At 72.7% G+C, this 57,671-nt stretch carries 54 protein-coding genes and 1 riboswitch (1 of these 55 cut by a window edge); of the genes, 28 read left to right on the forward strand and 26 right to left on the reverse strand.

What is annotated here, in order from left to right:
- The 4 genes from AB0E98_RS02240 to thiO all read right to left on the reverse strand — a co-directional run.
- Positions 1–1,092, reverse strand: a 1,092-nt coding sequence (locus tag AB0E98_RS02240; RefSeq protein WP_361697616.1) for a protein kinase, incomplete at its 3' end; no start/stop codon positions are given.
- A gap of 252 nt (positions 1,093–1,344) precedes the next feature.
- The gene (locus AB0E98_RS02245) at positions 1,345–2,142 is read right to left on the reverse strand and encodes a thiazole synthase (protein ID WP_361697618.1); all 798 of its coding nucleotides are present in this window, start codon (positions 2,140–2,142) and stop codon (positions 1,345–1,347) included.
- A 9-nt stretch (positions 2,143–2,151) separates the two neighbouring features.
- Positions 2,152–2,376, reverse strand: coding sequence for a sulfur carrier protein ThiS (thiS, locus tag AB0E98_RS02250; RefSeq protein ID WP_311614329.1), 225 nt, complete (start codon positions 2,374–2,376; stop codon positions 2,152–2,154).
- Positions 2,373–3,521 (reverse strand): glycine oxidase ThiO, encoded by a 1,149-nt coding sequence (thiO, locus tag AB0E98_RS02255; RefSeq protein WP_361698137.1) that lies wholly within the window; start codon positions 3,519–3,521, stop codon positions 2,373–2,375. The genes thiS and thiO overlap by 4 nt, the downstream gene beginning before the upstream one ends.
- 102 nt (positions 3,522–3,623) lie before the next feature.
- Positions 3,624–3,736, reverse strand: a riboswitch (TPP riboswitch).
- Between the two features lie 153 nt (positions 3,737–3,889).
- Here thiO and AB0E98_RS02260 point away from each other — a divergent pair.
- The 5 genes from AB0E98_RS02260 (at position 3,890) to AB0E98_RS02280 (ending at position 8,391) form a co-directional block, all read left to right on the forward strand.
- Positions 3,890–5,116: an FAD-dependent oxidoreductase gene (locus AB0E98_RS02260; protein WP_361697621.1), complete on the forward strand. Its 1,227-nt coding sequence runs from the start codon at positions 3,890–3,892 to the stop codon at positions 5,114–5,116.
- A 130-nt stretch (positions 5,117–5,246) separates the two neighbouring features.
- Positions 5,247–5,612: an Rv2175c family DNA-binding protein gene (locus AB0E98_RS02265; protein ID WP_361697623.1), complete on the forward strand. Its 366-nt coding sequence runs from the start codon at positions 5,247–5,249 to the stop codon at positions 5,610–5,612.
- 93 nt (positions 5,613–5,705) lie between these two features.
- Positions 5,706–6,359 carry a thiamine phosphate synthase gene (thiE, locus tag AB0E98_RS02270; RefSeq protein ID WP_361697625.1) on the forward strand — a complete coding sequence of 218 codons (654 nt, stop codon included), beginning with the start codon at positions 5,706–5,708 and terminating at the stop codon, positions 6,357–6,359.
- A 123-nt stretch (positions 6,360–6,482) separates the two neighbouring features.
- Positions 6,483–7,400 (forward strand): methylenetetrahydrofolate reductase [NAD(P)H], encoded by a 918-nt coding sequence (gene metF, locus AB0E98_RS02275; protein WP_361697627.1) that lies wholly within the window; start codon positions 6,483–6,485, stop codon positions 7,398–7,400.
- 40 nt (positions 7,401–7,440) lie between these two features.
- Entirely contained in the window at positions 7,441–8,391 is a 951-nt protein-coding gene (locus tag AB0E98_RS02280; RefSeq protein ID WP_361697629.1) for a hypothetical protein, read from the forward strand.
- A gap of 38 nt (positions 8,392–8,429) precedes the next feature.
- Here AB0E98_RS02280 and AB0E98_RS02285 read toward each other — a convergent pair whose 3' ends face one another.
- The 5 genes from AB0E98_RS02285 to AB0E98_RS02305 form a co-directional block, all read right to left on the reverse strand.
- Positions 8,430–9,944: an NAD(P)/FAD-dependent oxidoreductase gene (locus tag AB0E98_RS02285; RefSeq protein ID WP_361697631.1), complete on the reverse strand. Its 1,515-nt coding sequence runs from the start codon at positions 9,942–9,944 to the stop codon at positions 8,430–8,432.
- 95 nt (positions 9,945–10,039) lie between these two features.
- Complete coding sequence (locus AB0E98_RS02290) at positions 10,040–10,645, reverse strand: DUF4126 domain-containing protein (protein WP_361697633.1); 606 nt, start codon at positions 10,643–10,645, stop codon at positions 10,040–10,042.
- A 263-nt stretch (positions 10,646–10,908) separates the two neighbouring features.
- The gene (locus AB0E98_RS02295; RefSeq protein ID WP_361697635.1) at positions 10,909–11,523 is read right to left on the reverse strand and encodes a TetR/AcrR family transcriptional regulator; all 615 of its coding nucleotides are present in this window, start codon (positions 11,521–11,523) and stop codon (positions 10,909–10,911) included.
- Positions 11,524–11,558: 35 nt separating this feature from the next.
- A complete protein-coding gene (locus AB0E98_RS02300; protein ID WP_361697637.1) occupies positions 11,559–13,718 on the reverse strand; it encodes a YhgE/Pip domain-containing protein in 2,160 nt (719 codons plus the stop codon).
- The gene (locus AB0E98_RS02305; RefSeq protein WP_361697639.1) at positions 13,690–14,457 is read right to left on the reverse strand and encodes an ATP-binding cassette domain-containing protein; all 768 of its coding nucleotides are present in this window, start codon (positions 14,455–14,457) and stop codon (positions 13,690–13,692) included. The genes AB0E98_RS02300 and AB0E98_RS02305 overlap by 29 nt, the downstream gene beginning before the upstream one ends.
- Before the next feature lie 230 nt (positions 14,458–14,687).
- Between AB0E98_RS02305 and AB0E98_RS02310 the strand changes: the two genes are divergently transcribed.
- Positions 14,688–15,443: a methyltransferase gene (locus AB0E98_RS02310; RefSeq protein WP_361697641.1), complete on the forward strand. Its 756-nt coding sequence runs from the start codon at positions 14,688–14,690 to the stop codon at positions 15,441–15,443.
- 236 nt (positions 15,444–15,679) lie between these two features.
- Complete coding sequence (locus tag AB0E98_RS02315) at positions 15,680–16,084, forward strand: DUF3040 domain-containing protein (protein WP_361697643.1); 405 nt, start codon at positions 15,680–15,682, stop codon at positions 16,082–16,084.
- 124 nt (positions 16,085–16,208) lie between these two features.
- Here AB0E98_RS02315 and AB0E98_RS02320 read toward each other — a convergent pair whose 3' ends face one another.
- The 4 genes from AB0E98_RS02320 to AB0E98_RS02335 form a co-directional block, all read right to left on the reverse strand.
- On the reverse strand, positions 16,209–18,575 hold the full coding sequence (locus tag AB0E98_RS02320) for a DUF3488 and transglutaminase-like domain-containing protein (RefSeq protein ID WP_361697645.1): 2,367 nt from the start codon (positions 18,573–18,575) through the stop codon (positions 16,209–16,211).
- A gap of 64 nt (positions 18,576–18,639) precedes the next feature.
- Entirely contained in the window at positions 18,640–20,163 is a 1,524-nt protein-coding gene (locus AB0E98_RS02325) for a DUF58 domain-containing protein (protein ID WP_361697647.1), read from the reverse strand.
- The gene (locus AB0E98_RS02330; RefSeq protein WP_361698139.1) at positions 20,163–21,125 is read right to left on the reverse strand and encodes an AAA family ATPase; all 963 of its coding nucleotides are present in this window, start codon (positions 21,123–21,125) and stop codon (positions 20,163–20,165) included. Before AB0E98_RS02330 ends, AB0E98_RS02325 begins: the two co-directional genes overlap by 1 nt.
- A gap of 284 nt (positions 21,126–21,409) precedes the next feature.
- On the reverse strand, positions 21,410–21,973 hold the full coding sequence (locus AB0E98_RS02335; protein ID WP_361697649.1) for a carbonic anhydrase: 564 nt from the start codon (positions 21,971–21,973) through the stop codon (positions 21,410–21,412).
- 432 nt (positions 21,974–22,405) lie between these two features.
- Between AB0E98_RS02335 and rsmH the strand changes: the two genes are divergently transcribed.
- From rsmH to AB0E98_RS02415, 16 genes are all read left to right on the forward strand, one after another.
- Positions 22,406–23,365: a 16S rRNA (cytosine(1402)-N(4))-methyltransferase RsmH gene (gene rsmH, locus AB0E98_RS02340; protein ID WP_361697652.1), complete on the forward strand. Its 960-nt coding sequence runs from the start codon at positions 22,406–22,408 to the stop codon at positions 23,363–23,365.
- Positions 23,362–23,982 carry a septum formation initiator family protein gene (locus AB0E98_RS02345; protein ID WP_361697654.1) on the forward strand — a complete coding sequence of 207 codons (621 nt, stop codon included), beginning with the start codon at positions 23,362–23,364 and terminating at the stop codon, positions 23,980–23,982. Before rsmH ends, AB0E98_RS02345 begins: the two co-directional genes overlap by 4 nt.
- A 7-nt stretch (positions 23,983–23,989) precedes the next feature.
- Complete coding sequence (locus AB0E98_RS02350) at positions 23,990–25,891, forward strand: penicillin-binding protein 2 (protein ID WP_361697657.1); 1,902 nt, start codon at positions 23,990–23,992, stop codon at positions 25,889–25,891.
- Between the two features lie 12 nt (positions 25,892–25,903).
- Entirely contained in the window at positions 25,904–27,598 is a 1,695-nt protein-coding gene (locus AB0E98_RS02355) for a UDP-N-acetylmuramoyl-L-alanyl-D-glutamate--2,6-diaminopimelate ligase (RefSeq protein ID WP_361697660.1), read from the forward strand.
- 65 nt (positions 27,599–27,663) lie between these two features.
- Complete coding sequence (gene murF, locus AB0E98_RS02360; RefSeq protein ID WP_361697662.1) at positions 27,664–29,085, forward strand: UDP-N-acetylmuramoyl-tripeptide--D-alanyl-D-alanine ligase; 1,422 nt, start codon at positions 27,664–27,666, stop codon at positions 29,083–29,085.
- Positions 29,085–30,149 (forward strand): phospho-N-acetylmuramoyl-pentapeptide-transferase, encoded by a 1,065-nt coding sequence (mraY, locus tag AB0E98_RS02365; protein WP_361697664.1) that lies wholly within the window; start codon positions 29,085–29,087, stop codon positions 30,147–30,149. The genes murF and mraY overlap by 1 nt, the downstream gene beginning before the upstream one ends.
- Positions 30,146–31,573: a UDP-N-acetylmuramoyl-L-alanine--D-glutamate ligase gene (gene murD / locus AB0E98_RS02370; protein ID WP_361697666.1), complete on the forward strand. Its 1,428-nt coding sequence runs from the start codon at positions 30,146–30,148 to the stop codon at positions 31,571–31,573. Before mraY ends, murD begins: the two co-directional genes overlap by 4 nt.
- A gap of 111 nt (positions 31,574–31,684) precedes the next feature.
- Positions 31,685–33,070, forward strand: a complete 1,386-nt coding sequence (gene ftsW, locus AB0E98_RS02375) for a putative lipid II flippase FtsW (protein WP_361697668.1) — start codon at positions 31,685–31,687, stop codon at positions 33,068–33,070.
- Between the two features lie 6 nt (positions 33,071–33,076).
- Positions 33,077–34,171, forward strand: a complete 1,095-nt coding sequence (gene murG / locus AB0E98_RS02380) for an undecaprenyldiphospho-muramoylpentapeptide beta-N-acetylglucosaminyltransferase (RefSeq protein WP_311614305.1) — start codon at positions 33,077–33,079, stop codon at positions 34,169–34,171.
- Positions 34,172–34,380: 209 nt separating this feature from the next.
- On the forward strand, positions 34,381–35,097 hold the full coding sequence (locus tag AB0E98_RS02385; protein WP_361698141.1) for an FtsQ-type POTRA domain-containing protein: 717 nt from the start codon (positions 34,381–34,383) through the stop codon (positions 35,095–35,097).
- Positions 35,098–35,337: 240 nt separating this feature from the next.
- Positions 35,338–36,582: a cell division protein FtsZ gene (ftsZ, locus tag AB0E98_RS02390; protein ID WP_361697671.1), complete on the forward strand. Its 1,245-nt coding sequence runs from the start codon at positions 35,338–35,340 to the stop codon at positions 36,580–36,582.
- A 127-nt stretch (positions 36,583–36,709) separates the two neighbouring features.
- A complete protein-coding gene (gene pgeF / locus AB0E98_RS02395; RefSeq protein ID WP_361697673.1) occupies positions 36,710–37,465 on the forward strand; it encodes a peptidoglycan editing factor PgeF in 756 nt (251 codons plus the stop codon).
- A complete protein-coding gene (locus AB0E98_RS02400) occupies positions 37,462–38,187 on the forward strand; it encodes a YggS family pyridoxal phosphate-dependent enzyme (RefSeq protein ID WP_361697675.1) in 726 nt (241 codons plus the stop codon). Before pgeF ends, AB0E98_RS02400 begins: the two co-directional genes overlap by 4 nt.
- Before the next feature lie 121 nt (positions 38,188–38,308).
- Positions 38,309–38,923 (forward strand): cell division protein SepF, encoded by a 615-nt coding sequence (sepF, locus tag AB0E98_RS02405; protein ID WP_126913729.1) that lies wholly within the window; start codon positions 38,309–38,311, stop codon positions 38,921–38,923.
- Positions 38,924–38,995: 72 nt separating this feature from the next.
- On the forward strand, positions 38,996–39,280 hold the full coding sequence (locus AB0E98_RS02410; protein WP_086567466.1) for a YggT family protein: 285 nt from the start codon (positions 38,996–38,998) through the stop codon (positions 39,278–39,280).
- 61 nt (positions 39,281–39,341) lie between these two features.
- Positions 39,342–40,595, forward strand: coding sequence for a DivIVA domain-containing protein (locus AB0E98_RS02415; protein ID WP_361697678.1), 1,254 nt, complete (start codon positions 39,342–39,344; stop codon positions 40,593–40,595).
- A 216-nt stretch (positions 40,596–40,811) separates the two neighbouring features.
- On the opposite strand, the gene ileS is transcribed toward AB0E98_RS02415, so the two are convergent.
- Positions 40,812–43,949: an isoleucine--tRNA ligase gene (gene ileS / locus AB0E98_RS02420; RefSeq protein ID WP_361697680.1), complete on the reverse strand. Its 3,138-nt coding sequence runs from the start codon at positions 43,947–43,949 to the stop codon at positions 40,812–40,814.
- A 495-nt stretch (positions 43,950–44,444) separates the two neighbouring features.
- On the opposite strand from ileS, the gene AB0E98_RS02425 reads away from it, so the two are divergent.
- From AB0E98_RS02425 to AB0E98_RS02440, 4 genes are all read left to right on the forward strand, one after another.
- The gene (locus tag AB0E98_RS02425; RefSeq protein ID WP_361697682.1) at positions 44,445–45,839 is read left to right on the forward strand and encodes a TraR/DksA C4-type zinc finger protein; all 1,395 of its coding nucleotides are present in this window, start codon (positions 44,445–44,447) and stop codon (positions 45,837–45,839) included.
- Positions 45,840–45,903: 64 nt separating this feature from the next.
- Complete coding sequence (gene lspA, locus AB0E98_RS02430) at positions 45,904–46,470, forward strand: signal peptidase II (protein WP_361697684.1); 567 nt, start codon at positions 45,904–45,906, stop codon at positions 46,468–46,470.
- 103 nt (positions 46,471–46,573) lie between these two features.
- Positions 46,574–47,515, forward strand: a complete 942-nt coding sequence (locus AB0E98_RS02435; protein WP_361697686.1) for an RluA family pseudouridine synthase — start codon at positions 46,574–46,576, stop codon at positions 47,513–47,515.
- A 106-nt stretch (positions 47,516–47,621) separates the two neighbouring features.
- Entirely contained in the window at positions 47,622–49,214 is a 1,593-nt protein-coding gene (locus tag AB0E98_RS02440; protein WP_361697688.1) for a Na+/H+ antiporter, read from the forward strand.
- A gap of 9 nt (positions 49,215–49,223) precedes the next feature.
- On the opposite strand, the gene AB0E98_RS02445 is transcribed toward AB0E98_RS02440, so the two are convergent.
- On the reverse strand, positions 49,224–50,327 hold the full coding sequence (locus tag AB0E98_RS02445; protein ID WP_361697690.1) for a mechanosensitive ion channel domain-containing protein: 1,104 nt from the start codon (positions 50,325–50,327) through the stop codon (positions 49,224–49,226).
- 81 nt (positions 50,328–50,408) lie between these two features.
- Between AB0E98_RS02445 and AB0E98_RS02450 the strand changes: the two genes are divergently transcribed.
- The gene (locus AB0E98_RS02450; protein WP_361697692.1) at positions 50,409–50,999 is read left to right on the forward strand and encodes a dienelactone hydrolase family protein; all 591 of its coding nucleotides are present in this window, start codon (positions 50,409–50,411) and stop codon (positions 50,997–50,999) included.
- 57 nt (positions 51,000–51,056) lie between these two features.
- Here AB0E98_RS02450 and AB0E98_RS02455 read toward each other — a convergent pair whose 3' ends face one another.
- The 11 genes from AB0E98_RS02455 to AB0E98_RS02505 all read right to left on the reverse strand — a co-directional run.
- A complete protein-coding gene (locus tag AB0E98_RS02455; protein WP_361697694.1) occupies positions 51,057–51,242 on the reverse strand; it encodes a hypothetical protein in 186 nt (61 codons plus the stop codon).
- Positions 51,239–51,385, reverse strand: a complete 147-nt coding sequence (locus AB0E98_RS02460) for a hypothetical protein (RefSeq protein ID WP_361697696.1) — start codon at positions 51,383–51,385, stop codon at positions 51,239–51,241. Before AB0E98_RS02460 ends, AB0E98_RS02455 begins: the two co-directional genes overlap by 4 nt.
- Positions 51,386–51,429: 44 nt before the next feature.
- A complete protein-coding gene (locus tag AB0E98_RS02465; RefSeq protein WP_361697698.1) occupies positions 51,430–52,152 on the reverse strand; it encodes a hypothetical protein in 723 nt (240 codons plus the stop codon).
- 37 nt (positions 52,153–52,189) lie between these two features.
- Complete coding sequence (locus AB0E98_RS02470) at positions 52,190–52,414, reverse strand: DUF397 domain-containing protein (protein ID WP_361697700.1); 225 nt, start codon at positions 52,412–52,414, stop codon at positions 52,190–52,192.
- Positions 52,415–52,472: 58 nt separating this feature from the next.
- The gene (locus AB0E98_RS02475; RefSeq protein ID WP_361697702.1) at positions 52,473–52,745 is read right to left on the reverse strand and encodes a hypothetical protein; all 273 of its coding nucleotides are present in this window, start codon (positions 52,743–52,745) and stop codon (positions 52,473–52,475) included.
- A 54-nt stretch (positions 52,746–52,799) separates the two neighbouring features.
- Positions 52,800–53,636, reverse strand: coding sequence for a helix-turn-helix transcriptional regulator (locus AB0E98_RS02480; protein ID WP_361697704.1), 837 nt, complete (start codon positions 53,634–53,636; stop codon positions 52,800–52,802).
- Complete coding sequence (locus AB0E98_RS02485) at positions 53,633–54,145, reverse strand: DUF6879 family protein (protein WP_361697706.1); 513 nt, start codon at positions 54,143–54,145, stop codon at positions 53,633–53,635. Before AB0E98_RS02485 ends, AB0E98_RS02480 begins: the two co-directional genes overlap by 4 nt.
- Positions 54,129–54,338: a hypothetical protein gene (locus AB0E98_RS02490; RefSeq protein ID WP_361697708.1), complete on the reverse strand. Its 210-nt coding sequence runs from the start codon at positions 54,336–54,338 to the stop codon at positions 54,129–54,131. The genes AB0E98_RS02485 and AB0E98_RS02490 overlap by 17 nt, the downstream gene beginning before the upstream one ends.
- A 210-nt stretch (positions 54,339–54,548) precedes the next feature.
- Entirely contained in the window at positions 54,549–56,201 is a 1,653-nt protein-coding gene (locus AB0E98_RS02495) for an alkaline phosphatase D family protein (protein WP_361697710.1), read from the reverse strand.
- Between the two features lie 108 nt (positions 56,202–56,309).
- On the reverse strand, positions 56,310–57,158 hold the full coding sequence (locus AB0E98_RS02500) for a thioredoxin domain-containing protein (protein WP_361697712.1): 849 nt from the start codon (positions 57,156–57,158) through the stop codon (positions 56,310–56,312).
- Positions 57,159–57,207: 49 nt separating this feature from the next.
- A protein-coding gene (locus AB0E98_RS02505; protein ID WP_361697714.1) for a hypothetical protein crosses the window boundary here: on the reverse strand, positions 57,208–57,671 show its 3' portion. It continues 160 nt past the right edge of the window; only the last 464 of its 624 coding nucleotides appear in the window; its start codon lies beyond the right edge, outside the window; the stop codon is at positions 57,208–57,210.

Here is a 57,671-nt window from a genome sequence, read left to right on the forward strand (position 1 = left end):
CGCGCCCCGCCGGGGGGCCCGGCGGGGGGGCGGGGGGGGGGCCGCCGGGCCCGGCGGCGGGGGCGGCGGCGTCGCCGGGAGCTCCAGCCGGGTGGTGCGGTTGAGGGCGTCCTCCTGCGCGGGCGGCGGCAGGGGCCGCGACGCGGCCGGGCGCGGGATGACGCTCGTACGGTCCTCGGAGCCGGCCGGGACGGCACCGGCGGCGGGGGTCGCCGCCCGCGGCGGGACCAGGTCCAGCTGCTCCTCGGACAGGGCCGCGCGTGCCTGGCGGAGCCGCCCCAGCAGGGCGGCCGCGTCGGCCGGGCGCAGCAGCGGGTCCCGGGCCGTGGCCGAGGCCACCAGGGCGTCCAGCTCCGGCGCGAGCCCCGGGACGGCAGCCGACGGGGCCGGCACGTCCTCGTGGAGGTGCTGGTAGAGCACCTGCGCGGGGGTGCCGCCGCTGTGCGGCTTGGCGCCGGTCAGCATCTCGTACAGGACGACGCCGCAGGCGTAGACGTCCGCGCGGGGATCGGCCGTGCCGTGCTCGATCTGCTCGGGCGCGAGGTACGACACCGTGCCCAGGACGGCACCGGTGCTGCTCGTGGTGTTGTTGTCCACCGCCCGGACGAGCCCGAAGTCGGCGACCTTGACGCGGCCGTCGTCCCCGATGAGCACGTTCTCCGGCTTCATGTCCCGGTGCACCAGCCCCGCCAGATGGGCGGCGCCCAGGGCGGCCAGCACGGGCTCGGCGATGTCGAGCGCGGCGCGCGGCCCCAGGGCGCCGCGCTCGCGCAGGATGTCGCGGAGGGTGCAGCCGGCCACGTACTCCATCGCCAGATAGACGTACGCGCCGTCGGTGCCCTGGTCGAAGACGCTCACCACATTGGGGTGGTCCAGGCGGGCCACGGACTTCGCCTCGCGGATGAAACGTTCCACGAAGACGCCGTCCGCGGCGAGCGAGGGGTGCATCACCTTCAGGGCGAGCACCCGGTCGAGCCGGGTGTCCAGCGCGCGGTAGACGGTGGCCATGCCGCCCACGGCGACTCGCGCCTCGACGCGGTAGCGGCCGTCGAGCAGCTGGTCGACAAGGGGGTCGGGCAGGGTCGTATCCACGGCACACGAGTCTACGAGTCCCTGACGGGGGCCCCGCATGGCGAGCGGCTCGCTCGTCTGATCTGCAGCCGAACGGTAACAGGACGCCTGCGGCCGAGCTCCGGATGCCGGGGGCGGTTGCTGCCCGGTGGGCACAAACCGGCAGGCGCCGGTAGCGGGGGTCCCAGGGGGCTGCGCCCCTGGGAAACGGCGAAAGGGCCGGGACAGGGCCGGCCCGCCGCAGGCGCAAGCCGCGCCGGGGCGCCCCCCCGGTCACGCGAACGCGGGTCTCTCCGGGTCCAGAGCCGCGAGACCCTCCGTAGGAGACGACGCCTCCGCGAAGTGGCGGCGCGGGATCCGCCCCGCGCGGTGCGCGAGGCGGCCCGCCTCGACCGCGTGCCGCATCGCCTCCGCCATCAGCACCGGCTCCTGCGCCCGCGTCACCGCCGACGCCAGCATCACCGCCGCGCACCCCAGCTCCATGGCCAGCGCCGCGTCCGACGCGGTGCCCGCGCCCGCGTCCAGGATCACCGGGACGGCCGCCCGCTCGGTGATCAGCTGGAAGTTGTGGGGGTTGCGGATGCCCAGGCCCGAGCCGATGGGCGCGCCCAGCGGCATGATCGCCGCGCAGCCGACATCCTCCAGCTTGCGGGCCAGGACCGGGTCGTCGTTGGTGTACGGCAACACGGTGAAGCCGTCGTCGACGAGGATCTCCGCGGCGTCCAGCAGCTCGATCGGGTCGGGCAGCAGGGTGCGCTCGTCGGCGATCACCTCCAGCTTGACCCAGTCCGTGCCGAGCGCCTCCCGGGCCAGCCGGGCGGTGAGGACCGCCTCGCCCGCCGTGAAGCAGCCCGCCGTGTTCGGCAGCACCCGGATGCCGTGCTTCTCCAGGACGGACAGCACGGAGCCCCGTACCGTCGCGTCCAGCCGGCGCATCGCGACCGTGGTCAGCTCCGTGCCGGAGGCCAGCAGGGCGCGCTCCAGGACGTCCAGGCTGGGGGCACCACCCGTGCCCATGATCAGCCGGGAGGTGAACGGGGTGTCCGCGATGGTGAGCAGATCGTCCGCCATCTGTGCTGATCAGCCTCCCTGTACCGCGGTGAGCACCTCGACCCGGTCGCCCTCGTCGAGGGCGGTCGCCGGCCACTGGCCCCGGGGGACCACGGCCTCGTTGACGGCGGCGGCGACCCCGCCGCGCTCGGTGGTGAGCGTCGCCACGAGCCCGTCGAGCGTCGTCCCCGCCGGGACGGTCGTCGGCTCGCCGTTGACGCTGATGATGTGCGTGGTCATGTCGCTGCCGGTCATGCGGGCTGCTCCTGAAGTGCGGGGGTGAAGCGTAGGGGGGAGAACGGGCGGGCCTCCTCGGGCAGCCGGCCGGTGGTCAGCGCCTCGGCCATCACGTCCCCGGTGACGGGGGTGAGCAGCACGCCGTTGCGGTGGTGGCCGGTGGCCGCGAAGAGGCCCGGCAGGGCGGTGGGGCCCAGCAGCGGGGCGTTGTCGGGCGAGCCGGGGCGCAGCCCGGCGAGGGTCTCCACGAGCGGCAGCTCGGTGATGCCGGGCACCAGCTCGTGGGCGTCGCGCAGCAGCTCGTAGACGCCGCCGGCCGTCACGGTCGTGTCCCAGCCCAGCTCCTCGGTCGTCGCCCCGACCACCAGCTCGCCGTTCTCACGCGGCACGAGGTAGACGTGCCCGCCGCGCACCACGGCCCGCACCGTCCGGGAGAGGAACGGCCCGCCCGCGGCCGTGTACGCCTCCGGCACGCGCAGCCGCAGGACCTGGCCCTTGACCGGGCGGACCGGCGGTACGACGTCCTCGGGCAGGCCCGCCAGCCGGCCGCTGAGGCTCCCGGCGGCCAGGACGGTCCGGTCGGCGGCGATCCGGGTGCCGTCGGCGAGCTGCGCCCCCGTGGCCCGGTCCCCGGTCAGCAGCAGCCGCACCGCCTCCGAGCGGTGGAAGGCCACGCCCTCGCGCTCGCAGGCCGCCAGCAGCGCCCGGGCGAGCCGCCGGGGGTCGGTCTGGTGGTCGCCGAGGGCGTGGAGGCCGCCGCGCACGCCCGGCGCGAGCATCGGCTCCAGCCGGCGGCACTCGCGCCCGGTCAGCCACTGCGACGTAAGGCCGCAGCGCAGCTGGAGGGCGTGGAGCTCCCGCAGATGGGCCCGGTCGTCGGAGTCCAGGGCGACCGCGAGCGTCCCGCAGGCGCGGTAGCCGGTCTCCAGGCCGGCGGCCTCCTCCAGCTCGGCCGTGAAGGCCGGATAGCGCCGGGCCGAGGCCAGGTTGAGGGCGAGCAGGGTCTCCTCGCCGTAGTGGAGCTCGGTGACGGCGGCCAGCATCCCGGCGGCCACCCGGGCCGCGCCCCCGCCGGGCGCGGGGTCGGCCACGGCCACGCGCAGTCCGCGCTGGGCCGCGCGCCAGGCCGTGACCAGGCCGATCAGACCGCCGCCGATCACCAGGACGTCAGGTGTCCAGGGGGCGTGACCGAGACGGTACGGGCGCGCGGGGCGCGCCCTGGTTCGATGTGCCGGTGTTCGATCCCCAGGGGTTCGATGCGCGTGCATGGGCGTCCAGCCCCTCCCTTCGCCGGCATGACCCGGATCAGGTTCGTACGGTCGGAGGCCGTCCAGCCTCCCTCTCAGCCCGGTCCGCCCGGGCTCCCGCGAGTGCTTGCAGCTTGCCACCCTAGTACGGCCCGAGGACCGCCCGGAAGGGCGGCCGGGCACGGTCGGCGGCCCGTACGACGCCGCCGCGGCGTGACGTTGTGTCAGAGGTCTCCTCACGCGGCGCTCCGGCGTACCGGGGCGTCGGGCCTACAGTTGATCGTGTGAGCGAGGAGACGAACACCAGCAGTGACCGGCGCGTCGTGATCGTCGGCGCGGGCATGGCCGGGGTGCAGACCGCCATCGCCCTGCGCGAGCAGGGCTGGACAGCCGCGATCACCCTCCTGGGCGACGAGCCGCACCAGCCCTACGACCGGCCGCCCCTGTCCAAGTCCGTGCTGCTCGGCAAGGCCGAGGGCTCCGCCTTCGCCGTGGACTTCGACTCGCTCGGCATCGACCTGCGGCTCGGCCTCGCGGCCACCGGCCTGCGCGCCGCCGAGCACGTCCTGGACACCGCCGAGGGGCCCCTCGGCTACGACGTCCTGGTCGTCGCCACCGGCGCCGAGCCCATCGGCCTGCCCGGCGCCGCGGACCTGCCCGGCGTCCACGTCCTGCGCACCGTCGACGACGCCGAGCGGCTGCGCCCGGTCCTCGCCCGGCAGCAGGACATCGTGGCCGTCGGAGCGGGCTGGATCGGCGCCGAGTTCGCCACCGCCGCCCGGGAGGCGGGCTGCCGGGTGACGGTCGTCGAGGCCGCCGACCGGCCGCTCGCGGGCGCCATGCCCGCCGAGGTCGCCGCCCACATGGTCGACTGGTACGCCCACAGCGGCGCCCGGCTGCTGACCGGCGCCCGGGTCACGGCCGTCGAGCCCGGCGCGGTCGTCCTCGACGACGGCACCCGGCTGCCCGCCGACGCGGTCGTCGTCGGCATCGGCGCTCGCCCGGCCACGGGCTGGCTCGCGGGCTCGGGCATCGAGCTGGCGGCGGACCGCTCCGTCGTCACCGACGACCGCCTGCGCACCTCGCTGCCGGACGTCTACGCCGTCGGCGACTGCGCCTCCTTCCCCTCGGCCCGCTACGGCGAGCGGCTGCTGGTCCACCACTGGGACAACGCCCTCCAGGGCCCCCGGACCGTCGCCGAGAACGTCGTCCACGGCCCTGAGGAGAGCTCGGTCTACGACCCGGTGCCGTACTTCTGGTCCGAGCAGTTCGGCCGGTTCGTGCAGTACGCGGGGCACCACGCGGCCGCCGACGAGCTCGTCTGGCGCGGCAACCCCACCGGCGCGGCCTGGACGGTGTGCTGGCTGCGCTCGGGCGTCCTGGTGGCCCTGCTGGCCGTGGGACGGCCGCGCGATCTGGCCCAGGGGCGCAAGCTCATCGAGAAGGGCGCGGTCCTGGACCGGGCCAGGGCGGCGGACGCGTCCGTTCCGCTGAAGGCCGCCGTGGTCTGAGGCAGGACCGTGGTCCGAGGCGGGGCGGGGCGGGTCCGAGGCCCCTCCGAGGGGGGCCGGTGGGGTGGCCGGGGCCCGGCTCGGGTCAACCCGGCTACCGGCTGTCAGTCCCGGATGGCAGGCTTGTCCCGTGACCGAGATTGACGTGAAGATCGATGCGCTTGTGCCCGCCTGGCTCAACCTCCCCGACATCGGGGAGATGCTGGGCATCGAGGTGACGCGCGTCCGGCAGCTGGTCAAGGAGGGCCAGCTGATCGCCGTACGCCGTGGCGAGAACCGTGTGCTCATGGTGCCCGCCGCCTTCATCAGCGAGGGCAAGGTCGTCAAGGGCCTCGTCGGCACCCTGACGCTGCTTAGGGACGACGGCTTCAGCGACGAGGAAATGATCGAGTGGCTGTTCACCGCCGACCCGACCCTGCCCGGCACCCCCGCGGAGGCGCTGAGCGAGAATCGTGGCACGGAGGTGAAGCGCCGCGCCCAGGCGCTCGCCGTCTGACCTTTCCGTAGCACCGCCTGTAGCACCGTCCGGTGTGCGGGCGCGGGGCCTGTCCCGCGCCCGCACACCACCCACCGGGGGGAGAAGCACCCGATGTCCGTCACCGCGCGCGAGCGGCTCGCCGAGGCCCGGCTGTATCTGTGCACCGACGCGCGCAAGCGCCAGGGCGACCTGCCGGAGTTCCTCGACGCGGTCCTCTCCTCCGGAGTGGACATCGTCCAGCTCCGCGACAAGGGCATGGAGGCGGGGGAGGAGCTCGAGCACCTCGCCGTCTTCGCCGAGGCCGCCCGTCGCCACGGCAAGCTGTTCGCGGTCAACGACCGCGCCGACGTCGCCCACGCCGCCGGCTCCGGCGTGCTCCACCTGGGCCAGGGCGATCTGCCCGTGCCCGCCGCCCGGGCGATCCTCGGCGACGACGTCCTGATCGGCCGCTCGACGCACGCCGAGGCCGAGGTGGCCGCCGCCGTCGCCGAGCCCGGCGTGGACTACTTCTGCACCGGCCCCTGCTGGCCCACGCCCACCAAGCCCGGCCGCCAAGCCCCGGGCCTCGGCCTCGTGCGCCACGCGGCCTCCCTCGCGCCCGCCCGGCCGTGGTTCGCCATCGGCGGCATCGACGCGGGCAATCTGGAGCAGGTGCTGGACGCGGGCGCGCGCCGCGTGGTCGTGGTCCGCGCGATCACCGAGGCGGACGACCCGGGCGAGGCGGCCGCGCGGCTCGCCAAGCGCGTCCGCGCCTACGACGTGTGACCGTCGCCGTCCAAGGAGCCACTGTCCAAGGAGTGGGACAGATCATGGACATCCGCCGGATCAAACGGGCATAACGCCATTCTTGGTTGGGGTGCCCACCGCGCCGCTGGTTAACTTGCCGGTATGGCCCTTGGCACTGCCTCCACCAGGACGGACCACGCGCGCACCGTCCGTGAGCTGCTCGCCTCCGGCGAGCGCTCGTACTCGTTCGAGTTCGCCGCCCCCAGGACGGAGAAGGGCGAACGAACCCTGTGGGACGCCATCCGGCGGATCGAAGCCGTCGCCCCCACGTTCGTCTCCGTGACCTACGGCGCCGGCGGCTCCTCCCGTGAGGGCACGGTCCGCGCCACCGAGCGCATCGCCACCGACACCACCCTCACCCCCGTCGCCCATCTGACGGCCGTCGAGCACTCGGTCGCCGAACTGCGCAACGTCATCGGGCAGTACGCCGACGTGGGCATCCGCAACATGCTCGCGCTGCGCGGCGACCCGCCCGGCGACCCCATGGGCGAGTGGGTGCGCCACCCCGAGGGCGTCCGCTACGCCGCCGAGCTCGTCCGGCTCATCAAGGAGTCCGGCGACTTCTGCGTGGGCGTCGCCGCCTTCCCCGAGATGCACCCGCGCTCCACGGACTGGGAGGCGGACATCCGGCACTTCGTGGACAAGTGCCGGGCGGGCGCCGACTTCGCCATCACCCAGATGTTCTTCCACCCGGAGGACTACCTGCGGCTGCGCGACCGGGTCGCGGCGGCCGGCTGCGACACCCCGATCATCCCGGAAATCATGCCGGTCACGAACGTGCGGCAGATCGAACGATTCGCACAGCTCAGCAACGCGGCGTTCCCCTCGGAGCTCGCCGATCGGATCCTCGCGGTCAAGGGCGACACGGCCGCTGTACGCTCAATCGGGATCGAGTACGCGACGGACTTGTGTGCTCGGTTGATGGCCGAGGAGATTCCCGGGTTGCATTTCATTACCCTGAACCACTCCACGGCCACGTTGGAGATCTACCAGAACCTGGGACTGCACCAGCGGTCCTGACGGCCGGCCGGCGACGGCGGCCGTACGAGAGGGGCGTTGGATGGGCTGGACGGTCCTCTACATCGCGTTCGGCGTCGTCGCGCTCTGGCTGCTCGCCGAGGTGCTGCTGCAGTACAAGGCGCGGCTGCGCTGGCGGCTGCTCGCCTTCACAGGCTTCCTCGGCGTGGTCGCCGGCGTGATCGTGCCGTCCGTGGTCGTCATCATCATCGGCGCCCTCGCCTTCGGGGTGGGGCAGACCTTTGTGACGCTCTCCTTCCGGCGCGGCTTCTCCCGCGGCTGGGCCCTCCGCCGGGGCAAGGACGGCGACGCTGCCGGTCCGGCCGGTGGCGCCGGTTCCGGCGCGGAGAAGCCCCGGTCCGCCGGAGGCCGCGCCGGGCGTCGTCGCAAGGGCGGCGAGCGTCCCCCGGCCCCGGCCGGTCCGTCCCCGGCGGCCCCCGACCTGACTCTGCCGGCCTCCGGCCCCGACGCCCTGCCGACGATCGGCGCCGGGGCGGCGGGCGCCACGGCCGCGAGCGGTGGCCTCGGCGGCGCCCATGACCTGACGCACGGCGTCCCTCCGCAGCCGACCGCCGAACAGCCCCACCTCATGGGCCACGACGTCCCGGGCGGCGCCGACTTCGGCTCGTACGGCGGCACGCCCGCCCAGGGCGGCTACGACAGCAGCGCCTTCGACAGCGGCGCCTTCGACTACGGGCAGGCCCAGGGCCAGTACGCGTCCTACTCCGACCCGTACATCGGCAACCGTCCCCCGTCCTACGAGACGTACGACGCCTACGGTCAGCAGCAGTCCTACCCCCAGCAGCAGTACGGTGTCGGCGCCTACTCGGCGGGCGCGTACGCCCCCCAGCAGTACGACACGGACACCCCGCCCGGCGGAGTCTGGGTGCCGCAGCAGCGGGACACCGACACCCCGGGCACCCCGGCGGCCCCGCCGGAGCAGAACCCGCCGCCGTACGGCCACGGGTACGACGAACAGCGCTACCGCTACTGAGCGCTACCGGCTGCTGAAGCCCGGCGGGCTTCGGCGTCCTACTGGGAGCCGCGCCAGTCGGCCCCGGAGACGACCAGGCCCGCGACCATCGCCCCCGACATCCCGGCGTGCGCCAGTCCGCCGCCGGGGTGGGCGAAGCCGCCCACCAGATGGAGCCCGGGCAGCCGGGTGAGATTGCCCGGCCGCAGGAACGCCCCCCGCGCGCCGGCCAGTACGGGCGCGGGCACCCCGCCGCCCTCGGCCCCGGTCGCCGCCTCCGTGTCGGCGGGGGTGCGGACCCCGCGCCACAGCTTCCGCTCCGCGAGATCCGGAATCGCCGCCTTCGCGGCCTCGACCATCCGGTCCGCGAACTCCCTGGCGATCCGCTTGTCACGCCAGTCGACGCGCTCGCCGTGCGGCGCGACCGTGGCCGTGAGGGTCACGGCCTCGTACCCGTCGGCGGGGACGGTCGACGGGTCGCCCGGCCGGAGCACGGTCACCGTCGGGCGGTAGAAGCGCGCGGCGGCGGCGCCGAAGACCGCGTCCAGCTCCGCCGCGCGGTCATCGCCGTGGACGACCGTACGGTGCGCGGTGCCCTCGGGGCGGGCGCCGGAGAGCGCCAGGAACACGCTGAACCTGCCCGGGGGCACGGGCGCCGAAGGCGCCGGCGCGGACTCCACCGCGCCCGGCGCGAGGGCCGCGAGCCGGGCGGGGGAGACCCCGGCCACCACCACGTCGGCCTCGGCCACGCTTCCGTCGGCCAGCCGCACCCCGGCCGCGCGCCCGTCCTTCTCCACGACGCCGACGACGCCGGAACCGAAGTGGAACTCCACGCGCCGCGCCAGGCACCGCTCGTACAGCGCGTCCGCGAGCGCGCGCATGCCGCCGGTCACGTACCAGCTGCCGAAGGTCTGCTCCATGTACGGCAGGACCGTCGCGCTCCCGGGCGCGTGGCGCGGGTCGAGCCCGTAGGCGAGGGCGTGGCTCTCCAGCAGGGCGATCAGACGGGGGTCCGTCAGCTCCCGTTCGGCGACGGAGGCGAGCGTCACCGGCACCGGGCGGCGGAACAGCCCCTTGCGGTGGGGCAGCGCCGGATACGGGTCCCGGCCCAGGGCCTCGGCGCGTTCCGCGCGCAGCGGCTCCTCCAGCAGCGGGCGCCGCGTCGCGTCCCACACCTCGCGCGCCCGGTTCACCAGCTCGCTCCACCGCTCGCCCGCGCCCGGGCCCACCGCCGCGTCGAGCGCGGCGACGACACCGGCCCGGGAGGCGTTGGGCAGCGTGAAGTCCGTGCCGTCGGGGAAGACATGGCGGCTCGCGGGGTCGACCTGGACGAGCCCGACGCTCTGCTCCAGCGGCTCCTTGCCGGTCTTGACGAACAGATCGCGGTAGACGGCGGGCAGGTGCAGGAGGGCGGGGCCGGTGTCGAAGACGAAGCCGTCCCGGACGAGGCGTCCGACGCCTCCGCCGTGTGTTTCCGCCTGCTCGTACACGGCCACGCCGTGGCCTGCGACAGCGAGCCGGGCGGCGGCTGCCATGGCGCCCATGCCGGCGCCGATTACTGCGATCCGTGCCATGGTTTCGAGCCTATCGGGGCGGTGGGGATGCCCCTGACCCGCCCTTTCTCCGTTTCCGAGGGGGCTGCCGCCCCCTCGCGCCCCCGGACCCCCGGTTACGGGAAGGGGCGGGGCTGGGGAGAAAGCCCCCTCCGCCGCTCACGACGCCGCCGCAGGAACGCCCGTACCCGCTTCCAGAGGAAGACCACCACCGCGATCCCCGCCGCCAGCAACGTTCCCGCGATGATCGCTGCCGCCAGCGGATGGAAGATCGCGAACACGATCAGAGCCGCGACGCCCAGGTCCTCCGCCAGGCTCAGCACGATGTTGCTCGCCGGCTCCGGCGACGTATTGACCGCCATGCGCGTGCCCGCCTTCACCAGGTGGCTCAGCAGCGCGGCCGAGCCGCCCACCGCGCCCGCGGCGAGCTCCGGCAGGGAGCCGTGCTGGCCGGCCAGCAGCGCGCCCACCACGGCTCCGGCGATGGGCCGGACGACGGTGTGGACCGCGTCCCAGACCGTGTCCACGTACGGGATCTTGTCGGCGACGGCCTCGCAGAGGAAGAGCACGCCGGCCACGATGAGGACGTCGGGGCGCTGGAGGGCCCCGGGCACGTCGTCGCTCACCCCCGTCGCGCCGAGCAGACCGAGCAGGAGGACCACGGCGTAGGCGTTGATACCGCTGGCCCAGCCGCTCGTGAAAACCAAAGGAAGCACCGACACGCGGATGATCGTAACCGCCGTCCCGAGGCGGCCTGAGTACGCGTACTCAGGGACGGAGATGAGTACGCGCGCGGATGGGGCGCACCCCGTCGGGGAGGAAGAGTGGTGGTCGCGGAAGGGACCGCCGGAGCCGGCACCGCCGATACGGGGCGGCGGAACGGCGCACGGCGGACCCTGACGCGACCGGGGGAGACACGGGGGAACGCCGGCCCGGTGCGGACCGAGGGGGATCGGACCGCACCGGGCCGGCGGACGTTCGCGCGCTAGCGGCCGGCGCCGCTCACCCGCCCCTGCAACAGCCGCGACAGCGCCGAGTGCACCTCGTCGATCGACCGTTCCGGCTGGAACGACTGCCAGTCCAGCGCCGCCACCAGCACCATGCCGAACAGCGCCGACGCCGTCAGCGGGATGTCCAGCTCCGTGCTCAGCTCGCCCGCCGCGACCGCGTCCGTGAGGACGCACTCGATGACGGCGATCGCCTTCTGGCGCACCTGCATCAGCGTCGACTGCCAGGCCCGGTTGGTGCGCCACAGCTCGGCCACGTAGAGCTGGGTGAGCGAGGGGTAGCGGGTGATGAAGTCCAGGCCCGCCCGGATCATCGAGTCCAGGGCGTCGACCCGGCTGCCGCCGCGCTCGGCGGTCTCGTCGGCGGCGGCCTGGAGGGAGTCGGTCAGCAGCTCGATGCCGTGCCGCAGCAGCTCCTCGAACAGCACGGTCTTGCTGGCGAAGTTGTAGTAGACCGTGCCCTTGGCGACGCCGGCGCGCTCGGCGATCTCGTCCACCGTGGTGGAGGAGAAACCCTGTTCGGCGATGAGGGTGACCGCTGCCTCGAAGAGCTTGCGTCGAGTGTTCTGCCGGCGCGTACCGCTGCTGTCCATGAGGGTGATTCTCCCTGTACCGGGTGTATTCGCGCTCACAGGCTCAGCTCCGGGTGCAGCCGGTCCACGGACCAGACCTGCTTGCCCCGTGCCGACCAGGCCGTCAGGGCCAGGGCCGCGGCGGTGAAGGCCGCCAGGACGCCGCAAGCCTGCCAGACGGGGGCGAGCCCGCCGCCGGTGATGAGGTGGCGCAGCCCCTGGACGACGTGACTCATCGGCAGGAAGGGGTGGATCGCGTTGAAGAACGCGGGGCTGGTCTGCACCGGGTAGGTGCCGCCCGCCGAGGTCAGCTGGAGCATCAGCAGGGCGAGGACGAGGATGCGCCCGGCGGGCCCGAAGCGGGCGTTCAGCCACTGGACGACGGCCGCGAAACACGCGACGACGAGGACGAGGAAGCCCACCGTGCCCGCCGCCCGGACCGGTCGCAGGCCCAGCGCCCAGTGGAGGACGGCCAGCAGCGCGGCCGCCTGGAGGACGCCGACGGCGACGACGGGCAGCCAGCCCGCCAGCGCGATCCGCCCGGCGGAGGCCCCGGCGGCCAGCGCGCGCCGGTTGAGGGGCTGGATCAACATGTAGGCGACCATCGCGCCCACCCAGAGCGAGAGCGGGATGAAGTAGGGGGCGAATCCGGTGCCGTAGTCGGGGGCCTTGTGGAGCGCCTCGGCGGCCAGGGCGACCGGGTCCGCCATCACTTCGGTGCGGGTGTCGCGGTCCTTCTTGCCGTAGTCGGGGATCTTCGCGGCGCCGTCGTGGAGGCCGCCCGCGAGCCGGGTGGAGCCGTCGGACAGCTTGACCATGCCGCCCTGGAGCGTGTCCGCGCCCTCGCGCAGCCTGCCGATGCCGTCGTCGAGGTCGGCGGCGCCCGTCCTGGCGGTGCCGAGCCCGTCGCGCAGCTTTCCGGCGCCCGCGCCGAGGCGGCCGGCGCCCTCGGCCACCTGCTGGGCACCGTCGTTGAGGGCGTTGACCTTCCGTACGGCGCCGTCGATGTCCCGCGCCAGGTCGGGGGCCTCGTCGGCGAGCCGTTCGGCGGAGGCGCGCAGGGCGTCCAGCCGTCCGGGAAGCCGGTCGAGCTCGCCGTTCTCGTTCCGCATCAGCGCGTCGAGCTTCTCGGCACCCTCGGCCGACTGCCGCGCGGCGAACACGGCCTTCTTCAGGGCCGGGCAGAAGTCCCCCGTCGCGCCGGTGCCGGTGCCGGTGCCGGCGCTGGTTCCGGTGGCGCACAGCCTGTCGTACGTGGCGGACAGGTCGTCCGCGCCGCGCCTGCCGGCCCTGGCGAGCGGGCCCGTGACGGCGGGGGAGGGGAGGTCGGCCAGGTGCTCGCGGACGGTTCGCGCCTCGCGGGCGACGCCGCGGGCGGCCTCCCCGATCTCGCCCGCGTGCTCCTTGACGAACGCGCCCTCCTTGCCGGCGACGCCGTTCACCTTGTCGGCCAGCTGCCGGGTGCCGTCCGCCACCCGCGAGGCGCCGGTGGCCAGTTGCCGCGCGGCGGAGTCCAGGGTGCCCGCGCCGGTGTGCAGCCGGTCCACGCCCTGCTCCAGCTCGCCGCTGCCGTGCCGGGCGCGGGTCAGGCCGTCCTTGAGGTCCCCGGCGCCCTTGCGGGCCTCGCCGATGCCCTCGCCGAGCCGGTCGGCGCCGTTCGCCGCCTCCTCCGTCTTTCCGTGGAGGCCGGAGAAGGAGACGAAGATCCTGTCGTAGAAGGAACGCGACGTCCTGCGGGACGCGGCGGCGCGGACCTCGGAGAAGACCGAGCGGGAGATCTGGCCGACGATGTAGTTGTTCGCGTCGTTCGTACGGACCTGGAGCGCGCCGGTCACGGGGGAGTCGCCCGAACTGGAGGCGAGCAGCTCGCTGAAGTCGGCCGGGATGGTCAACGAGAGGTAGTACGTCCCCTTCTCGACCCCCTTGCGGGCCTCGGCGGCGCTCGTCTCGTGCCACTGGAAGGACTTGGAGCCGCGCAGGCCCTTGACGATCGAGTCGCCCGCGGCCAGTCGCCCACCGTCCACGGTCGTGCCCCGGTCGGCGTTGACCAGTGCCACCGGCACCTTGTCGAGCCGCCCGTAGGGGTCCCAGAAGGACCACAGGTACAACGCGCCGTAGAGGAGGGGCAGCAGGAGGAGGGCGACGAGCGCGGCGCGCGGCAGCCGGCCCCTCCCGAATCGTTTCAGCTCAAGGACGGCCAATTTCGGCGAGCGCATCCGCCGCTCCCTTCGGGGCCCGCTGTGTGGTCTGTTCCGTGCGGACGACCACCGCGTCGCCCGGCGGCGCCTCCGCGCACACCGCGAGCACGGTTGTACCGGCCCCGGCGAGCGAACGCAGCAGCGCCCACACCCGGTCGCGTTCGGCGGCCGTGAGCTTGAGGTCGGTGTCGTCCACCGCGACGAGCCGGGGCGCGCCGACGAGCGCGAGGGCCAGCGCCAGCCGCAGCGCCTCCAGCCGCCCCAGGTCCCGTACGGCCGTGCCGGCGCCCTTGGGCAGCGCGGACACATCGAGCCCGGCGGCCGTGAGCACGGCCTCGTTACGGGTCGACTCCCGCGCCGCTTTCTCCGCCCCGGTGCGGAACAGTGCGCCGGGCGAGGTGCCGAACCGCCGCTGGAGCAGTGCCCGTTCGCGCAGGTGCTCGCCGACGGTCAGGGAGCCGTCGAGCTCGGCGACGCCCGGGACGTGCGCGAGGGCGCTCACACGCCGGACGGCCGCCATCCGCCGGGGCAGGGCCAGGCCCGCGACCTCGGCGCGTCCGGCGGAAGGCCGCATACGGCCGGTGAGAGTGAGCAGGAGACAGGTGCGGCCCGAGCCGGAAGGGCCCTCGACCGCCACGAGCGAACCGGGTGGCGCGTCGGCGTCCACCGCGCGGAACGCCCAGCCGCGCGGCCCCCGGACACCGAGGCCCTCCGCCGCGATCGCGGCTCCGTGCGGGGTGCCGTCCTTGCCGTCCACAGGACCTCCAGGCAATCTTGGACTGACTGGTCAGTGCAAAAGTATGCGGATTGCTCCCCTCCTCCGTCAACCCCGGTCCGGTGCGAGGGAGTTCGTGCAGGTCGTGGCCGGTTCGCGCGGGTGCGGGAGGGCGCGTGGCGAGAGGTGCGGGGCGCCGGGCCCCGGCCCATTAGGCTGGTGCCGCCCGACGTCAGTCACCCCGCAGTCACCCCGCCGAGGAGTCACCCGCCGTGTCAGACCCGCTGCGCCCCCGGGCGTCCCTCCGTACCGCCGTGGTCTGGGAGGTCCTGAAGGACGCCCTCGACCGCCGGGTCAAGGCCGCCGGCCGGGAGGCCCTGGAGATCCTCGACACCGGTGGCGGCTCCGGCAAGTTCGCGGTGCCGCTCGCCCGGCTCGGCCACCACGTCACCGTCGTCGACCCCAGCCCCAACGCGCTGTTCGCGCTGGAGCGCAGGGCCGCCGAGGCGGGGGTCGCCGAGCGGGTGCGCGGTGTCCAGGGCGACGCGCACGGCCTGTTCGACGTCGTCGACCGCGGCGGCTTCGACGTCGTGCTCTGCCACGGCGTGCTGGAGTACGTCGAGGACCCCGCCGACAGCGTCCGCAACGTCGTCGCGGCGCTCCGCCCGGGCGGCACCCTCAGCCTGCTCGCCGCAGGCCTCGGCGGCGCCGTGCTCGCCCGCGCCCTCGCCGGGCACTTCACCGAGGCCCATCAGGCCCTCGCCGACCCCTCCGGCCACTGGGGCGCCGGCGACCCGCTCACCCGTCGTTTCAGCGCCGAGCAGCTCTCCGGCCTCGTCGGCGACGCGGGCCTGGAGGTCTCCGCGGTGCACGGCGTGCGCGTCTTCGCCGACTTGGTGCCCGGCGTGCTCGTCGACCACGAGCCCGGCGCGCTGGACGCGCTGCTGCGGCTGGAGGCCGCCGCGGCCGAACTGCCGGCCTTCCACTCCATCGCCACCCAGCTGCACGTCCTGGCCGAGCGGGACTGACTCCACCCCTCGGACAGACCCCACCCGATCAGCTCGTTCGCCCCGTATGATCGGGGGACACCGTCCGGCATGGCCGATCGGCAGGCAGGGAATGTACGTCCCGACGGCATCGATCGCCACCCCGGGGCCGGTGGCCGAATTGGCGCAGAGGGGCGGGTTTCACGGGGGCGATTCCCTGCCTATCCTGAAAGGGTCGCACCCGGTCGCCCCCCGCGACCGACGAGTAGGAGGACTCCGTGCCGCTCTCGGAGCACGAGCAGCGCATGCTCGAGCAGATGGAGCGAGCGCTGTACGCCGAAGATCCCAAGTTCGCCACGGCGCTCGAGGGCAGCGGCCTGCGCACGTACACCCGGCGACGGGTCTACCAGGCGGTCGCGGGTTTTCTGGTGGGCATCGCGCTCCTCATGGCCGGAATGGTCACCCAGCGGATCTGGATCAGCGTGGCGGGCTTCCTCGTCATGCTGGGCTGCGCCGTCCTCGCGGTGACGGGGTGGCGCAAGGCGCCGAGGCCCGGTGTCCGGCGCGTCGGCGGGCCCGGCGGGCCCGCGGGCACGGCACGGCGGCCGGTCGGCCGCCGGCGCGGCATGATGGACCGCATCGAGCAGCGGTGGCAGCGGCGACGGGATGAGCAGGGGCACTAGCCCGCTTTGTCTTTACGCGTGGGGCCGGGACGGATGTCCCGGCCCCACGGGCGTATGTGAGGGGAGTCTTCCCCGGCCTCGCCCTTTCACCGTTTCCCAGGGGGCTGCCGCCCCCTAGCGCCCCCTAGCGCCCCCGCCAGGGAATCGCCCGCCGCAGGCGCGCACCCGCCCTCGTCCAGGCCGTCCCGCACGCCCAAACGACCCGCACCGCCGACCGCGGCGCCACAACGGCCCGCACCCGCGCCCAGCGCCCCGCAGAGGCCCGCAGCCCCGCCTGGGCGGCCTCGACGTCGGCGACGGCCGCCTCGGCGGGCGGAGGCGACGGAGCGTAGAGCACCTGCTCGACCGCCGTCGCCAGCCTCCCCACCGCCTCCGCGGGCGGCCCGGCCAACTGGGCGTCCCGGACGATGCGGGCCGCGGCCATCCTGGGGGTCAGGGAGTCGTCCGGCGGGATGCCGTAGTCCCACGCGGAGTCGGTCAGCTCGCGCCAGGCGGCCAGCGGGCGCGGGCCGGCCCGGCCGTCGAGCCGCCGGGCACGGGCCCGTCTCCGCCACAGGTGGGGCAGCGCGGGCAGCAGCAGGGCGGCCAGCGCGGCCACGAGGACGCCGGCCAGGGCGAGCGGCGACGTACCGCCGGAGACTTCGCCGGTCTCCGCCCGCTGGACGGTACCGGGGCAGCCGTCGAGCTTCTTCAGCTCGGGCGGGCAGCCGCCGTCCGCCGAGGGCGCCGGCTGCGGCGCCCTGGTACGGCCGGGCTCCGGGGCCGGGACGCCCGGGTCGGGGGCGGAAGGAGCCTGCGCGACCGTGTACTCGGGCGGGGTGCCACGGCTCGGCGTGGGCTCGAACCGCGTCCACCCGGCGCCCTCGAAGTACAGCTCGGGCCAGGCGTGCGCGTCCTTGGTGCCGACCGACACCGTGCCGTCCGGCTGCGGGGTGCCCGGGGTGAAGCCGACGGCCACGCGCGCGGGGATGCCCAGCGTTCTCGCCATGGCGGCCATGGCGAAGGAGAAGTGGACGCAGAAGCCCTGCTTCTCCTCCAGGAAGCGCGCTATGGCGTCGGGGCCGCTTCCCGAACGCACCTCCGTGTCATAGCGGAAGCCACCGCTCGCGGCGAACCAGTCCTGGAGTTTCACCGCCTGCTGGTAGGAGTCGGTGGCACCGGCGGTCACTTTCCGGGCCGTCTCCGCCACGACCTTGGGCATCACGGAGGGCACCCGTGTGTATTCGCGCAGCAGTTGCTCCGGGGGCGCGGGCGCGGCCGCGAGCTGAGCGGACGTCGGCTCCACGAGCAGCCCCGACACCTGGTAGCGCACGCCTCGCGTGGTCTGGCCGTGGTCGCCGACCAGCGCCCGGCCCTCCGGCTCGTACCGCCACTGGCCCGGCACCCGCACCCGCTCGGCCGGATACGGCAGGGGCAGATAGTTCTGGCCGTAGCCGTCGGAGGCCGCGACGGAGACGCCGATCCGGGCCGTACGGACCCCGGCGGCCAGGCCGGCGGGGGTGGGCAGCGGGTCGGGCACATCGGTGATGCGCCGCTCGGAGGCGCGCCATGACGCACCGTCGAACCGGTCGAGGGCGACGATGCGCAGGTACAGGTCCTGGACGGACGGCGTGGACGTGCGATAGCGCAGCAGCTCCCGGTTCTCCGGCTGGTTGAGGCTGTTCTGGAGCGACACCAGCGGGTTGACCGCGGAGATGGTGCCGCCCTCGGAGCCGGGTCCCTCGCCCGTGCCGCGCGCGGCCAGCAGCCCGCCGTCGATCGAGGGCAGCGCGACCGGGAGCGCCAGGGCGAGTCCCAGCGCGAGCGCCCCGATGCGCCGCCCGGTGCGCACCGGGGCCAGGGCCGGGCCGCCGCCCGCCGCGAGGCCCGCGGTCGCGCCGGGCGGGGTGCCGGCGGCGCCGCCGAACACTCTGCCCCAGCGCGCGAGCCGGTCCCGGCCCTCGGCCAGGAGCAGCAGCAGATAGCCGGCCGCCGCCGCGAGGAACCACAGCCAGTCCGCGCTGCCCTTGGACAGCCCGGCGCCGACCGAGTAGAGCGCGAGCAGGGGCAGGCCCGCCGGGGCGGCGCCGCGGAAGGTGACCGCCAGGGCGTCCACCACCAGCCCGACCACCAGGACGCCGCCGATCAGCAGCAGCCGGATGGCTGTCGTCCCGGGAGCGGGGATGGCGTACTGCCCTACGTCGGACACGCCCTGCCGCAGCAGCCGGCCGAATTCCTCGAAGGCGTCGGGGCCCGGCAGCACCCCGCCGACGGCCCGTTCGCGGGCGAAGACGAGCGTGAGCAGCAGCAGAGCGACCAGGGCCTGCGCCGCGACCGTCAGCCACCGGGTCAGCGGCACCCGGCGGGCCGCCACGCCGACCGCTGTCTGGACGCACAGCAGGAACGCGGCCTGGAGGATCCAGACGGTCCGGTCGACCAGGGGCAGCATCGCGCAGGCCGCCCCCAGCGTGGCCAGCACCCCGCAAACCGCCAACCGCACCCGCCCGCTCACGCCCGGCCCCCTGCTTCGTCGCTGCCGCCTGCCCCGGAGGCCACCCCGGCCCGTGCCGCGCCGCTCACGGCTTCGGCTCCCGTGTGCCCCCGGCCGTAGCGGAGGCCGCCGCGTCACCCATGTCTCCGGCACGGCCGGCTGCGGCGGCGTGCGGCGGCGCCCAGACCCCGGGCGCCCCTTCCACCGGCCACCCGTCCGCCGTGCCCGGCACGGTCGTCGTGCCGTACGCGCCGGCCGGGGCGCCCAGGGAGCCCAGGGCACCCAACGCTCCCGGCGAGGCCGCCAGCCGCCACAGGTCGGGCAGCGCCGTGCCGGGGGCGACGGGCAGGGCCGTCCAGCCCACGTCGCGCAGGACGCGCAGCCGTTCGCCGGCCGCGCGCCGGGCCGGGCCGCCCTCGGGGGCGCCCGCCCAGGCGGCCGCGTCCAGGACGAAGGCGACCGCCGTGCCGCCGCGCGGGCGCATCCGGGCGGCCAGTGCCGCCTGTGCCTCGTCCAGGTCGCCGAGGAACGCCACCAGCAGGCCCTCCCCGGCGGCGCCGCGCAGTGACTCGTGGGCGGAGGACAGGCCGGTGCCCTCGGAGTGGTCGATCACGGCGAGGGCGTCCAGCATCAGGCCGGCGGCGCCGGACGGGTCGGGGGCGGAGCTCGTGTAGCCGCCGGGGGCGTCGTGGCCCGGCAGGGAGCTGCCCGTGTCGGTCAGCAGCCGCACCGTGAAGCCCCGCTCCAGCAGGTGCGACGCCACCGAGGCCGCCCCCGAGACGGCCCACTCGAAGGGCGAGTCGGGCCCGGCACCCTCGTAGGCGACGGCCCGGGTGTCCAGCAGCACCGTGCAGTGCGCGCGCCGTGGCCGCTCCTCGCGGCGCACCATCAGCTCGCCGTAGCGGGCGGTGGAGCGCCAGTGGATCCGGCGCAGATCGTCGCCGTGCCGGTAGCCGCGCGGAATGACGTCGTCCTCCCCGGCGAGGGCGAGGACGCGGTACCGGCCGTCGCCGTGGCCCGCCGCCTCGCCGCCCAGGCGCACCGGCGGCAGCCGGTCGACGCGCGGCACGACGGTCAGGGTGTCGTACGCGCTGAAGCCCCGGGTCAGCTCGCACATCCCGAACGGGTCCGTCAGCCGCAGCTGGAGCGGGCCCAGGGGGTAGCGGCCGCGCAGGTCGGCGCGGACCCGGTAGGAGACCTCGCGCCGCCCACCCGGCTCCATCCGGTCCAGTACGAAGCGGGGGCGCGGGCCCAGTACGTAGGGCACGCGGTCCTGGAGCATCAGCAGGCCCGTGGGGAGCCGCGAGACATTGTCGACGCGCAGGCTCACCCGGGCCTCGGCGGAGGCGGGCACGCGCGCGGGCGCGAGGCGGCGGCTGCCGGTGACCCGGTGCCGGGTGAGGTGGAGCACCACCACGCACACGACGGGCAGCACGGCCAGCAGCAGCCCCACCCGCAGCAGATTCTCCTGGCCCAGCACATAGGCGCAGGCCGTCGCGGCCACGCCCGCCGCCAGGAAGGAGCGCCCCCGGGTGGTCAGCCCGCCGAACGCCGCCCACAGCCCGCCGCGGGCCTCACCGTCGTCGGGCGGGCCGCCCGGGGCGGGCATCACAGCCTCCGGGCGCCGGGCTGCTGCTGGCCGAACGGGTCGGGCAGCGGGGTGCGCCGCAGGATGTCCACGACGATCTGCTCGGCGGTGCGCCGGCCGAGCTGGGCCTGCGCCGTGGGCAGCAGCCGGTGGGCGAGCACCGGCACCGCCAGCGCCCGGACGTCGTCGGGCAGGGCGAACTCCCGCCCGGCCAGCGCGGCCGCGGCCTTCGCCGCCCGGAGCAGATGCAGGGTCGCGCGCGGCGACGCGCCGAGTCTGAGCTCGGGGTGCTGCCGGGTGGCGCCGACCACGTCCACCGCGTAGCGCAGCACGGACTCGGCGACGTGCACGGCGCGGACCGCGTCGATCAGCTTGACGATCTCGTGGGCGTGGGCGACGGGCTGGAGGTCGTCCAGCGGGGAGAGCGCGCCGTGGGTGGCCAGCATCCGCAGCTCGGCCTCCGGGCCCGGGTAGCCGATGGACACCCGGGCCATGAAGCGGTCGCGCTGGGCCTCGGGCAGCGGGTACGTGCCCTCCATCTCGACCGGGTTCTGGGTGGCCACGACCATGAAGGGGCTGGGCAGCTCATAGGTGTGCCCGTCGATGGTGACCTGGCGCTCCTCCATCGACTCCAGCAGTGCCGACTGCGTCTTGGGCGAGGCGCGGTTGATCTCGTCGCCGATGACGATCTGCGCGAAGATCGCGCCGGGCTTGAACTCGAAGTCGCGGCGCTGCTGGTCGTAGACGCTCACACCGGTGATGTCGGAGGGCAGCAGGTCCGGGGTGAACTGGATGCGCCGCACAGAGCAGTCGACGGAGCGCGCCAGCGCCTTGGCGAGCATCGTCTTGCCCACGCCCGGCACGTCCTCGATCAGCAGGTGTCCCTCGGCGAGCAGCACGGTCAGCGCCAGCCGCACGACCTCCGGCTTGCCCTCGATCACGCTCTCCACCGAGCGGCGCACCCGCTCCGCGGTGGCGGTCAGCCCCGCCGCTCCCCCCGGCTCCGCCGGAGCGGGCGGACCCCCAGGACCCCCATGGCTGGCTCGCTCGTCATAGGTCGTCACCCGGCCCTCCTCGGCCCTTCACCAGGGCCGGGGGCCCGCCGGAAACCCCGGCGGCGCATGGCCCGACCCACCCCGTTTCGGCACCCGGGGCCGCGTGGCGGCCGGGCGTCCCTACGCATTCTGGCCGTCCGCACGGCGTGGCGTCACCGCCTGTGGACAACTGGTGCGGCGCGCGCCGCACCAGTCGTCCACAGGCCTTGCGGTCAGGAGCTCGGGTCGATCTCGCGCAGCAGGCCGGTCGTCACGTCGAAGACAAAGCCCCGCACGTCGTCGCGGTGGGGCAGGAACGGCGAGGTCCGCACCCGCTGCATGGACTGGCGGACGTCCTGGTCGAGGTCCTTGAACGCCTCCACGGCCCACGCCGGCCGCTGGCCGACCTCGGCCTCGATCTCGTGCCGGAAGTCCTCGGTGAGGTCCAGCAGACCGCAGCCGGTGTGGTGGATCAGCACGACCGAGCGGGTGCCCAGGGCGCGCTGGCTGATGGTGAGGGAACGGATGATGTCGTCGGTGACGACGCCACCCGCGTTGCGGATGGTGTGGCAGTCGCCCAGTTCCAGGCCCAGGGCGGCGTGGAGGTCGAGACGGGCGTCCATGCACGCGACCACGGCGACCTTCAGCACGGGCCGGGCATCCATGCCCGGGTCGGCGAACGCGGCTGCGTACCGGTCGTTGGCCTCCACCAGCCGGTCGGTGACGGTGGGCTCCGGGGTGCCCGTACGGCCCTGGCCGGAGCCGGGAGTGTGCGACGGTGACGCGGATATCGGCATAGGGATGAACGTAGCCTCTGACCGGCCGCCGCGCACGCGCGGGCGTCCCTGACCAGGGCAGCGCCCGGTAACCGGCCGTTCACCGGCCCCGCCGGGCCACCGTCCGGCCACCGTCCGGCAGCCGTCCGGAGCCGGTCGTTCCGCCGGGTGGTCCCCGCTGCCCGGGCGGCGGGACGCGCACGCACCGGCCGGTTGATTGACCGCGAGGACGAGTGGACTAAAGTGGCGCGAAGTGGGAGGCGTGACGCTCCCCGGAACGCTCCCCGGAACCGAAGAACCACCACGTGGCACGGTGCGTACGTACCCCTCGGCCTCCTCCCGCTCCCGGTCGCCCGGCGTCACTTCCCCGGCGCCGGAACGTCCGTTCCCCTTCGAGCGGGCGGGGACCCGGCGGTACGCGGCGCCGCGCCTCCCCATATCTCAGAAGGGCGCATGAGCAGCAACGCGCGACACGTCCCCGTCATGCTCCAGCGCTGCCTGGACATGCTCGCCCCCGCGCTGACCGCGCCCGGAGCCGTCGTGGTCGACTGCACCCTCGGCGCCGGCGGGCACAGTGAGGCGTTGCTCAAGACCTTCCCGGACGCCCGGCTCGTCGCCCTCGACCGCGACCCCACCGCGCTCGCGCTCGCCGGCGAGCGGCTCGCCCCCTACGGCGACCGCGCCACGCTGGTGCGCGCCGTCTACCACGAGCTGCCCGAGGTGCTGGAGCGGCTGGGCATCCCCGAGGTCCAGGGCGTCCTCTTCGACCTCGGCGTCTCCTCCATGCAGCTCGACGAGGCCGACCGCGGCTTCGCCTACGCGCAGGACGCCCCGCTGGACATGCGCATGGACCAGACGACCGGCGTCAGCGCCGCCGAGGTCCTCAACACCTACCCGCCGGGCGAGCTGGTGCGCATCCTTCGTCAGTACGGCGAGGAGAAGCAGGCCAAACGCATCGTCTCGGCCATCGTCCGCGAGCGGGAGAAGGAGCCCTTCACCAACAGCGCCCGCCTCGTCGAGCTGATCCGCGACGCCCTGCCGCAGGCCGCCAAGCGCACCGGCGGCAACCCCGCCAAGCGCACCTTCCAGGCGCTGCGCATCGAGGTCAACGCCGAGCTGGCCAGCGTGGAGGCGGCCATCCCGGCCGCCGTCGCGGCCCTGGCCGTCGGTGGCCGGATCGCGGTGCTGTCCTACCAGTCGCTGGAGGACCGCATCGTCAAGAGCGTCTTCGCCGCCGGCGCCACGAGCACCGCGCCGCCCGGGCTGCCGGTGGTGCCCGAGCGCTACCAGCCGCGCCTGAAGCTGCTGACGCGCGGTGCCGAGCTGCCCACGGAGGAGGAGATCGCCGAGAACCGGCGGGCCGCCCCCGCCCGGCTGCGCGGCGTCGAACGCATCCGCGAGGACGTCCGGTGAGCCCGGCCGGACGCCGGGGCGGCCGCCTGGTGCGGCTGCTGCCCGCCGGGCCCGCGGGAGCGAAACGTACGCCGTTCGTCCTGCTGGTCGTGGTGCTCCTCGGTTCCGGCCTCATCTCGCTGCTGCTGCTGAACTCCTCCCTGAACCAGGGTTCCTTCGAGCTCAGCCGGCTCCAGCGCACCACCACCGAGCTGACCGACGAGCAGCAGGCGCTCCAGCAGGAGGTCGACCAGCTCGCCGCCCCGGACGCGCTGGAGCGCCGCGCCCGGGAGCTGGGCATGATCCCCGGCGGCAGTCCGGCCTTCCTGCTGCCCGACGGCACGGTCAAGGGCGCCCCCGCCCCGGCGACCACCGCCAACCCCGCCGACCCGGCGGCCTTCGCGCCCCCCGAGCCCCGTGGCCTGCCCCCGCTGGCCCCCGAGCCCCTCGTCGCCCCGGCGGCCACCCCCGGGCCGCCGCCCGCCGTGCTCCGCGGCGGGGACGCGCCGGCCCCGGCGGCACAGGCCCCCGCACGGCCCCCGGCCGCCGGGCGGCCCGCCGACGCCCCCGCGCCGGCACGTCCCAACCCGGCCCTCCCCCCGGCCCCGGTGGGCGGGAACCCCCAACAGGTCAGGTAGGTGAGTCGTGACGGCGCCCAGGCAGCCCCGCCGCCCGGTTCCCGGGCCCGCGCGCCCCGTCGCCCGGCCGGCGCGCCCCCGCCCCGGTGACCGCTCCCTGCGGCTGGGCAACCCCCGGCCCCGGCTGCGGGCGATCGGCGTGGGCTTCACGCTCGTCCTGCTGGTCTTCACGGTCCGGCTGCTCCAGGTGCAGGCCGTCGACGCCGGCGCCTACGCGGCCCGCGCCAACGTCAACCGCTACATCCCGGTGACGCTGGCCGCCGAGCGCGGCGCCATCACCGACCGCACCGGCGTGGACCTGGCCACCACCGTCGACGCCTACGACATCACCGCCGCCCCCGACCTGCTCACCCCCGAGCGGATCAAGGCCGAGGGCGCGGCCGCGCAGGCCGCCCGGCTGCTGGCCCCCGTCCTCGGCGAGGACGCGGGCGTCCTGGAGGAGAAGCTCACCGCCAACCCCAAGTCGAAGTACGTCGTACTGGCCCGCCGGCAGACCCCGCAGGTCTGGAAGAAGATCGCGGACCTGAAGAAGGCACAGCAGGAGAAGGCCCGCCGCAAGCAGGGCGTCAACGTCCTGGCCGGGGTGAACCGCGAGTCGCACAGCAAGCGCGTCTACCCCAACGGCGACCTGGCCGCCGGCCTGCTGGGCTTCGTCAACGGCGACGGCCGGGGCAGCGGCGGCCTGGAGGCCCAGCTGGAGGAGACCCTCGCCGGCCAGAACGGCAAGCGCGTCTACGCCCAGTCCGGCGGCCGGCAGGTGCCCACCGGCGACATGAAGGAGCAGGCCGCCGTGCCCGGCTCCGACGTGGAGCTGACCATCGACCGCGACATCCAGTGGGCGGCCCAGAACGCCGTCGCCAAGCAGGTGCGCGACTCCGGCGCGGACCGGGGCTACGTCGTCGTCCAGGACACCCGCAGCGGCCAGATCCTGGCCATGGCCAACGCCCCCGGCTACGACCCCAACGACCTGGAGCACGCCGACCGCTCCGCGCTGGGCAACGCCGCCCTCCAGGACGCCTACGAGCCCGGCAGCGTCAGCAAGATCATGACAATGGCCGCCGTGCTGGAGGAGGGCGTCGCCACGCCCGACACCCATGTGGAGGTCCCCAACCGGCTGCCGCGCGCCGACCGCGCCTTCGCCGACGACGTGGACCACCCCACCTGGCACCTGACCCTCAACGGGGTGCTCGCCAAGTCCAGCAACATCGGCACGATCCTGGCCAGCGAGCAGCTGGGCAAGACCCGGGAAGAGGCCAACCAGGTCCTCTACACCTACCTCCGCAAGTTCGGCATCGGCCGCCCCACCGGCCTCGGCTTCCCCGGGGAGACGCCCGGCCTGCTGGCCAGGCCGGGGGAGTGGAAGTCCTCGCGGGCCTACACCATCCCCTTCGGCCAGGGCCTGTCCCTCAACGCCGTCCAGGCCGCCTCCGTCTACTCCACCATCGCGGCCGGCGGCGAGCGCGTACAGCCCTCCCTGGTGCGCGGCACCAAGGGGCCCGACGGCCGCTTCACCCCCGTCGACACGTCCCCCCGCACCCGGGTGATCAGCGAGAAGACCGCCCGGCAGCTGTCGGAGATGCTGGAGTCGGTCGTCGACGACCAGGAGGGCACCGGCACCAAGGCGAAGATCCCCGGCTACCGGGTCGCGGGCAAGACCGGCACGTCCAACCGGGTGGACCCCACCACCGGCCGCTACCACGGCTACACCGCCTCCTTCGCCGGCTTCGCCCCCGCCGACCAGCCCCGGATCACCGTCTACTGCGCCATCCAGAACCCCACCAAGGGCAGCTACTTCGGCGGTCAGGTCTGCGGACCGGTCTTCAAGCAGGTCATGGAGTTCGCGCTGAAGACCCTCCAGGTGCCCCCGTCGGGCACCCGGCCGCCGCGGCTGCCGGTGAGCTACGAGTGAGCCGGGCCGACCGTGACGACGATCACTCCCGACCCGGGGAACCGCGGCCGGCGACGCCCCTCGCTTCGCGACGAGGCGGGTGCGCCCGGTACGCTCACCGCCGTGCCCCACGCTGATCAGTCCCACACCACCTCCCAGGACACGCCCGCCGTGTCCCCGGGAGCGCCCCGCCCCACCCGGGTCAGCCCTGTGCCCCTCACGGAGCTGGCCGCTCAGCTGGGCATCACCGCTCCCGAGGGCGCGGAGGCCGTCGCGGTCACCGGGATCACCCATGACTCGCGCGCCGTCCGCCCGGGCGACGTCTACGCCGCCCTGCCCGGCGCCCGCTTCCACGGCGCGGACTTCGCCGCGCAGGCCGCGGGCCTCGGCGCCGCCGCCGTGCTGAGCGACCCGGCGGGCGCCGAGCGCGCCGCCGCCACCGGCCTGCCCGTGCTGACCGTGGCCGCGCCGCGCGAGCGCATGGGCGCCCTGGCCGCCACGATCTACGGCGAGCCCGCCCGTGAGCTGCTGACCGTCGGCATCACCGGCACCTCCGGCAAGACCACCACCGCCTACCTGATCGAGGGCGGCCTGCGCGCCATGGGCGGTCCCACCGGCCTGATCGGCACCGTGGAGTCCCGCGTCGGCGACGAGCGGATCAAGTCGGAGCGCACCACCCCCGAGGCCACCGACCTCCAGGCGCTGTTCGCGGTGATGCGCGAGCGCGGCGTCCGCTCGGTCGCCATGGAGGTCTCCAGCCACGCCCTGCGGCTCGGCCGCGTCGACGGCTGCGTCTTCGACGTCGCCGTCTTCAACAACCTCAGCCCCGAGCACATGGAGTTCCACTCGGGCATGGAGGACTACTTCGCCGCCAAGGCGGAGCTGTTCACCAAGGAGCGCAGCCGTCTCGGCGTGGTCAACGCCGACGACGAGTACGGCCGCCGCCTCGCCGCGGGCGAGTCCGAGGTCCCGGTGATCACCTTCTCCGCCGAGGGCCGCGAGGACGCCGACTGGCGCGCCGCCGACGTCGAGATCGGCCCGTTCGACTCCACCTTCACCGTGCTCGGCCCCGAGGGCGTCTCCGCGACCGCCAGGGCGCCGCTCGCCGGCCCGTTCAACGTCGCCAACGCCCTCGCCGCGATCGTCGCGCTCGTCGCCGCGGGCGCGGAGCCGCAGGCGGCCGCCGACAGCGTCGCGGCCGTCCCCGGCGTCCCCGGCCGGCTGGAGCGCGTGGACGCGGGCCAGCCCTACCTGGCCGTCGTCGACTACGCCCACAAGACGGACGCCGTCGAATCGGTTCTCCGCGCGCTGCGCGCGGTCGGCAGCGGCCGCGTCCACGCCGTGCTCGGCTGCGGCGGCGACCGCGACACCACCAAGCGCGCCCCCATGGGCCGCGCGCTGGCCCGCCTCGCCGACACGGCCGTGCTGACCTCCGACAACCCCCGATCCGAGGACCCCCTCGCGATCCTCGCCACCATGCTCGCGGGCGCCGCCGAGGTGCCCGCCGCCGAGCGCGGCACCGTCCTCCTGATGGAGGACCGTGCCGCCGCCATCGCCGCCGCCGTCGCCCGCGCCGAACCCGGCGACACCGTCCTGGTCCTCGGCAAGGGCCACGAACAGGGCCAGGACATCGCCGGAGTGGTACGCCCCTTCGACGACCGCCAGGTGCTGCGCGAGGCCATCGAGCACCGGCAGGCGGCCATCACGCACCGGAACGACCAGGGATGACCAACCGCCATGCGCGCACAACCCTCCCCCCGGCAGCTCCCCCGAACGGCAGGAGGTGACCTCCGGTGATCGCACTGACCCTCGCCGAGATCGCCGCGATCGTCGGCGGACAGCAGCACGACATACCGGACCCGGGGCTCATCGCCACCGGCCCGGTCGTGATCGACTCCCGTGAGGTACGGCCCGGCACCCTCTTCGCCGCGCTGCCCGGCGACCGCGTCGACGGCCACGACTACGCCGAGCGCGCCATCGCCTCGGGCGCGGCGGCCGTACTGGCCGCTCGGCCCGTCGGCGTACCCGCGATCGTCGTCCCCGACGTCGTCGAGGCACTGGGCGCCCTCGCCCGCGCCGTGGTGGAGCGGCTTGGCGCCACCGTCGTCGCCCTCACCGGCTCGGCCGGCAAGACCAGCACCAAGGACCTGATCGCCCAGCTGCTGGAGCGCCTCGGCCCCACCGTGTGGACGCCCGGCAACTTCAACAACGAGATCGGCCTGCCGGTCACGGCCCTGATGGCGACCGACGACACCCGCCACCTCGTGCTGGAGATGGGCGCCCGGGGCATCGGCCACATCCGTTACCTCGCCGGGCTCACCCCGCCCCGCGTCGGTCTCGTCCTCAACGTCGGTACCGCCCACATCGGCGAGTTCGGCGGCCGCGAGGCGATCGCCGAGGCCAAGGGCGAGCTGGTAGAGGTGCTGCCCGCCGCCGACCAGGGCGGCGTCGCCGTGCTCAACGCCGACGACCCCCTGGTCCGCGCCATGAGCGCCCGCACCAAGGCCCGCACGCTCCTCTTCGGCGAGGCCCCGGACGCGGACGTCCGGGCGGAGCAGGTCCGGCTCGACGACTTCGGCCGGCCCTCCTTCACGCTTCACACACCCACCGGGTGCGCCGACGTGACCATGCGGCTGTACGGTGAGCACCACGTGTCGAACGCGCTCGCCGCGGCCGCCGTCGCCCATGAGCTGGGCATGCCCGTAGCGGAGATCGCCGCCGCGCTCTCCGGGGCGGGCCAGCTCTCCCGCTGGCGCATGGAGGTCACCGAGCGCGCGGACGGCGTGACGATCGTCAACGACGCCTACAACGCGAACCCCGAATCCATGCGAGCGGCGCTGCGCGCGCTGGCCGCGATGGGCGAAGCCGCCCGGGCCAGGGGTGGACGGACGTGGGCGGTACTCGGTCAGATGGCCGAGCTGGGCGAGGAGTCACTCGCCGAGCACGACGCGGTCGGACGGCTGGTCGTCCGGCTCAATGTCGGCAAGCTCGTGGCAGTCGGGGGCAGGGAAGCGGCCTGGTTGCAGATGGGCGCCTATAACGAGGGTTCGTGGGGTGAGGAGTCGGTGCACGTGTCCGACGCGCAGGCGGCCGTCGACCTGTTGCGCAGTGAGCTGCGCCCGGGAGACGTCGTGCTGTTGAAGGCGTCCCGGTCGGCGGGGCTGGAGCGGGTGGCCGAGGCGCTGCTCGCGGTCGACGGCGAGGTCGCCGGCTGATGAACCAGATCCTCTTCGCGGGTGTCATCGGTCTGATCCTGACCCTCATCGGCACCCCGCTGCTGATCAAGTTCCTCGCCCGCAAGGGCTATGGCCAGTTCATCCGCGACGACGGCCCCCGCGGCCACGCCGGGAAGAAGGGCACGCCCACCATGGGTGGCATCGCCTTCATCCTGGCCACGCTGATCGCTTACGCCCTGACGAAGGTGATCACCAGCCACTCGCCCACGACCTCGGGCCTGCTGGTGCTCTTCCTGACCGCCGGCATGGGCCTGGTCGGCTTCCTCGACGACTACATCAAGATCGTCAAGCAGCGCAGCCTCGGTCTGCGCGCCAAGGCGAAGATGGCCGGCCAGCTGATCGTCGGCATCGCCTTCGCCGTCCTCGCGCTCCAGTTCGCCGACACCCGGGGCCAGACCCCGGCCTCCATGCGGCTGTCCTTCACCCAGGACTTCGGCTGGTCCGTCGGCCCCGTGATCTTTGTGATCTGGGCACTGTTCATGATCCTCGCGATGTCGAACGGCGTGAACCTCACCGACGGCCTCGACGGCCTGGCCACCGGCGCCTCCGTGATGGTCTTCGGCGCGTACGTCTTCATCGGCACCTGGCAGCACGGCCAGTGGTGCGGCAACTCGCTCACCGCCGGCGCCGCCTGTTACGAGGTGCGCGACCCGCTCGACCTCGCCGTGGTCGCCTCGGCCCTGATGGGCTCCTGCTTCGGCTTCCTGTGGTGGAACACCTCGCCCGCCAAGATCTTCATGGGTGACACCGGCTCGCTCGCCCTCGGCGGCGCCCTCGCCGGTCTGGCGATCTGCTCCCGCACCGAGCTGCTGCTCGCCCTCCTCGGCGGCCTGTTCGTCCTCATCACCATGTCCGTGGTGATCCAGGTCGGCTCGTTCCGGATGACCGGGAAGCGCGTCTTCCGCATGGCCCCGCTCCAGCACCACTTCGAGCTCAAGGGGTGGAGCGAAGTCCTTGTGGTGGTCCGCTTCTGGATCATCCAGGGGCTGTGCGTGGCCGTCGGACTCGGAATCTTCTACGCCGGATGGTTGGCCATCAAGTGAGCACCGCGGAGTTCAGCGGCAAGCACATCACCGTCGCCGGCCTCGGCGTGAGCGGCGTCAGCGCCGCCCGCGCCCTGGCCGGCCTCGGCGCGACCGTCACCGTCGTCGACGGCGGCGACGGCGAGGCCCTGCGCGAGCGCGCGGCCGCCCTGGAGGCCGCCGGGATCACCGTCCGCCTCGCCGACGCCGACACCCTGCCCGAGGGCACCGACCTCGTCGTCACCTCGCCCGGCTGGAAGCCCGGCAGCCCGCTCTTCGCGGCCGCCGCCGAGGCGGGCGTGAACGTGGTCGGCGACGTCGAGATCGCCTGGCGGCTGCGCGGCCCGGACGCCGCGCCCTGGCTGGCGATCACCGGCACCAACGGCAAGACCACCACCGTGCAGATGCTCGCCTCCATCCTGAAGGCCGCCGGGCTGCGCACGGCCGCCGTGGGCAACATCGGCACCCCGATCATCGACGTGGTGCTCGGCGACGAGCCCCACGACGTGCTCGCCGTCGAGCTCTCCAGCTACCAGCTGCACTGGGCGCCCTCGCTGCGCGCCCACTCCGCGGCCGTGCTCAACCTCGCCCCCGACCACCTCGACTGGCACGGCTCCATGCGCGCCTACGCCGCCGACAAGGGCCGGATCTACGAGGGCAACACGATCGCCTGCGTCTACAACGTCGAGGACCCGCGCACCGAGCGCCTGGTGGAGCAGGCCGACGTCGAGGAGGGCTGCCGGGCCATCGGCTTCACCCTCGGCGCCCCCGGCCCCTCCATGCTCGGCGTCGTCGACGGCCTGCTCGTCGACCGCGCCTTCGTGGAGAACCGCCACCAGCAGGCCCAGGAGCTGGCCGAGGTCTCCGACGTCCACCCGCCGGCACCGCACAACATCGCCAACGCCCTGGCCGCCGCCGCCCTGGCCCGCGCCTTCGGCGTGGAGGCCGCGGCCGTCCGGGACGGCCTGCGCGCCTTCCGGCCCGACGCCCACCGCATCGCCCACGTCGCCGACGTCGACGGCGTCGCCTACGTGGACGACTCCAAGGCCACCAACACCCACGCCGCCCAGGCGTCGCTCGCGGCGTACGGGTCGATCGTGTGGATCGCCGGCGGCCTCGCCAAGGGCGCCACCTTCGACGACCTGGCCGCCTCCGCCGCGAAGCGGCTGCGCGGAGTCGTCCTGATCGGGGCCGACCGGGCGCTGATCAGGGAAGCCCTGACGCGACACGCCCCGGATGTGCCGGTGGTGGACCTCGACCGGACCGACACTGGGGCGATGGCCGAGGCGGTCCGTGAGGCGGCGCGGCTCGCCGGCCCGGGGGACACCGTCCTCATGGCCCCGGCCTGTGCGTCGATGGACATGTTCACCAACTACAACGAGCGCGGCGAGGCCTTCGCCGAGGCGGTGCGGGCCCTGGCGGCCGGCCGCGGCAAGGACGCGTAGCCCGCCGGTCCCCGCGGCCGGGCGCCGCGCCCGCCAGCAAATGACAAACGCGGCGATCCGGCCCCGGCGACGCGGCCGGACGGCGCGGGAGACAGCGGAGGGGCGACCCGGATGCACGCGGACGACATGCTGACGCCGGCCGGAGTGTGGACGGCCCTGCGCGGGCCCGCGGCGGGCTCCCGGTCCGTACGGGCGCCCCGCCCGGCGGCCCGTGGCGGGGCCGGGCGCGCCCCCGCGCCCCGGCGGCCCCCCGGCGGCCGGGGCGGCGGCCTGCGGGGCCTCCACGCCCGCGCCAGGCGCGCCTGGGACCGGCCGCTGACCGCGTACTACCTGGTGCTCGGCGGCTCCCTGCTGATCACTGTGCTCGGCCTGGTGATGGTCTACTCCGCCTCCCAGATCAAGGCCCTCCAGAACGGCCTGGCCCCCAGCTACTTCTTCCGCAAACAGCTGCTGGCCGCCGCCATCGGCACCGTCCTGCTGCTCGCCGCCGCCCGCACACCGGTCCGGCTGCTGCGCGCCCTGGCCTACCCGCTGCTGGCCGTCTCGGTCTTCCTGCTCTGCCTGGTCCAGGTGCCCGGCATCGGCGAGACCATCAACGGCAACACCAACTGGATCTCGCTCGGCGGGCCCTTCCAGATGCAGCCCAGCGAGTTCGCCAAGCTCGCGCTCGTGCTGTGGGGCGCCGACCTGCTGGCCCGCAAGCACTCCAAGAAGCTCCTCACCCAGTGGAAGCACCTGCTGGTGCCGCTGGTGCCGGTCACCTTCCTGCTGCTGGGCCTGATCATGCTCGGCGGCGACATGGGCACCACCGTCGTCCTCACCGCGGTGCTCCTCGGCCTGCTGTGGGTGGCGGGCGCCCCCACCCGCCTCTTCTCCGGGGTGTTCGGTGTCACCGCCGCCCTCGCCGTACTCTTCATCAAGACCAGCGCGAACCGGATGTCCCGGCTGGAGTGCATCGGGGCCACGGACCCGGGCGACCACGACCAGTGCTGGCAGGCCGTCCACGGCATCTACGCGCTGGCCAACGGTGGCTGGTTCGGTGCCGGACTCGGGGCGAGTGTGGAAAAATGGGGTGAACTACCCGAGCCGCACACGGACTTCATCTTCGCCATCACCGGCGAGGAGCTGGGTCTCGCGGGGACGCTGTCGGTACTCGCCCTGTTCGCGGCTCTAGGCTATGCGGGTATCCGCGTGGCCGGACGCACGGAGGACCCCTTCGTGAGGTACGCCGCGGGAGGCGTGACCACCTGGATCACGGCCCAGGCCGTGGTCAACATCGGTGCGGTGCTCGGCTTGCTGCCGATCGCCGGTGTCCCGCTCCCGCTGTTCTCCTACGGAGGGTCGGCCCTGCTGCCGACCATGTTCGCCATCGGACTGCTCATCGCCTTCGCGCGCGACGAACCCGGTGCGCGGGCGGCGCTGGCCATGCGGCAGCCTGGGGTGAGATGGAAGACGATGAGACGGCGCGTCAAGAAGCGACCGTCCGGAGAGCGGTGAATTTCGGTGCATGTCGTACTCGCCGGCGGAGGAACCGCCGGACACATCGAGCCCGCGCTCGCCCTCGCGGACGCCCTGCGCAGGCAGGACCCGACCGTGGGGATCACGGCGCTCGGCACGGAGCGCGGACTGGAGACCCGGCTGGTGCCCGAGCGGGGCTATGAGCTGGGGCTGATCCCCGCCGTACCGCTGCCCCGCAAGCCCACCCCGGAGCTGATCACCGTCCCCGGGCGGCTGCGCGGCACCATCAAGGCCGCCGAGCAGATCCTGGAGCGCACCAAGGCGGACTGTGTGGTCGGCTTCGGCGGCTACGTGGCGCTGCCCGGCTACCTGGCCGCCAAGCGGCTCGGCGTGCCGATCATCGTCCACGAGGCCAACGCCCGCCCCGGCCTGGCCAACAAGATCGGCTCGCGCTACGCCGCCGGGGTCGCCGTGAGCACCCCCGACAGCAAGCTGCGCAACGCCCGCTACGTCGGCATCCCGCTGCGCCGCACCATCGCGACCCTGGACCGGGCCGCCATGCGCCCCCAGGCCCGGGCCGCCTTCGGGCTCGACCCCAACCTGCCCACGCTGCTGGTCTCCGGCGGCTCGCAGGGCGCCCGCAGGCTGAACGAGGTCGTCCAGAACGTCGTCCCGTTCCTCCAGCGCGCGGGCATCCAGGTGCTCCACGCGGTGGGTCCGAAGAACGAACTGCCGCGCGTCGACAACATGCCCGGAATGCCGCCCTATATCCCGGTATCGTATGTAGACCGGATGGACCTCGCGTACGCCGCGGCCGACATGATGCTCTGCCGCGCGGGCGCGATGACCGTCGCCGAGCTGTCCGCCGTCGGCCTCCCGGCGGCCTACGTCCCGCTGCCCATCGGCAACGGCGAGCAGCGGCTCAACGCCCAGCCGCTGGTCAAGGCGGGCGGCGGCCTGCTGGTCGACGACGCCGAGCTCACCCCCGAGTGGGTGACGTCCAACGTGCTTCCGGTGCTGTCCGATCCGCACCGGTTGTACGACATGTCCCGGGCCGCCGCCGAGTTCGGCCGCCGCGACGCCGACGAGCTGCTGGTCGGCATGGTGTACGAGGCGATCGCCGCACGCAGAGCGGGCTGACGGCCCGTAGGAGCAGGAGGCTGGGGAACGTGGCCGGACCGACGACCGCCCGGCGTGGGGCCGCTAAGAACGGCAAGTCCAAGTCCTCCGGGGCCGCGAGGTCTTCCGGGTCCTCCGGATCGCCCAGGCGGCCCAAGCCGTCCCGGTCACCGTCCTCCGGCACGCCCCGGCGGGGCCGCGCGCCCCGCCGGAGCGGCCCGGGCGGCCCCCTGCCCCGCCTCCGCTCCGGCGCGCGCGGACCGCTCGTCTGGGCGGTCGTCAGCCTGCTGTCCGGTGCCGCCGCCATCTGGGTGCTCTACGGCTCCGGCTGGCTGCGCGTCACCCGCGTGGAGGTCAGCGGCACCACGGTGCTGACGGCCGCACAGGTGCGCGAGGCGGCCCGGGTGCCGCTGGGCGACCCCCTGGCGGCCGTGGACACCGACGCCATCGAGGAACGGCTGCTGACCCGGCTGAAGCGGGTCGAGTCGGTGGACGTCGTACGTTCCTGGCCGCACGCGATCGGTCTGAAAGTGACCGAACGACGCCCCAAGGTCCTGCTCGAAAAGAGCGGGAAGTTTATTGAAATCGACGGCAGCGGAGTGCGCTTCGCCACAGTCGATCAAGCCGTGCCCGGGGTGCCCCGGCTCGTGGTGGAGAGCTCCGGCTCGGCCGCCGGCCGCCGGTTCGGCGTGGAGCGGCTGGAGCGCGAGGCCGCCCGCGTCGCCGCCGACCTGCCCGCCGAGGTGCGCCGGGACACCAGGGTCATCCGGGTGCGCTCCTACGACTCCATCACCGTGGAGCTGACGGATGATCGGACGATCGCCTGGGGCAGTGGTGAGCGGGGCGAGGCGAAGGCCCGTACGCTCGTCGCGCTCCTCAAGGCCGCGGGGGGCGCGAAACACTTCGATGTGAGCGCCCCGGCGGCGCCCGCGGTGTCCGGGAGTTGACGTCGTTCCCGGCTGGCCAGCACCCTGGTTGGCTACGGCTATGGGTGATCACATAGGGTGAAAAGAAAAACGGGAGGTTCGGCGTGTTCGTTGAAGCGCCGCCGCTTGTCGACTTAGTGTCCTGCTTCAGAGAACCCAGGGAACAGTGACACCGGTAACCCTAAACTTCAACGTTAGGGTTCGGGTCGGCATTGAGAACCGCCCCCAGGCATACGTAACTCGAGGCGAGAGGCCTTCGACGTGGCAGCACCGCAGAACTACCTCGCAGTCATCAAGGTCGTCGGTATCGGCGGCGGTGGCGTGAACGCCATCAACCGGATGATCGAGGTCGGTCTCAAGGGCGTCGAGTTCATCGCGATCAACACCGATGCACAGGCCCTGCTGATGAGCGACGCCGACGTCAAGCTCGACGTCGGCCGGGAGCTCACGCGCGGCCTCGGCGCCGGCGCGAACCCCGATGTCGGCCGCAAGGCGGCCGAGGACCACCGCGAGGAGATCGAGGAGGTCCTCAAGGGGGCCGACATGGTCTTCGTCACCGCCGGCGAGGGCGGTGGCACCGGCACCGGCGGCGCGCCCGTCGTGGCCAACATCGCCCGCTCGCTGGGCGCCCTGACGATCGGTGTGGTCACCCGCCCCTTCACCTTCGAGGGCCGGCGCCGGGCGAACCAGGCCGAGGACGGCATCGCCAGCCTCCGCGACGAGGTCGACACCCTCATCGTCATCCCCAACGACCGACTGCTGTCCATCTCGGACCGCCAGGTGAGCGTGCTCGACGCGTTCAAGTCGGCCGACCAGGTCCTGCTCTCCGGTGTCCAGGGCATCACCGACCTCATCACCACCCCGGGCCTGATCAACCTGGACTTCGCCGACGTCAAGTCCGTGATGTCCGAGGCGGGCTCGGCCCTCATGGGCATCGGCTCGGCCCGCGGCGACGACCGCGCCGTGGCCGCCGCCGAGATGGCCATCTCCTCGCCGCTGCTGGAGGCGTCCATCGACGGCGCCCGTGGTGTGCTGCTCTCCATCTCCGGCGGTTCCGACCTCGGTCTCTTCGAGATCAACGAGGCCGCCCAGCTGGTCAGCGAGGCCGCCCACCCCGAGGCCAACATCATCTTCGGTGCCGTCATCGACGACGCCCTGGGCGACGAGGTCCGCGTCACGGTCATCGCGGCCGGCTTCGACGGCGGTCAGCCGCCGGCCAAGGGCAGCCGTGACAAGGTGCTCGGCGGCTCCTCCTCCTACGGCTCCGGCCGCGAGGAGAGCCAGGTCGGCGCCCCCGGCCGGTCGGCCCCGGCACAGTCCGAGCCGTCCCGCCCGTCCTTCGGCGGTCTCGGCAGCGTGACCCCGCGCACCGAGGAGCCCGCGGTCGAGCCGTCGCCGGTCGCCGAGGTCCCCCCGCCGCCGGTCAGCTCCCCGCAGGTGCCGCCGGCCCGTCCGTACCAGGACTCGACGGCCGAGGAACTGGACGTTCCCGACTTCCTCAAGTGAGCAGTCCGAAGTGAACCGGTCGACCGGCGACCGGGCCTGAAGCCGACCCAGCCCGAAGTGACACCGAAGAACCACTGAACGGCACCGAGTGATAGGGCAGCAGCACACAGTGCCCCCCGTAGAACACGTGGCACACGCGAGCGGCGCGCACTTCGCCTTCACCGACAGGTGGGGCGGGGTGAGCGCCGCTCCGTATGCGGAGCTCAACCTCGGCGGAGCGGTCGGCGACGACCCGGCCGCCGTGCGGACCAACCGCCGGCGGGCCGCCGAGGCCCTCGGCCTCGACCCGGCCGCCGTCGTCTGGATGAACCAGGTGCACGGCAACGACGTCGCCGTGGTGGACGGGCCCTGGGCGGCGAACGGGCGACCGGCGAACGGGGGACCGGCGGACGAGATCCCCGCGGTGGACGCGGTGGTGACCACCCGTCGGGGTCTGGCCCTCGCGGTCCTCACCGCCGACTGCGTCCCGGTGCTGCTGGCCGATCCGGTCGCCGGGATCACGGGCGCCGCCCACGCCGGGCGGCCGGGACTGGTCGCCGGGGTGGTCCCGGCGGTGGTCACGGAGATGCTCCGGCTCGGCGCCGAGCCGGACCGGATCGTCGGCCACATCGGCCCCTCGGTCTGCGGCGGCTGCTACGAGGTGCCCGAGGCGATGCGCGCCGAGGTCGCCGAGGCGGCGCCCGAATCCTGGGCCACCACCCGGCGGGGCACCCCGGCGGTGGACGTGGCGAACGGGGTCGCGGCCCAGCTCGGCCGGATGGGCGTCACGGGCGTCGGCAGATCGGACGTCTGCACGATGGAGTCCGCCGACCACTTCTCCTACCGGCGCGAGCGGACCACGGGACGACTGGCCTCCTATGTGTGGCTGGAGGAGCAGTCATGACGGACCGCAAGACCCTGTTGGCCGACAACCTCGCTCGGGTGGAGGAACGTATCTCCACCGCCTGCGCCTCGGCCGGCAGACCGCGGGAGGAGGTGACCCTGATCGTGATCACCAAGACCTACCCCGCGAGCGACGTCCGTCTCCTCGCGGAGCTGGGGGTCCGTCACGTCGGCGAGAACCGCGACCAGGACGCCGCCCCCAAGGCGGCGGAGTGCTCGGATCTGCCCCTTACCTGGCACTTCGTCGGACAGTTGCAGACAAACAAGGTCCGGTCGGTGGTGGATTACGCCGGTCTGGTGCACTCCGTTGACCGGGACCGACTGGTCACGGCCCTGTCCCAGTCGGCCGTCCGGGCCGGGCGGGAGACCGGGCTCGACTGCCTGATCCAGGTGGCGCTCGACGCGGAGTCCGGGGAGCGCGGGGTGCGGGGAGGTGTCGCGCCCGACGGCGTGGCGGCCCTGGCCGACGCGATCGCCGGGGCGGAAGGGCTGCGACCGGCGGGACTGATGACGGTCGCTCCGCTCAGCGGCCCCTTCGCGGGCAGGCCGAGAGCCGCTTTTGACCGGCTGATGGAAATCGCAACGGACCTGCGCGCGGCTCATCCGACTGCGAACATGGTGTCAGCAGGGATGAGCGCGGATCTCGAGGACGCCGTGGCGGCCGGTGCGACACATGTACGTGTCGGCTCGGCGGTACTCGGAGTCCGACCCCGGCTCGGGTAACGTCGCCAGGAAGTCGGACCACAGCAGAAAATATGGTCATTCCCGTCAAAAGGCGGGCGGACCGCGTGGATCCGGGCGCCGTTGACGGAGCCGATCCACCACAGAGCGGAGGATGCGGAGAATGGCCGGCGCGATGCGCAAGATGGCGGTCTACCTCGGCCTCGTGGAGGACGATGGGTACGACGGCCCGGGGTTCGACCCCGATGACGAGTTCGAACCCGAGCCGGAGCCGGACCGGCGCCGGCAGCAGCAACACCAGGCGCACACGGCACAACAGACGCAATCGGACGAACCGGTTCGAGTCGCCCAGCCGCCCGCGCAGCGCGAACCCGCTCCGCTCGTAGCGGAACCGGGACGACCCGCCCGAATCGCCCCCGTGTCGTCCATCACACCCGAACGCCACTCTCTGGAGAAGAACGCACCGGTGATCATGCCCAAGGTTGTGTCCGAGCGGGAGCCCTACCGCATCACGACATTGCACCCCCGGACCTACAACGAGGCCCGTACCATCGGGGAACACTTCCGCGAGGGCACTCCGGTGATCATGAATCTCACCGAGATGGACGACACCGACGCGAAGCGACTTGTCGACTTCGCGGCCGGTCTGGTCTTCGGACTCCACGGCAGCATCGAGCGGGTGACACAGAAGGTGTTCCTGCTGTCGCCTGCTAACGTCGATGTCACGGCGGAGGACAAGGCCCGCATCGCAGAGGGTGGGTTCTTCAACCAGAGCTGAGACGCAACACCGGGCAATCCGGACAACGGCCAGTCAGGCCGAGGTACGAGCAAGGGGAGAGGGAAGCGCGAGATGGGCATCGCACAGCAGGTGATCTACATCGCGCTGTACTGCTTCCTGATCGTTCTGATCTTCCGGCTGGTGATGGATTACGTCTTCCAGTTCGCCCGCTCGTGGCAACCCGGTAAGGCGATGGTGGTCCTCCTGGAGGCCACCTACACTGTCACCGATCCGCCACTCAAGCTTCTGCGGCGGGTCATCCCGCCGCTGCGTCTCGGGGGCGTAGCGCTCGACCTGTCCTTCTTCGTACTGATGATCATCGTCTACATCCTGATCACCGTCGTGAGCCGGCTGTGAACGCGGCTGTGAACGATACGGTCTTGCCGATTGCCGACGACTACGTTGAGGTGAAGAAGAGATGCCGCTGAGCCCCGAGGACGTGCGGAACAAGCAGTTCACGACCGTCCGCCTCCGAGAAGGCTATGACGAGGACGAGGTCGATGCCTTTCTCGACGAGGTGGAGGCGGAACTGACCCGCCTGCTCCGGGAGAACGAGGACCTGCGCGCCAAGCTGGCCGCCGCGACGCGTGCCGCCGCGCAGAACCAGCAGCAGAACATGCGTAAGCCGGAGCCCCAGGATCAGCGACCCGGCGCTCCGGTGCCCGCCGCCATATCGGGCCCGCAGCCGGTGCCGCCGAACCAGCAGCAGATGGGTGGTCCGCCGCAGCTTCCGGGCGGTGCCCCGCAGCTGCCGGCCGGTCCGGGCGGTCACGGCCACGGTCCCCAGGGCCCGCACGGTCCCGGCCCGATGGGACAGAACGGTCCGATGGGCCAGAATGGACCGATGGGTGGCCCGATGGGCGGACCCATGGGACAGAACGGACCGATGGGGCAGAACCCCATGGGGCAGAACGGACCGATGGGCCAGAACGGTCCGATGGGTCAGAACGGTCCGATGGGTCAGAACCCCATGGGTCAGAACCCCATGGGTCAGAACCCCATGGCGCAGAACGCCCCCATGGGTGCACCGCAGCTGCCGCAGCCGGGCCAGGGTCCGGGTGGCGACAGCGCGGCCCGTGTTCTCTCGCTCGCGCAGCAGACGGCCGATCAGGCGATCGCGGAGGCCCGTTCCGAGGCCAACAAGATCGTCGGCGAGGCCCGCAGCCGCGCCGAGGGTCTGGAGCGGGACGCCCGTGCCAAGGCGGACGCCCTGGAGCGGGACGCCCAGGAGAAGCACCGTGTCGCGATGGGCTCGCTGGAGTCCGCCCGCGCCACGCTGGAGCGCAAGGTCGAGGACCTGCGCGGCTTCGAGCGCGAGTACCGCACGCGACTGAAGTCCTACCTGGAGAGCCAGCTCCGTCAGCTGGAGAACCAGGCGGACGACTCGCTGGCCCCGCCGCGCACCCCGGCCGCCGCGTCGCTGCCGCCGGCCCCCTCGATGAGCGGGTCGATGGCCTCGGCCGGTGCGAGCATGGGCGGTCACTCCATGGGCGGCAACCAGCCCATGGGCGGCCACGGCGGTCCGTCGACGGGTGCCCCGTCGTACGGCGGTCAGCAGCAGATGTCTCCGGCCATGACGCAGCCGATGGCTCCGGTGCGGCCGCAGGGTCAGCAGCCGATGCAGGCGCCTTCGCCGATGCGCGGGTTCCTCATCGATGAGGACGACAACTGACGGCCTCAGCCTTAGCCGTCGGCACACATTGGGCCGGGCCCCTGGGATCACCCAGGGGCCCGGCCCATTTGTGCGCCTACGGCGCGGGGTTTCGCCCGCCCGCCCGCCCGGCCACCCGTTCAGCCAGAAACGTCATGACGTGGGTGGGCAAACGGGTGGGCAGGTGGGCGAAACCCCCCGGCGCGGTAGCGCCGGGGGGTCTGTTCACCCGTCTGCTTACGCCTTACGAAGGCGGAACGTCAGTCCGAGCCCCTCGTCGCTGAAGGGCTCACCGAACGAGTCATCGGCGGAGCCGGAGGCGAAGTCCGTCGCAAGAACCTCGTCCGCGATAAGGCCCGCGTGCTCGCCCAGAGCCGTGACGACCTCCTCGTCGGCGGAGACCCACCGAAGAACGATGCGGTCGGCGACATCCAGGCCGCTGTTCTTCCGCGCCTCCTGGATCAGCCGGATCGCGTCGCGGGCCAGACCCGCGCGCCGCAGTTCCGGGGTGATCTCCAGGTCGAGGGCGACGGTGGCGCCGGAGTCGGAGGCCACGGACCAGCCCTCGCGCGGGGTCTCGGTGATGATGACCTCGTCCGGAGTGAGTGCGACCGTCTCGCCGTCGACCTCCACCGAGGCTGTCCCCTCCCGCAGTGCCAGCGAGAGCGCCGCCGCATCCGCCGCCGCGACCGCCTTGGCCACCGCCTGGACGCCCTTGCCGAAACGCTTGCCCAGGGCACGGAAGTTGGCCTTGGCCGTGGTGTCGACCAGAGAACCGCCGACCTCCGACAGGGAGGCGAGCGAGGAGACGTTCAGCTCCTCGGCGATCTGGGCGCGCAGCTCCTCGCCCAGCGTCTCGAAACCGGCCGCCGCGACCAGCGCGCGGGACAGCGGCTGGCGCGTTTTGACGCCGGATTCGGCGCGGGTGGCGCGGCCCAGTTCGACCAGGCGGCGGACCAGCAGCATCTGCTGCGAGAGCGCCGGGTCGATCAGGGCGGCGTCCGCGACCGGCCAGGAGGAGAGGTGCACCGACTCCGGGGCCTGCGGGTCGACCGGGACGACCATGTCCTGCCAGACCCGCTCGGTGATGAACGGGGTCAGGGGAGCCATCAGCCGCGTGACGGTCTCGACCACGTCGTGGAGCGTGCGCAGTGCGGCGGCGTCGCCCTGCCAGAAGCGGCGGCGGGAGCGGCGGACGTACCAGTTGGAGAGGTCGTCGACGAAGGACGAGAGCAGCTTGCCGGCGCGCTGGGTGTCGTAGGCCTCCAGGGCCTGGGTGACCTGCTCCACCAGGGTGTTGAGCTCGCCGAGCAGCCAGCGGTCGATCAGCGGGCGGTCGGCCGGTGCCGGGTCGGACGCGCTGGGCGCCCAGTCGGACGTGCGGGCGTAGAGGGCCTGGAAGGCGACGGTGTTCCAGTAGGTGAGGAGGGTCTTCCGGACGACCTCCTGGATGGTGCCGTGGCCGACGCGGCGCGCTGCCCAGGGGGAGCCGCCTGCGGCCATGAACCAGCGGACGGCGTCGGCGCCGTGCTGGTCCATGAGGGGGATGGGCTGGAGGATGTTGCCGAGGTGCTTGGACATCTTCCGGCCGTCCTCGGCGAGGATGTGGCCGAGGCAGACGACGTTCTCGTACGAGGACTTGTCGAAGACGAGCGTGCCGACCGCCATCAGCGTGTAGAACCAGCCACGCGTCTGGTCGATGGCCTCGGAGATGAACTGCGCCGGGTAGCGCTGCTCGAAGAGCTCCTTGTTCTTGTACGGGTAGCCCCACTGGGCGAAGGGCATGGAGCCCGAGTCGTACCAGGCGTCGATGACCTCCGGCACCCGGACGGCCGTGTGGGAGCAGCCCTCCGCCGTGCAGGTGAAGGTGACGTCGTCGATGTACGGGCGGTGGGGGTCCAGGTCGCTCTGGTCGGTGCCGGTCAGCTCGGAGAGCTCGGCCAGCGAGCCGACGCAGGTGAGGTGGTCGTCCTCGCAGCGCCAGATGGGCAGCGGGGTGCCCCAGTAGCGGTTGCGGGACAGGGCCCAGTCGATGTTGTTGTTGAGCCAGTCGCCGAAGCGACCCTGCTTGACCGAGTCGGGGAACCAGTTGGTCTTCTCGTTCTCCTGGAGCAGCCGGTCCTTGATCGCGGTGGTGCGGATGTACCAGGACGGCTGCGCGTAGTAGAGGAGCGCGGTGTGGCAGCGCCAGCAGTGCGGGTAGCTGTGCTCGTAGGCGACGTGCCTGAAGAGCAGGCCGCGCTCGGCGAGGTCGGCGACGAGCTTCTCGTCGGCCTTCTTGAAGAACAGACCCCCGACGAGGCCGAGGCTCTCCTCGAAGGTGCCGTCCGGACGGACCGGGTTGACGACCGGGAGGCCGTAGGCGCGGCAGGTGTGGAGGTCGTCCTCACCGAAGGCCGGGGCCTGGTGGACCAGACCGGTGCCGTCCTCGGTGGTGACGTACTCGGCGTTGACGACGAAGTGGGCGGCCTCGGGGAACTCGACCAGGTCGAACGGGCGACGGTAGGCCCAGCGCTCCATCTCACGGCCGGTGAAGGACTGGCCGGTGGCCGTCCAGCCCTCGCCCAGGGCCTTCTCCAGGAGGGCCTCGGCGACGACCAGCTTCTCCGTGCCGTCCGTGGCCACGACGTAGGTGACGTCGGGGTGCGCGGCGGCGGCGGTGTTGGAGACCAGCGTCCACGGGGTGGTCGTCCACACCAGCAGGGCGGCCTGGCCGGCCAGCGGGCCGGAGGTCAAGGGGAAGCGGACGAAGACGGAGGGGTCGACGACCGTCTCGTAGCCCTGGGCCAGTTCGTGGTCGGAGAGGCCGGTGCCGCAGCGGGGGCACCAGGGGGCGACGCGGTGGTCCTGGACCAGCAGGTCCTTGTTGAAGATCTCCTTCAGTGACCACCACACGGACTGGACGTAGTCCGGGTCCATGGTCCGGTACGCGTCGTCGAGGTCGACCCAGTAGCCCATGCGGGTGGTGAGCTCGGCGAAGGCGTCGGTGTGGCGGGTCACGGACTCGCGGCACTTGGCGTTGAACTCGGCGATGCCGTACGCCTCGATGTCCTGCTTGCCGGAGAAGCCGAGCTCCTTCTCCACCGCGAGCTCGACCGGCAGGCCGTGGCAGTCCCAGCCGGCCTTCCTCGCCACGTGGTAGCCCTGCATCGTGCGGAAGCGCGGGAAGACGTCCTTGAAGACGCGGGCCTCGATGTGGTGGGCGCCGGGCATGCCGTTGGCGGTCGGCGGGCCCTCGTAGAACACCCACTCGGGGCGGCCCTCGGACTGGTCGAGGGTGCGGGTGAAGGTCTTGTGCTCGCGCCAGAAGTCGAGCACCGCGTGCTCGAGGGCGGGCAGGTCGACCTGTGCGGGTACCTGGCGGTACTGCGTCATGGGCTTCCTCCGGCGGAACGTCATCGCACTGTCCGTCGGAGGGACGAGACGCGCTGCGCGCTCCCGCGGTACCACCCTCCTTGGCCGCAGACGCTCTCCGTCTCCAGCCCCCTCGTTAGGGTCGCGAAGCCGGTTCTACTGGCCCCTCGGCGGGACGTTCTTCCGGCGGCTCCGGGCTGATCCTCACTCCGCGCACACCTCCGGGCTCGCACCGTCCCCGGATCGCTGATGGCTGCGTGCGGCGCTACTGGTCCCTTCCACGCCTCTCGCTGCGCCCAGTGTACGGGGCGCACGACGGGGCGGCCGACCGGCAAGGGGCCGGAGGCGGGGTGCGGAGGGGGAGACCGGCGAGCCCCGTTGCCGAGGGGGCCCGGGCGATTTATCGTTCCCGCACGATTTGCGCCCAAGATCATAAAATGTGAAGGGATCGCGGCCATGGCGGAGAAGTCGGCGGGTTCGGCTGCGCCTGCGCTTGCGGGGGAGGCGGCATCGGCCGTGAAGCGGGCTGCGAAGTCGGCCGCGGCCGGCGGGAAGGCGAACGCCGCGTCCGCGGCCGGGAAGGCGGCGAAGGCGGCGAAGGCCGTTCCGGCCGTGAAACCGGCGGGGAAGACGGCCCTGGCCAAGGGCGCTGCGGCGCCGGATAAGACCGCTTCCGCGGAGAAGACCACGAAGACGGCGAAGGCGGCTCCCGCCGCGAAGGCCGCCGGGTCCGGCAAGGCCGCGGCGGGCAAGGCCGCCGCGCAGAAGACCGTGAAGACGGCCTCGGCCGAGACCGCGGCCAGGGCGTCCGTGCCCGGCGGGAAGGCGGCCTCGGCCGGGAAGGGGAAGGCCGTCGGCGGGAAGGCGGCCAAGGCCGCCCCGGTTGAGAAGGCGGCGGGGCGCGTCGCCACCACGGAGGGTGCCCCCGCCACGAAGGCTGCGCCCGCCAAGAAGGCGGCGAAGGCCGCGAAGGCCGTTCCCGCGAACGAGCGCGTCGCCGCCACGGAGGGCACCCCCGCCCCCAAGGCCGCCCCCGCCAAGAAGCGCGCCTCCGGCGCGAAAGCCGGGTCGGCCGCGTCCAAGGCCGCGGCATCCTCCGGCGGTACGGCGGCCAAGGCGGCCGGAACGACCGAGGCCGCAGCCGGAACGACCAAGGCCGCGGCCAAGACGGCCAAGGCCGCCCCCTCGGGCAGCACGCGAGGCGGTAAGGGGCCCCTGGCCAAGAAGGCGGCCGCCACGGCCAAGGGGCCCGCCCCGGCCAAAAAATCCAACCGCACGGGAGAAAGCGCCGCGGCGGGGAAGACTGCCACGGTGGCCACGGCCGCGGCGGCCCGTAAGGGCGGAGCCGCCGAGGCCACCGCACCAGCGAAGAAGGGCGGCCGGGCCCGGCAGGGCGCGGCCGCCGATGAGCTGTCCGCTGAGGAGACGGGAGCCAGGACGGTGGCTGCGAAGAAGACCATGGGGCAGGCCGCGAAGAAGGTGCCGGGGGCCCGCACGGGCACGGCCGCGGTCGCGCCCGGCGAGCTCGCCGTACGGCCGGGGGAGGAGCCCTGGTCCGCGGCGGAGGTGGCCGAGGCCCGCGCCGAGCTGATGAGCGAGACGATGCGGCTGCGCAACGAGATCGAGGCCTCCCAGGCCGCGATCAGCGGCCTGATGCGCGACTCGGGCGACGGCGCGGGCGACGACCAGGCGGACACCGGCACCAAGAACATCACCCGGGAGCACGAACTGGCCCTCGCCGCCAACGCCCGGGAGATGCTGGAGCAGACCGAGCGGGCGCTGGAGCGCTTGGACGCCGGTACGTACGGCCTCTGCGAGAACTGCGGCAAACCGATCGGCAAGGCCCGTATGCAGGCATTTCCCCGCGCCACGCTCTGTATGGAGTGCAAGCAGCGACAGGAACGTCGCTGACCGGCCCCGCACCATGTGCCGTACCCTCGTCCTCAGCCAGCAGGGACGACATCCAGGGACTCACGTGACTGAGGCGGAACAGGCCGGACGGCCCACCGAGCCCACCGGGGCGACGGCGACGGCCGGTGAAGAGAGCGCGCCCAAGGGCCCGCGGCGCATCGGGACGCTGCTGGCCGTGGCCGCCTTCGCGTTCCTCCTCGATCTGGGCAGCAAGCTCCTCGTGGTCGCCCAGCTGGAGCACCACGACCCCATCCAGGTGTTCGGCACCTGGCTCCAGTTCGAGGTGATCCGCAACCGGGGCGCGGCCTTCGGCATCGGCGAGGCGATGACGGTCGTCTTCACGGTCATCGCCGCCGCCGTGATCGTGGCGATCGCCCGGATCGCCCGCAAGCTCCACAGCATGCCGTGGGCGATCGCGCTCGGCCTGCTGCTGGGCGGCGCCCTCGGCAATCTCACCGACCGGCTGTTCCGCTCGCCCGGCGGCTTCCAGGGCGGCGTGGTGGACTTCATCGCGCCCGCCCACTTCGCCGTCTTCAACCTCGCCGACTCCGCGATCGTCTGCGGCGGCTTCCTGATCGTGATCCTCTCCTTCCGGGGCCTGGACCCGGACGGCACCGTCCACCAGGACTGAGCCCCCGAGCAGGGCCCCGGCCGGACCCCCGGCCGGACCCCTGGCCGGGTCCCCGGCCGAGGCCCGGGGCGGGGATGCCGCGCCCGTCCGTCATACTCGACGGGTGAGCACCATTCCCGAGATCCGCGCCCTGCCTGTTCCCGACGGCCTTGAGGGCGAGCGCGTCGACGCCGCGATCGCCCGTATGTTCGGCTTCTCCCGCACCAAGGCGGCCGAGCTGGCGGCAGCGGGCAAGGTCCAGCTCGACGGGGCCGCGGCCGGGAAGTCCGACCGGGTCACCGGCGGCGCCTGGCTGGAGGTCGAGATGCCCGCGGCGCCCGCGCCGGTGCAGATCGTCGCCGAGCCCGTCGAGGGCATGGAGATCATCCATGACGACGACGACATCGTCGTGATCGTCAAGCCGGTGGGCGTGGCCGCGCACCCCAGCCCCGGCTGGACCGGCCCCACCGTGATCGGCGGCCTCGCCGCCGCGGGCTACCGCATCTCCACCTCCGGTGCCGCCGAGCGCCAGGGCATCGTCCACCGCCTGGACGTCGGCACCTCGGGCCTGATGGTGGTCGCCAAGTCCGAGCGCGCCTACACCCTGCTCAAGCAGCAGTTCCGCGAGCGCACGGTCGACAAGCGCTACCACTCGCTGGTCCAGGGCCACCCGGACCCGATGAGCGGCACCATCGACGCCCCCATCGGCCGGCACCCCAACCACGACTACAAGTGGGCCGTCATCGCCGACGGCAAGCCGTCGGTGACCCACTACGACCTCATCGAGGCGTTCCGGGCCGCCAGCCTGCTGGACATCAAGCTGGAGACGGGCCGCACCCACCAGATCCGTGTGCACATGTCCGCCCACCGGCACCCCTGCGTCGGCGACATGACCTACGGCGCCGACCCCACCATCGCCAAGCGGCTGAAGCTCACCCGCCAGTGGCTGCACGCCGTGCGCCTCGGCTTCGAGCACCCCTCGGACGGCCGCTGGGTGGAGTTCGAGAGCGACTACCCCGACGATCTCCAGTACGCCCTGGACACGGTGCGCGCCGAGAGCGCGTAGCCGCCCGGACGGAGAACGGTCCGGAGGGCGGGCCGGAAGCGGGTGAGGCAGGCTGGGGGAACGGCCCCGGCAGTCACACCCGCACCCACCCGCCCGGAGGGCATCCGTGGACCAGCTCGCCCTGCTGTTCGTCCTGCTGCTGGGAGCGCTGGTCACCGTGCCGCTGGGCGACCGGCTCGGGCTGCCGCCGCCGGTGCTGATGACGCTCGGCGGGATCGTCCTGGCACTGCTGCCGTTCGTGCCGAACATCGACATCCCGCCGGAGTTCATCCTCCCGCTGGTCCTGCCGCCCCTGCTCTACGCCTCCGCCCAGCGCACCTCCTGGCGGCAGTTCGCCGCCAACCGGCGGCCGATCTTCCTGCTCGCGGTCGCGCTGGTCTTCGTCACCACCGCCGCCGTCGCCGCCGTCGCCAACGCGATCGTGCCAGGGATTTCGCTGGCCGCAGCCGTGGCGCTGGGCGCGCTCGTCGCCCCGCCCGACCCCGTGGCCGCCACCGCCGTCGCGGGCTCCCTGGGGCTGCCCCGCCGCCTCGTCTCCATCCTGGAGGGGGAGGGGCTCTTCAACGACGTCACCGCCATCGTGCTCTACCACGTGGCCATCGCGGCCGCCGTCAGCGGCAGCTTCTCGCTGCCGAGGGCGGCCGGCGAGCTGGTGTTCTCCGCCGTGGTGGCCGTGGGCGTCGGCCTGGCGCTCGGCTGGATCGCCAAGCGGCTGATGGACGTCCTCGGCGACCCCACGCTCCAGATCGGGCTCACCCTGCTGGTGCCGTTCGTCTCCTACGTCCTCGCCGAGGAGTTCAAGGGCTCCGGGGTGCTCGCGGTGCTGACCACCGCGCTGTTCCTCGCCGAGTTCGCGAGCGACGCCGACGACGTCCTGGGGCGGCTGGCCGGGCACACCTTCTGGGAGATCGTCGACACCCTCGTCACCGGCGTCGCCTTCGGCCTCGTCGGCCTCGAACTGCACAACGCCATCAGCACCGCGTACGGCCGCTGGGGCGAGATGCTCGGCATCGGCGGCGTCGTCATCGCCGTCGTGGTGGGCGTACGCCTGGCCTGGCTCCTGCCCGCCGCCTGGCTGGCCAGGAGGCTCCACAAGGGCCGCGACATCGACGAGGAGATCCTGACGAACTGGCGGGAGACCCTCGTGATGTGGTGGTCCGGGATGCGCGGCGTGGCCTCCGTGGCCCTCGCCCTGGCCATCCCGCTGACCACGGACGACAAGTCGCCCTTCCCCGCCCGGGGCGAGATCCTCTTCATCGCCTTCGCCGTCATCATCTCCACCCTCGTCGTCCAGGGCCTCACCCTGCCCCGGCTGGTCAAGCTGCTCGGCGTGCGCGCCGACTCCGACTGGACCCACGAGCTGGAGCGCCAGCTGGCCATCCGCGCCGCCAAGGCCGCCAAGCACCGGCTGCTGGAGATCGAACGACAGGAGGAGCTCCCCGAGGACCTGGTGGAGATGCTCCACCGGCGCGCCTACGACATCGGCGCCCGCATCAGCCCCGAGATGGTCGACGAGGAACGGCGCGAGGCCCACACCCAGCGCGTCCAGCGGCTGCGCACCATCCAGACCATCCACGCCGAGCTGCTCTCGGCCGCCCGCCACGCGGTGCTCGACGCGCGCAGCGAGCCGTGGATGGACCCGGAGGTGGTCGACCGGGTGCTGCGACAGCTCGACATGCGGAGCCTGCGCGGGGCGTGAACAGGTGGCTCACGTCGTCCCCGGCCCCGGGCCGATGTCCCCCGACGTGGGCGGGGCCTGCCGGCGGTCCGGGGCCTCCTCCAGGCCGGGCGCGGGAGCGGTGTTGATCCGCGGCAGCGCGTACGGGTGCTCCCGGCGCAGCCAGGCGATCAGGGCCTCGCGGACCACACAGCGCAGCGTCCAGATGTCGTCGGGGTCCTTGGCGGTGACCAGCGCCCGCACCTGGACGGTGGTGGGCGTGGTGTCGGTGACGACCAGGCTCCAGCCGCGCCCGTCCCACTCGGGGCATTCCTTGAGGACCTCGTGCAGCCGCTCGCGGATCAGGTCGATGGGTGCCGCGTGGTCCAGGTGGAGGAAGACGGTGCCGGTCATCCGGGGATTGCTCCGGGACCAGTTCTCGAAGGGCCTGCTGGTGAAGTACGACACCGGCATGGTGATGCGCCGCTCGTCCCAGGTGGTCACCACCAGATACGTGAGGGTGATCTCCTCGACGGTGCCCCACTGGCCGTCGACCACGACCGTGTCCCCGATGCGCACCATGTCGCCGAAGGCGATCTGGAGCCCGGCGAAGACATTGCTCAGCGTCGACTGGGCGGCTATGCCCGCGACGACGCCGATCACCCCGGCCGAGGCCAGCAGGGACGTCCCCGCCGCCCGCATCGCGGGGAAGGTCAGCAGCATCGCCGCCACCGCCACGACGGACACGGCGGCCGTGACGACCCGCTGGATCAGCGTCACCTGGGTCCGTACCCGGCGCACCCGGTAGGGGTCCTGCGCGCCGGCGGCGTAGCGCGCGTAGCCGGACTCCACGACGGCGGCCGCCACCCGGACCGCCAGCCAGGCGCACGCCGCGATCAATATCAGCGTCAGCACCTGCCCGACCGCGCCCCGGGACCCCTTCGGCAGCTCCGCCGAGGGATACCCGGCGCGCAGCAGCGCGGTGCACAGCACCAGCCGCAACGGCATCCGGCAGCGCTCCAGCAGCCCCCACAGCGGGGTCTCGGGATGCAGTGCCCCCACGCGGCGCACGGCCTGGTCGGCGGCCCACCCCGCGATCAGGGTGATCAGGACCGCCCCGCCGAGAACCGCGAGGGGACGCAGTATGTGCTCCATGGGCAGCACCTCCGCTCCTTCGAACGTAGCTGGCTGGCACGATGGGGGCACGTGATTCATGCCGTAAGGAAGTGACCTCCAGTGACGTCCCCTACCACGATTGTTCTATTCCATTCCGCATACGGCCTGCGGCCGGCCGTCCACGCCGCCGCCGACCGCCTGCGGGCCGCCGGGCACGAGGTGCATGTGCCCGACCTGTACGAGGGGCGTACGGCGGAGACCGTCGAGGACGGCATGGCCATCAAGGACGAGATCGGCCGCGAGGAGCTCCTGCGACGCGCTGTGACAGCGGCGGCCCCGCTGTCGGACCGGGGCCTGGTCTACGCGGGCTTCTCCCTCGGCGGCTCCATCGCCCAGAACCTGGCCCTGGCCGACGAGAAGGCCCGCGGCCTGCTGCTCCTCCACGGCACGTCCGACCTCCCGGAGGACGCCTCCATGGACGACCTGCCGGTACAGCTCCACGTCGCGGACCCGGACCCCTTCGAGCCGCACGACTGGCTGAACGCGTGGTACCTGCGCATGGGCCGGGCGGGCGCGGACGTGGAGGTCCACCGCTACCACGGCGCGGGGCACCTCTTCACCGATCCGGAGCTGGACGACTACGACGCGGAGGCGGCGGAGACGGCGTGGCGCGTGGCGCTGGCGTTCCTGGAGGAGGTCGCGGCGGGTTAGGACCCGCAACGGCGACCAGCCCCGCCGGGGAGCCCGGCGGGGCTGGTGCGGGACGACTCAGACGAGGCCGATTCCGGCCTGAGCTTTGATGGTGTCCACGGCTTCGTCGGTGAGCCACCGCAGGGGGATGACGGTCCACCTGTCACGCTTGCGCATGATCACGGCCTTGCCGTCCCTGGTGGTCTCACAGCTCATGAAGCCTTGCTCTCTCAGGTCCTGAATCAGGTCCTCGCCTCGCTTCATTTCCCGTCCCGGTCCTTGTCGTCGGCGTGCGAGCTGTGCACGTCACCGTTCTGAGAGACGCGGGTGTCGGGATCGGTCACCTGATCCTGGTTGGCGTGCGGGTCCCAGGGCTCTCCCGCGTTCTCGAAGTCCTTCCTACCCATGTTCGTGCTCCTTTCTGACTGTCAGCGGTTTTGTGCGTTCCGCGCTATTCCGTGTGGTGCTTCCTGCTGTGATCCGCCAGGGCGGCGTCCTTCGCCCGCGCTCCGGTCTCGTCGCCGTGAGCCCGGCGCGCGTTCCGCTCCGCGATCAGGTCCTTGCAGGTCTTGCAGGTCACGTGCCCGAGGGACCCGGCAGCCGACGTATGCGGCAGAAGGACGGCACCCTCGGGGAACTCGCTGAAGGGGCAGCTCAGCTTTGACTCGGCGTGGTTCGGGGAACACGTCACCAGCGCCATTGACAGGAACAGGGTCCCGCGCAGGTAGAACCCGAGTGAGCAGTCACCTCTCTGCGCCAGCCGCTCGGCGGCGTAGGCGGTGAGGGCGGTGAGCCGGGTGGGGTCCTGGTCGTGGTGGGAGGCGAAGCGGGGCGCGTGCTCGGTCAGCCGCTCTCCGAGCCATTCCGCGGCCTTCTTCGGCTCGTCCCACGTGCCCTGGATCAGTTGGCGCGGCTTCAGCAGCCACAGGGCCGTCTCGATCGGGGGTACGTCGGTGGCCCTCCACTCTGCGACGGCTTCGCGGTAGCGCTGCTGTACCTCGTCGGGGCTGGTAGCCGTCGGTGCGACGGATGGTGGTGGGCGGCGGATGCTCTCCTTGTCGAAGGCGGTCTTCTCGCCGGTCCAGAGGTAGCCGTGAACGTGCAACTGGTCTTCCTGTCCAGGAAAATAGGCGGCGGCCTCCGCCTCCTCCGGAAGGCGAAGGCCGCCGGTCACAAGGGCAGCCGACTGGGGGCTACCGTGGTGGGGCCGGTCAGGCCGTGAGGTTGAAGCGGGCCGGGTCGATGCCCGCCGCGTTCAGCTCGGCGGTCGTGAACCTCAGCGGCTGCGCGTCCGGCCGCTTGCTGTCACCGAGGGCGTAGGCGTCCTCGGCGATGCGGGCGAGGGTCACGCAGGATTCGCCGTCCGGATGGGTGTTGCCCCCGCACGCCTTGGCGAACTGAGCACCGTCGATGTCGAGCCCGTACAGGTCAGTCATGGTGAACCTTCCTGAGCGATGGAAGGGCACCGGAGCAGCTGTCGCCGCCAAGAGCTTTCTACGGCTCCCGATCGCGACGTGCCGACTCGGCATGGACGAGGGCGTTCGCCAGCTTCTGGACCGTGGTCAACGGAACGGTCCCCAGGTAGACGGACGGCTCGCCACTGAGCGAGGCGCGCCCCATCAGCTGAGGCCAGGAGTCCCGATCGCCAACCGTGATGCCCATCATTTTGAGCACCTGCCCGAGCATAAAAGCGGCGTCGTCCGCCTTCTTCTTTCCCACCATGAAGACGTCGGCTTGCTGTGCGGCTGCTTCGGTGTCCGTGGTCATGGGTACATCGTGGGATCAGTCGCACCGTGATAACAGTTCCAGTCACGTCTTGGACTAAAGATCACGAGCCTTGTCTGCGCACTCGACAAGGAAGTCTCGGGCGCCATCATCGAACAGAGCATAGTTTTCGAGGCTGCCGAAGAGTTCCAGGTATGCGGCTACATCGCGCGGATCCCTCAGGACGACGACCCCCGTCGTGGTTTCTGCCGTGGTCAGGATCGTGTCGTAGATCGTGAACGTATCCATGGGCGCGATCGGCATGTGCCCTCGGGCGGGAATCACGCCCAGTCTCACATTCGGGAGTCTAGATACCGACACCAGCCGGTCAAGCTGTATGGCCATTGCCGGCGCCTGAACCAGCGGCCATTTCACAGCCAGCTCGGACAGGAGGAACGTGAACCGCTTTCTGGTGTCGTAGAGGACTTCTTGCCGCTCGAGCTTCCGGGACACGGTCCGGCTATGGTCGCCTGGGACGTGGGCGAGGCTGGCCCGGATATAGTCGGGAGTGGATAGCAGGCTGGTAATCATGGACAGTAGGAAGAATCGGAACTCCGTCGAAGTCTTTTCAAGAGTCGCCAGTTCTTGCTGCTTCTTGTCCAGGCCCTTCCTGCGAAGGTTCCGGAAGTCCTGCCACTCGGTATTCGCGCTCTTGGCCAGCGCCATGGCCTCCGCCACGAGATCGGCGGGGGCTTCAACGGCTCGCAGGTACTGCTCCACGTCCAGGACGGACGGCCTTACTTTTCCGTTCTCAATCCTGGACACTTTGGATTGAGATACGTGCATACGTTGAGCGACCCGGTCTCCTGAGAGACCGGATCGCTTGCGTAGCCCCTTCAGTGAAGCCGCTAGCTCCTGAAGGGACTGGCCTAGCTGTTCGGGCTCGAAGGTCACCTGTGCGGGTACTCCAGGAACGGCACGGATGCCTCTACCGCGATCCGCTGGTACTCGATGAATGGTGCGGGATCGCCCTCGTACAGTTCGCGGCTGATCTGCTTGCCGTCCGGCTCGTAGTGCATGAGAACGATGGTGGAGCGGTCGAACATCCAGAAGTCCTGAACGTCCGGCAGCGGGTTCACCCTGTCGGTCACGTCGAGTAGCCGAATGTCTTCCCCGATGGGCGCCTGATGCCGGTAGTACCTTTCGAACTCGAATCGGAGATAGTCCGAGAACGGTCGGCTCACAATGTGCACCCGACCAATGCCCCCTCCGGTTGCCTTGTGCTTCCGGATCAGGGCAGTCCAGGAGTCCTCGTAGGGGCCGGGATACCGGACCCCGTTCTTGAATTCCGCGAATTCCTCCGCTTCCTGCGGAACAAGATACTGCGGCAGCGTCTCCAGCCTCCACGCTTCCTTCTGGAAGTTCTGGAACTTGGCCACCCACTCCTCACCATCCAAGAGCATCAAACGCCTCCCTCAGCACGCTCTCGGGGATCTCCACGAGCCCTTCCCCGGTCGAGGGCTTGAAGGCGTCGGACGCCTCGCCCTGAACCAGGAACGATCCGGTCGCCGTGCGATACACGTTGGGGCAGTCACCCTGCCCACATTCACCACTGCCGTTACCAGTGAGCCGGATAAGCGCTGAGCGTTCAGACATGCGAACCCCCTCGGCCACGGCCCTGATTGGGCCGATCCATGCCGACGGTACGAGGACCCGCGCACAGGCGTCTATGCCAGGACGCGAATATGCGCGTTATGGACTAAGGATCTTGTTGCGGGCGTGATCTTTGTCCGCCGACGTCGTCACCGCGCGACCGCCGCTCCGCCCCAGGCCCGCTCCGGCCCGGGGCGAAGCCCCCGCAGACGGTCAGCGCACCGGTGCGTCCACGCGCTCCACGCGCTGCGACCCCGAGCGCGTCCGGTACGACCGCTCCCACGACGCCGTCGCCTTCGCGTCGCGCTTGTCCGACAGGACGTAGTAGTCCATCTGCGCCCGCTCGGCCGTGACGTCGAGGACGCCGTAGCCGTGGCCGTCCATGTCGAGCCACTTCACATGGCGGTTGGAGGCCTTGATGGCCGCCGCCGCGGGCACGGACAGCGTGTGGGGTGCCACGTGCAGCAGGTCGTCGAGGTTGTCGGACGACACGGACGTCACCACGAACTCCGTGGCGACGGACGACGACAGCGGATAGGTCGCGGCCCGCTTGGGCACGTCGTTGGCCCAGGCCATGTGGATGTCGCCGGTCAGGAAGACCGTGTTGCGGATGGCGCGCCGCTCCAGGTGGTCGATCAGCTCGCGGCGGTCCTCGGTGTAGCCGTCCCACTGGTCGGTGTTGACGGCGAGGCCGCCCGCCGGGAGGCCCAGGAGCTTGGCGATGGGCTCCAGCAAATGCGCCGGGAGGGCGCCGAAGGCGACCGGGGAGATCATCACGGGGTTGCCCACCAGCCGCCAGGTGGTGTCGGAGCTCGCGAGACCCTCCTTGAGCCAGTCGAGCTGGGCGCGGCCGGTGATGGTGCGACCGGGTTCGTCGACCTTGCCGCTGCCGGGCTTCGCCTGCTGCGAGCGGAAGGATCTCAGGTCCAGCAGGTGGAGGTCGGCGAGCTTGCCGAAGCGCAGCCGGCGGTAGGTGGTGCCCTCGACGGAGGGGCGTACGGGCATCCACTCGAAGTAGGCCTGCTTGGCCGCGGCGACGCGGTCCTTCCAGTCGCCCTCGGCGCCCGGGGTGTGGTTCTCGGCGCCCCCGGACCAGGCGTCGTTGGCGAACTCGTGGTCGTCCCAGATGGCCACCAGCGGGTGGGTGTGCTGCACGGCCTGGAGGTCGGGGTCGGTCTTGTACTGGCCGTGGCGGGTGCGGTAGTCGGCCAGGGTGATGATCTCGTGGGTGGGGGCGTGGGGGCGGACCACGTACTTGGCGGCGGGGTATTCGCCGGACCGGTACTCGTAGATGTAGTCGCCGAGGTGGAAGACCGCGTCCAGGTCCTTGCGGGCGGCCAGGTGGCGGTACGCGGAGAAGTGGCCGGACTCCCAGTTGGAGCAGGACACCACGCCGAAGCGCAGCCCGGCCGTGGCCGCGTCGTGGGCGGGGGCGGTGCGGGTGCGGGCGGTCGGGGAGGCGGCGTCCCCGGCGGTGAACCGGTAGAAGTAGGCGGTGGCCGGGCGCAGTCCGCGGACGTCCGCCTTGACGGTGTGGTCGTGGGCGGCGGTCGCGGTGACGGTGCCCCGGGCGACGACCCGGGTGAAGCCGGCGTCCTCGGCCACCTGCCAGGTGACCTCGACGGCCGGGCCGCGTCCCGAGCCGGGCGCGGCGTCCGGGGTCGGGGTGACGCGGGTCCACAGCAGGATGCCGTCGGGCAGCGGGTCGCCGGAGGCGACGCCGTGGAGGAAGGCCGGGCGGGGCGGTCCGGGCGGGTCCGAGTCGGCGAGTGCGGCCGGGGCGGCGGCCAGCGGGAGCAGGGCGGCGGTCGTGGTGGCGGCGACGGCCGTGACGGCGGTGCGGCGGGATATGTGGTGGGATGTCACGGGCCGTCACTTTACTGCTCGGTAGAACCAGCGGTAAGACCCGTGACAAGAGCTTGGGCGGATGATCACCGAGTGTTCGTCCGCCCGTCGCCTACCGCTGGTAGCCCCCTACTTCACGAGCGCCCCGTCGACCAGCGACGTGAACGTCTTCGGGTCCTGCGGTGCCTGGCCGCGCTGGTCGCCCAGCACCTTGCCGTTGAGCTTCAGGCCCGGGGTGCCCTGGATGGGCTTGTTCGGGCCGACCTGCTTGTCGAAGGCGGCGGACATCTCCAGCGCCCACTTGTCGAAGGTGCCGTCCTCGACATCTTTCTTGAAGGCGGCGTTGCCCTTGAGCGCGGGCACCTCCTGCGCGACGGACACCAGCTTGCCGTCGTCGGAGAAGGCGTCGTCCCGCTCGTCGGGGTGGTTCTTGACCGAGTAGAGCGCCTTCTTGTACTCCAGGAACGCGTCCGGGCTCACATTGAGGGCCGCGCCCAGCGCGCTCAGCGCGTTCTTGGAGCCCGAGCCCTTGATCATCGGGTTGCGGTCGAGGAAGGTGCCCACCTCGAACTGGGCCTTGTACTTGCCGTCCTTGATGTCCTTCTGGATGGTCCCGCCGACGGCCTGCTCGAAGCCGGAGCAGACCGGGCAGCGCATGTCCTCGAAGACCTCCAGGGTGTTCTTCGCGTCCTGCTTGCCGATGACGACCGTGGTGCCCTTGTCACCGGTGGTGTTGGCGGGCTGCTTGAACTCCCGCTTCTTGGCGGCGGTCTCCCAGTCCTCGCTGCTGACCTTGGTGTTCTTGCCGCCATTGGTGGCCTTGGAGACAGCCACGCCGATGCCGCCCGCCGCCGCCAGTACGACGACGACGGCGCCGCCGATGAGGAGCTGGCGGCGGGTCTTGTCGCGCTTCGCCTGCTTCTCGCGCTCGGCGCGCAGGCGTTCGCGGGCGGCGGCCTTGTTCTGGGGGTTGCTCATGACTCGGCTCCGTGAGGAAGAAAGGTACGGAAGGGATGTGTTGCCGTGCTCAGGCGGATGCCGGGAGCGACGGCGGTCCCCGCCGTACGACGGAGTGGACGAGCAGGGGGAGCGTACGGGCGGCCAGGGTGTCGCGCACGGGTCGTACGGGCGCGATGCCGGCGGGTCCGTACGACCGGAGCGGGGCGGCCAGCAGCGGCGGCCGGAAGGCCAGCGCGGCCAGCGCGCGCAGCAGCCGGGCCACGGCCACCTCGCCGCGCCGCAGCCAGGCGGCGGCGATCAGCCCGACCGTGACGTGCGCGGCGAGCAGCAGCCAGGGCGTCGCGGAGCTCGTGGCGGCCGTTCCGGCGGCCAGGGGCGAGCCGAACTCGCCGCCCCGGCAGACCAGATCGACGCCCATCGAGTGGAGGGGCCCTGCGACCGGGCCGCCGGCCTGGCCGTAACAGGCGTGCTGGCCGGTGGTGAAGACGGTGTCCGCCGTCAGCTCCAGCGGGACCAGCAGGGCCGCTATCG

It is taken from the genome of Streptomyces sp. NPDC037389, from assembly GCF_040636475.1.
Classification (GTDB): domain Bacteria; phylum Actinomycetota; class Actinomycetes; order Streptomycetales; family Streptomycetaceae; genus Streptomyces; species Streptomyces hesseae.

Coding starts and splice junctions, on each gene's coding strand:
- AB0E98_RS02245 (WP_361697618.1), bottom strand. CDS start 2,142: ATGGCGGACGATCTGCTCACCATCGCGGACACCCCGTTCACCTCCCGG.
- thiS (WP_311614329.1), bottom strand. CDS start 2,376: ATGACCGGCAGCGACATGACCACGCACATCATCAGCGTCAACGGCGAG.
- thiE (WP_361697625.1), top strand. CDS start 5,706: ATGTCCGTCACCGCGCGCGAGCGGCTCGCCGAGGCCCGGCTGTATCTG.
- metF (WP_361697627.1), top strand. CDS start 6,483: ATGGCCCTTGGCACTGCCTCCACCAGGACGGACCACGCGCGCACCGTC.
- AB0E98_RS02280 (WP_361697629.1), top strand. CDS start 7,441: ATGGGCTGGACGGTCCTCTACATCGCGTTCGGCGTCGTCGCGCTCTGG.
- AB0E98_RS02285 (WP_361697631.1), bottom strand. CDS start 9,944: ATGGCACGGATCGCAGTAATCGGCGCCGGCATGGGCGCCATGGCAGCC.
- AB0E98_RS02295 (WP_361697635.1), bottom strand. CDS start 11,523: ATGGACAGCAGCGGTACGCGCCGGCAGAACACTCGACGCAAGCTCTTC.
- AB0E98_RS02300 (WP_361697637.1), bottom strand. CDS start 13,718: ATGCGCTCGCCGAAATTGGCCGTCCTTGAGCTGAAACGATTCGGGAGG.
- AB0E98_RS02325 (WP_361697647.1), bottom strand. CDS start 20,163: ATGCCCGCCCCGGGCGGCCCGCCCGACGACGGTGAGGCCCGCGGCGGG.
- AB0E98_RS02335 (WP_361697649.1), bottom strand. CDS start 21,973: ATGCCGATATCCGCGTCACCGTCGCACACTCCCGGCTCCGGCCAGGGC.
- rsmH (WP_361697652.1), top strand. CDS start 22,406: ATGAGCAGCAACGCGCGACACGTCCCCGTCATGCTCCAGCGCTGCCTG.
- mraY (WP_361697664.1), top strand. CDS start 29,085: ATGAACCAGATCCTCTTCGCGGGTGTCATCGGTCTGATCCTGACCCTC.
- ftsW (WP_361697668.1), top strand. CDS start 31,685: ATGCACGCGGACGACATGCTGACGCCGGCCGGAGTGTGGACGGCCCTG.
- AB0E98_RS02400 (WP_361697675.1), top strand. CDS start 37,462: ATGACGGACCGCAAGACCCTGTTGGCCGACAACCTCGCTCGGGTGGAG.
- sepF (WP_126913729.1), top strand. CDS start 38,309: ATGGCCGGCGCGATGCGCAAGATGGCGGTCTACCTCGGCCTCGTGGAG.
- AB0E98_RS02410 (WP_086567466.1), top strand. CDS start 38,996: ATGGGCATCGCACAGCAGGTGATCTACATCGCGCTGTACTGCTTCCTG.
- AB0E98_RS02415 (WP_361697678.1), top strand. CDS start 39,342: ATGCCGCTGAGCCCCGAGGACGTGCGGAACAAGCAGTTCACGACCGTC.
- ileS (WP_361697680.1), bottom strand. CDS start 43,949: ATGACGCAGTACCGCCAGGTACCCGCACAGGTCGACCTGCCCGCCCTC.
- AB0E98_RS02445 (WP_361697690.1), bottom strand. CDS start 50,327: ATGGAGCACATACTGCGTCCCCTCGCGGTTCTCGGCGGGGCGGTCCTG.
- AB0E98_RS02455 (WP_361697694.1), bottom strand. CDS start 51,242: ATGAAGCGAGGCGAGGACCTGATTCAGGACCTGAGAGAGCAAGGCTTC.
- AB0E98_RS02460 (WP_361697696.1), bottom strand. CDS start 51,385: ATGGGTAGGAAGGACTTCGAGAACGCGGGAGAGCCCTGGGACCCGCAC.
- AB0E98_RS02470 (WP_361697700.1), bottom strand. CDS start 52,414: ATGACTGACCTGTACGGGCTCGACATCGACGGTGCTCAGTTCGCCAAG.
- AB0E98_RS02475 (WP_361697702.1), bottom strand. CDS start 52,745: ATGACCACGGACACCGAAGCAGCCGCACAGCAAGCCGACGTCTTCATG.
- AB0E98_RS02485 (WP_361697706.1), bottom strand. CDS start 54,145: ATGCTCTTGGATGGTGAGGAGTGGGTGGCCAAGTTCCAGAACTTCCAG.
- AB0E98_RS02490 (WP_361697708.1), bottom strand. CDS start 54,338: ATGTCTGAACGCTCAGCGCTTATCCGGCTCACTGGTAACGGCAGTGGT.
- AB0E98_RS02500 (WP_361697712.1), bottom strand. CDS start 57,158: ATGAGCAACCCCCAGAACAAGGCCGCCGCCCGCGAACGCCTGCGCGCC.